Genomic DNA, 57,671 nt, shown 5'->3' with positions numbered 1-57,671 from the left:
GTGCAGGAAGGCCTTGCGGGTGCCCACGTCGCTGACGGAAGGGTCCTGCTTCCACATCAGCACGCGTGCGCCGGCCGAGGTCGCCGGTACCGGTTGCGGCACGCCGGGCGCTGACCTCAGCCGCGGGTAGCCCGGCTGCTCGGTCAGCTTGGCCACCTTGCGGTGGGTCCGGTAGGGGGCGGACGGGGTCGGCACGAATCCCACCGGCAATTCAGGGCGGGTCGCCAGCACGGCTTCCAGTCCCGGCACGATCACTTTCTGGTCCATGGCTATCTCCTCGGTATCGACACGTGCGTTGCAGGGCACTTGGCAGTTCCGCACCCCGAGGAACGATGGTCATCCCGGGCCAACTACGGAAGTTTGATCCGCGTCAAACTTCGCACGCGCATGCATTGATATATGCCCTTTCACTATTGCTGACTTACAATTCCTGTCTGCATAGCCTGGAGGAGCGCATGACGCCCAGCATCATCGAAAGTGCCGGCGCGGTACTGTTTGCCGTCGCCATCCTGCATACCTTTTCCGCCCAGGTGTTCGAGCGCCTCGCGCAACGCTTTCCCGCGCATGCCGGCATCTGGCACCTGCTGGGCGAGGTCGAGGTGGTGTTCGGCTTCTGGGCCATGGTGCTGGTGGCGTTCATCGCCATCACGGGCGGCACGGGCGACGCGGTAGCCTACGTGGACAGCCGCAACTTCACCGAGCCCATGTTCGTGTTCGTGATCATGGTGATCGCCGCCACGCGGCCGATCCTGCAAACGATGAAATCGGCCGTGGCATTGCTGGCCCGCGCCATACCGCTGCCGGATGGCGTGGTGACCTGTTTCATCGTGCTGGCCGGCGTGCCGCTGCTGGGCTCGTTCATCACGGAACCGGCCGCGATGACGCTGGCCGCGCTCATCCTCTCCGAGCGCATCTTCGCCAGCGGCATCTCGGAACGGCTGAAGTACGCCACGCTGGGCGTCCTGTTCGTCAACGTGTCGATCGGCGGCACGCTGACCCCGTATGCCGCGCCGCCGGTGCTGATGGTGGCCGCCAAGTGGGGCTGGGACTTGCCGTTCATGCTGTCGCACATCGGCTGGAAGGCGGCGCTGGCGGTGGTTGTCAACGCGGCCGGCGTCACGGCGCTGTTCGCCCGCGAACTGGCCGCGCTGCGCCCCGCCGCCACGGCCGGGAAGGATACCGCCGTGCCGCTGCCACTCGTGCTGGCGCACCTGGCATTCCTGGCCGGCGTGGTGCTGTTCGCGCACCATCCGGCCGTGTTCATGGGCCTGTTCCTGTTCTTCCTGGGCGTGGCACATTCCTACGAGCGCTTCCAGGACCGGCTGATCCTGCGCGAGGGCTTGCTGGTGGCATTCTTCCTGGCCGGCCTGGTGGTGCTGGGCGGACAGCAGCAGTGGTGGCTGCAGCCGGTGCTGATGAGCATGAGCAGCGATGCCGTGTTCTATGGCGCGACGGCGCTGACAGCGGTCACCGACAATGCCGCGCTGACTTACCTGGGTTCGCTGGTGGAAGGCTTGAGCGACGAATTCAAGTACGCGCTGGTGACGGGCGCGGTGGCGGGTGGCGGCCTGACCGTGATCGCCAATGCGCCGAACCCGGCCGGCATGTCGATCCTGAAAGGGCACTTCGCGCTGGAGACGGTATCGGCGCTGCACCTGCTGCTGGCCGCGCTGCCGCCGACGGCGGTGGCGATCGCCGCCTTCCGTTTGCTGTAGCCGCCTGCTGGAAAGGCTGCCGTTATGGCATGATGGCGCCTTTTTTTGCCGACCCCAAGCATGATCAACATCATCCAACCCCATAACCTCGCTCCCGACGCGGCGCGTGCCGCCGCCCAGCAAGTGGCCGACAAACTGGCGCGCGAACTGGACCTTTCCTGCCAATGGCAGGGCGACGTGCTGCGTTTCGGAAAAAGCGGCGTGGAAGGCACGCTGACGCTGCTGGACAAGCAGGCGCAGATGGAAATCAGGCTGGGATTCCTGTATGGCGCTTTCGCGCCGGCGATCCAGAGCAAGGTCGCCGAGAAGATGCGCAAGGTGTTCGCGCCGGAATGATGGGGCGGCGCGTGCCAGGCCGGGCCGGCACGCGCTGGAAGGTCAGGCCTTCAGGTCGGCGATCAGGTCGATGTACTGCTGCTGCGCGTCTTCCTGCGGCGTGCCTTGCAGGGCGGCCCAGGCGTCGTACTTGGCACGGTTGACGAAATCGGTCATGCCGGGGCGCTCGCCGGTGGCGTCGCCGGACGAGCCCTGCTTGTACAGCGCGTACATCTTCAGCAGCGTCATGTTGTCCGGGCGTTCCGGCAGGGTCTTCGAATCGGCGACTGCCTGGTCGAACTGTTGTTGCAGGCTCATAGGGTCCTCTTGGGGTTGCAGGGTTGCAGGATGTTCGGCGCATCATACAAAACCCGCGCGGCGGCCGGAGCGGGAAACTGTAGAGCAAGCCCTCGAAATGGCCCGCCAAATGAACACGGCGGCCAGGACCCGAGGCGACCGGGGCCTGACCGCCGTTTAATCTCGACAGCGGGATTACTTTTTCTTGGTCGGGTTCACAGCCGCCTTCAGCGTGGCGCCGGCCGAGAACTTCGGCGTCTTCGACGCGGCGATCTTGATCGCTTCGCCGGTTGCAGGATTGCGGCCTTTGCGAGCAGCGCGCTTGGCAACCGAGAAGGTGCCGAAGCCGGTGATGCCGACCGTATCGCCTTTTTTCAGGCGCTCGGTAACGATGGCAATCAGGGTATTCACTGCGTCGTTGGCGGCGGCACCGGACATTTCGGTACGCTTCGCAAATTCTGCAATCAGTTCGCCTTTTTTCATTACTACCTCCGTGGTTAATAGAGGCCGCAGATTAGCACAATATTTGCGGAAAGTAATCCTTTGAACCAACAGAAACCCTTATGGCTGCTGGGCTGCTGCGGTGCGGCATGGTCTGGCGGGCCGGTGCGCGCCGGCCCGGCGCAGCCGGACGCCTGACCAGTGCGGCGCGGTGCTAATATGAAGCATCGTCCCTTGAACACAGGCGGGCCACATCATGAGCTTTTCCGACGAAACCCTGATGGCATATGCCGACGGCGAACTGGACATGGCCACCCGCCGCGCCGTGGAGCAGGCCTGTTCCACCGACCTGGCGCTGGCCCGGCGTGTCGCCCATTACAAGACGCGGCGCAGCAACGTCTTCGCCGGCTTCGCGCCGGCCGACGACGGGCAGCGCATGCGCCCGGCGCGGCAGGCCACCGTGGTCAGTCTCGACGCGGTGCGCGCGCGGCGCGAAGCCAGCCAGCTGGCGGCCCGCAAGGCCACGCGCGAGCGGCGCTGGTCGTGGCCGGAATGGATGGCGCTGGGTGGTGTGCTGGTGGTGGGCGTGCTGGCCGGCACGTTCGGCCTCACGTACTTCCAGGCCGATGAACCGCGGGTCGACCTGGTCGCCAGCCACGAGGGCACGCTGGCGGCCGAGGGCCGCCTCGTCGCCGCACTCGAGCAGCAGCTGTCCGCACCGCCGGGCGCTGCGGGCGTGGCCACCAACGCGGCGGCGCGGGCCGCCGGCGCGGTGCGCATCGGCATGTCGTTCGTCTCCACCGATGGCAGCTACTGCCGCAGCTTCGCCAGCGGCAGCGGCACCTTCGAGATCGAAGGCCTGGCCTGCAAGACAGGGCAGGAATGGCGCCTGCCGCTGGTGATGCAGAACCCGCGTCCGTCGCCGGCAAGGAACGCCGACGCGGCCGCCGCCACCGAGCTCTCGCCACCGGTCAAGGCGGCGATCGAACAGCGCATCTCCGGCGAGCCGCTGGATGCAAAGGCGGAACAGGACGCCATGCAGCGCGCCTGGCAGCGCTAGCGCACAAAAGGCAGGCAAGAAAAAGGCGCCGCAAGGGCGCCCGGGGTGATCACCATGTGATCGCGGCGGTGATCCGCCGACGTGGTTCCGATGTAATTCCCAGGTGATTTCGATGTGCTTCCGACGTGATCCCGATGGGTTCCCGATGGGTTCCCGATGTGATCATCATGTGTTCATGATGTGATCACCAGGGGAGGCCGAAGTGATCCGCAGCGTGTTCCGGGTTTGACCCGGTTTTTCCCGCCAGTCCGGCTTCTGCTACTTCTTCTTCTCGTCCTCGTCTTCCTCGTCGTCGTCCGACAGGGCAGCCTTGCCCACGTAGACGACGCCCTTGCCGGCAGCGACGCCCACGTCGACCGCGGTCGATGCGACGCTGACCCCCGCACCCACCACGGCCGCGCCGACCGTGACGACGGCGCAGCCGGACAGGGCCGCCGTCGCGAGCAGGGCGGCCGCCAGGCGCGTCAATGCCGGCAAGCGCATCACACGCCCAGCAGTTCTACGTCGAAGATCAGCGTGGCGTTCGGCGGGATCACACCGCCCGCGCCGCGCGCGCCGTAGCCCAGGTCGGCCGGGATGATCAGCTGGCGGGTGCCGCCCACTTTCATGCCCTGCACGCCTTCGTCCCAACCGCGGATGACCATGCCGGCGCCCAGTGCGAATTCGAACGGGTCGTTGCGGTCCTTGCTGGAATCGAATTTCGCGCCCTTGCTGCCGTCGGCGTTCTGCAGCCAGCCGGTGTAGTGCACGGTGACATTCTGGCCTGCTTTCGCCTCGGCGCCGTCGCCGACCTGGATTTCGTCGTACTGCAGGCCGGATGGGGTGGTGGTGATGGACATGGGCGTTCCTTTACATGTTGGTTCGGGCTGACGATTGTAGTGCAACGCGGGATGGGGGGCTAGTAGGAGCGGCGGGCGCCGGCCTGCGGGCCTTGCGGCCAGGCCGGGCATTGGCCGTAGAATACGGCTTTGCCTTCCCAGTCGCGAGTTCCCATGTTTCGCCATACCCGCCGTGTCCCTGATGATTCCGGTATCCACCCTGCCGGCCCTGGCAACCTTGCGGACGATGCGTTCGATGCGTTCGACGGAACCGCACGGTCCCTGGCCGGCCGGCGCGGCGGGAGGGCGCACTGATGCGCGGCGTCCTGAATGCCTATGGCCGCGCGGTATTGTCGCAACTGCATGGCCGCATGCTGATCCTGTCCGCGGTGCCGTTCCTGCTCTCCCTCGTCGTATGGGGTGTGGTGCTGTACTTCACGCTGCAGCCGCTGGTGAACTGGATAGAAAGCCATTTCTTCCGGCTCGAGCTGTACACGTATTCGACCCCGTGGCTGGAAACCATCGGCATGACGTTCCTGAAGACCGTGATTCCGGTGCTGGTTTCCCTGCTGCTGCTGTTGCCGCTGATGATCCTCACGGCGCTGGTGTTCATCGGCGTGGCGGCGATGCCGGCGATCGTGAAGCACGTGGGCGACCGCCATTTCCCGCACCTGGAGAGGAAGCAGGGCGGCAGCCTGGTGAAAGGCGTCGGCAAGGCGATCGCGCTGTTCCTCGTGTTTATCGTGGTCTGGCTTTGCCTGCTGCCGCTGTATGTGGTGCCGCCGCTGGCGGTGGTGGCGTCGGCGCTGCTGTGGGGCTGGCTCACGTCGCGCGTGATGAGCTACGACGCGCTGTCCGAACATGCCAGCGCCGAGGAGATCGAGATCATCCAGCGCGAAAAGAAATGGCCGCTTCTGGCGATCGGCGTGGCCTCCGGCGCGGCCGGTTCGCTGCCGGCGATCGCGTGGATCGGCGGCGCCGTGGCGATGATGGCCCTGCTGCCCTTGCTGCTGGCCGCGGCCCTGTGGCTGTATGTGCTGGTCTTCATCTTCACCGGCTTGTGGTTTGAATATTATTGCCTGGAAGCGCTATCGCAGCTGCGTGCCCGCAGCGCCCCCACCGCCCCCACCGAAAACCTGGAGCAGATATGAGCAACAAGGTCACCACCATCGGCCTGATCGTGATCGGCGATGAAATCCTGTCGGGCAAGCGCGTCGATGCGCACCTGCCGAAAGTCGTGCAGCTGCTGGCCGCGCGCGGCCTGCAACTGGGCTGGGCCGAGTACATCGGCGATGAGCCGGAGCGCATCACGGCCACGCTGAAACGCACCTTTGCCACGGATGACATCGTGTTCTCCACCGGCGGCATCGGCGCCACGCCGGACGACCATACGCGCCAGGCCGCCGCGGCCGCGCTGGGCCGACCGCTGGTGCTGCATCCGCAGGGCGCCGAGAACATCCGCCAGCGCGTGCGGCAGGTGGCGCAGGAAGAAGGGCGCGAGGTGGACCTGGAGGCGCCGGAGAACCTGCAGCGGCTGAAGATGGCCGAATTCGCCGAGGGCGCGGAACTGATCCCGAACCCGTACAACAACGTGGCCGGCTTCGCGCTCGGTACCCATTATTTCGTGCCGGGCTTTCCCGTGATGGCCTGGCCGATGATCGAATGGGTGCTCGATACGCACCATGCGCACCTGTTCAACCAGCAGGCGCGTGCCGAGCAGGCGGTGCTCGTGTTCGACGGCGCCGAGGCGGCGCTTACGCCGCTGATGGAAGAGATCGAAGCCACCTGGCCTGGCATCAAGGTGTTCAGCCTGCCCAGCGTGGGCGATGCGCGCACGCGGCGGCACATCGAACTCGGTGTGAAGGGCGATCCGGCGCAGGTGGCGGCCGCCTTCGTGCGGCTGTGCGCGGGGCTCGATGCGCAAGGCGCCGAGTACCAGCGCATCCCGTGACCAAAGCGTGACCAAAGCGTGACCGCCGTGTGACGGCGGCATGACAGGCCAGGGCCGCCGCCGGGCAGGTACTGTTGCTTGCAGATCAGGGTCGTTGTTTTTTTGCGAAAATACCCGTACCGCCCTAAATATTCGGCCTGTTTTCGGCCAGTTAACCCGTGCGCATCCATGCGATGTGGTGCAATGGCAATAAGCCGTGCGCAGTGCGCGGCAAGGCCCCTACAGCAAACAACTCGTAGCAGAACCCGTAGCAGAACCAGTAGCAGAACGTAGTTTCACTCGCAATCATGTCTTCCCAATACGATCAAGAAAGGCAAGGCCTGGACGACGAACAGACGGCCACGCCGCCGCCGTCCGAGCCCAAAAGCCGTCGCTCCCGTAACGCATTCATCCTGCTGATGCTGGTATTGCTGTCGCTGGTCATCTGGTGGATGGTCCACGAATCGCGCACCTCGACGATGCAGGCGAAATACTTCACCGGCGTCGTCAAGCAGCTCAGTTACAAGGTCGAGCCAGGTCCCAGCAATGCGATCCGCTTCCCGCAGGACAGCCCGTATGACGAGCGGCTCGGCTATGCCAACATCCCGGACTACCTGGCACGCCTGAAGCAGCGCGACTACCAGGTGCTGGCGCAATCGCGCTTCTCGCCGAAGATGGTGCAGCTGGCCGACATGGGAGTGTTCACCACGTTCCGTGAAAAGACCCGCACCGGCCTGACGATCTACGATTGCCGCGCCCAGCCGCTGTTCTCGGCCAGCTACCCGGAACGCATCTACCCGGGCTTCGACCAGACCCCGGCGGCACTGGTGCACAGCCTGCTGTTCATCGAGAACCGCGAGCTGCTGGACAACACTTACCCGAAACGCAATCCCGCCGTGGAATGGGATCGCCTGTCGAAAGCGATCCTGGAAAAATCGGCCAGCGCCGTGGGCCTGGCCAGCAGCCGCGCCGCCGGCGGCAGCACGCTGGCCACGCAGATCGAGAAATACCGCCATTCGCCGGAAGGGCGCACCGGTTCGATGAAGGACAAGCTGCAGCAGATGGTGTCGGCCACGCTGCGCGCCTACCAGCAGGGCGAGGACACGACCGCGGTGCGCCGCCAGATCGTGACCGATTACCTGAACACGGTGCCGCTGTCGGCCAAGCCCGGTTATGGCGAGGTGAACGGCATCGGCGACGGCATGTGGGTCTGGTATGGCCGCGACTTCAACGAAGTGAACCGCCTGCTGGCCGGCCGCATGGACCAGCCGGGCAGCGCGCTCGTGTTCAAGGAAGCGCTGTCGCTGCTGATCGCGCAGCGCCGCCCCAGCTACTACCTGGGCGACGGCGACCAGGACCTGGAAACCCTGGCCAACAGCCACCTGCGCCTGCTGGCGCAAGTGGGCATCATCACGCCGTCGCTGCGCGATGCCGCGCTGAAGGAACGGCTGCGCCCGGCCAAGGGCAACGGCCTGCAGGCCGCGCCGCCGGTCAGCTACGTGACGAAGAAGGCCGCCAACACGGTGCGCGTGCACCTGGCCAACCTGCTGGGCGACAACCGCATGTACAACCTCGACCGGCTGGACCTGTCGGTGGTCAGCACGCTGGACGCGGACGCCCAGCGCGCCGTGGCCGCCATGCTGCGCGACCTGAAGGATGCCACCGTGGCCCAGGCCGCCGGCCTGACCGGCAAGGGCATGCTGGGCAACGGCGACCCGGCCAACGTCGTGTACAGCTTCACGCTGCTCGAGCGCGGCGACAAGGTCAACTACCTGCGCGTGCAGACGGATAACTACGACCAGCCGCTGGACATCAACGAAGGCGCCAAGCTGGACCTGGGTTCCACGGCGAAGCTGCGCACGCTGGTCACCTACCTCGACATCATGGACCAGCTGTTCAAGAAATACGGCGCCATGAGCGCCGATGAACTGGGCAAGGTGCAGTTCGATCCGAAAGACCGGCTGACCGCGTGGGCCATCGAGTGGCTGTCGATCACGCCGCAGGACAAGCGCGACCTGACGGCGATGCTGAACGCGGCGATGGAGCGCACCTATTCCGGCAATCCGGGCGAGGGCTTCTTCACCGGCGGCGGCCTGCATTACTTCGGCAACTTCTCGAAGGAAGACAACGGCCGCATCCTGACCGTGCGCGAAGGCCTGCGCCGCTCGACCAACCTGCTGTTCGTGCGGCTGATGCGCGACGTGGTCAAGTACTACATGTTCCAGATGCCCGGTTCGTCCGCCAGCCTGCTGGCCGACGCCGACGATCCGCGCCGTGCCGAGTACCTGGCCCGCTTCGCCGACAAGGAAGGCAAGGAATTCCTGTACCGCTTCTACGCGAAATACAAGGGCAAGCCGAAGTCGGAGCTCGACAAGATCCTGGTCGACAGCATCCGCCCCACGCCGCTGCGCCTGGCCAACATCCACCGCACGCTGTTCCCCAAGGCTTCGCTGGGCGAGTTCGCCATGTTCGTCAACGGCAACCTGCTCGAACAGAACGAAGTGCCGCAGGAGCGGCTCGAGAAGATGTTCGAGCAGTACGCGATGGACAAGTGGAGCCTGGCCGACCGCGGCTACCTGGCCAACGTGCACCCGCTGGAACTGTGGCTGGTGGCTTACCTGCGCCAGCACGAAGGCGCCACGCTGTCGCAGGTGGTGGCGGCCTCCGACAAGGAGCGCCAGGAAGTCTACCAGTGGCTGTTCAAGACGCACCGCAAGCACGCGCAGGACCGCCGCATCGCTGGTCTGCTGGAAATGGAAGCCTTCATCGGCATCCACAACCAGTGGAAGAAGATGGGTTATCCATTCGGCTCGCTGGTGCCGTCGTATGCGACCACGCTGGGCGCCTCGGCCGACCGGCCTGCCGCGCTGGCGGAGATGATGGGCATTATCGTCAACGGCGGCGTGCGCAAGCCTACCCAGCGCATCGAGTCGCTGCACTTCGCCGCCGGCACGCCGTACGACACGAAAGTGGCGCGCGCCGAGAAGGTGGCCGCGGAACGGGTGCTGGCGCCGGAAGTGGCGCGCGTGGTGGCCGATGAAATCCGCGGCGTGGTGTCGGACGGTACCGCGAAGCGCGCGAAGACCGCCTTCGTGGCGGCCGACGGCACCAACCTCCCGGTCGGCGGCAAGACCGGTACCGGCGACCAGCGCTTCGACGTGTATGCCGGCGGCGGCCGCCTGATCGAATCGCGCTACGTGAACCGCTCGGCCACGTTCGTGTTCAATATCGGCGAGCGCTTCTTCGGCAGCATGACCGCCTACGTGCGCGGCCCGGAATCGAAGAACTACGACTTCACCAGCGCGCTGCCGGTGCAGCTGCTGACGGTGCTGGCGCCCAGCCTGATGCCGCTGATCGAGCCGAACCAGGCTGCGCTGCCCGCCAATTCCTCCGTGGCGGCTGCCGCTGCCGCGCTGGGCGCGCCCGTCAAGGCCTGCGGCGGGTGAGAAGAAAACCGGTGTCAAACACCCTGAAGGGTGTCTGACACCCGTTTTTGAAGCGTTACCCGACACGTTGAAATGCATGCATTCACCCCAACAGCGAAAAGCTGGGGTCAGACCCGCCGGGTCTGACCCCGGCATCTGCCTCTGGGGTAAATGAATGCGCTAGCCCGTTTCATCCGCCATTTCCCTTGCACCTTTCACCATTTGTTGGCATCGTGCCACCTATGATGAAATTGCTACTCAACCGTCGTGCCGGCTGCGGCCTGGCAAGGCCGCAGCGTTCCGCAGGCACGGAGCATGCTCCGTGAATTCCCTGCGTCACCCACTCCGCTCCACGATGAACCGCCTGAAGAAGTTCACCAGCTTTTCGCTGCGCGACCTGGTCGCTTCGGCCGGCCCCACCATCCTCGGCATTGCCGCCGTCTGCATCGCCGCCTACCTGATCGTGGATCCGGCGCCGCCGCGCAAGGTCACGCTGGGCACCGGCCAGGACAACAGCGCGTATGACGTGTTCGGCAAGAAGTACCAGGAGCTGCTGAAAAAGGAAGGCATCGCCGTCACGCCGCAAGGCTCGCACGGGTCGCGCGACAACCTCAAGCTGCTGAAGGAAGGGAAGGTCGACATCGCCTTCATGCAAAGCGGCACGACCGACGAGGCGGCGCCGGAACGCGAAGGCCTGGTGTCGCTGGGCAGCCTGTTCACGGAACCGGTCTGGCTGTTCCTGCGTGCGAAGGAGGGCGCGCCGCCGCTTGCGCAGCTGACCCAGTTGCGCGGCCTGAAGATCAACATCGGCGCGCGCGGCAGCGGCACGCCGCGCCTGGTGCGGCAGATCCTGGCCGTGAACGGCGTCGAGCGCGAAGAACTGCAGACCACGCAGCTCGACAACACGCCGGCCACGGTGGAATTGCTGGAAGGGCGCATCGATGGCCTGGTGTTCGCCGCCGCGCCGGACGACCCGCTGATCCAGATGCTGTTGCAGACGCCCGGCATCTACCTGTTCGACTTTGCCCAGGCCGAGGCCTACACGCGCCGCCTGCCGTTCCTCACGCACGTGACCCTGCCGCGCGGCATCGTGGACCTGGGCCGCGACCTGCCGGCGCGCGATTACCACCTGATCGCGCCGACCGCGACCCTGGTCGCGCGCGAAGACCTGCATCCGGCGCTGGTCGAACTGTTCGTGCAGGCCGCGGCCAGGATCCACGGCGGCGCCGGCTGGTTCCAGCAGCAGGGGCAGTTCCCGTCCGCGAAGTACACGGAAATCCCCGTGGCGGACGAAGCAGCCAAGTTCTACAAGGATGGCGCGCCATTCCTGCAGCGCTACATGAGCTTCTGGCTGGCGAACTTCCTCGACCGGATGTGGGTGCTGCTGCTGGCGCTGTCCGCGCTGATCCTGCCGCTGTCGAAGATCGTGCCGCCGCTGTACGTGTGGCGCGTGCGTTCGCGCATCTACCGCTGGTACGGGCAGCTGCGCACCGTGGAGGGGGCGATCGAGGATGCGGTGGAAGTAGCGCCGGAAGAGCGGGGGCCGATCTATGCGGAGCAGCTGGTGCGCCTGAACGAGATCGAGGAACGCGTCAACCACCTGTCGATCCCGCTGTCGTTCGCCGACGACCTGTATGGCTTGCGCAGCCACGTGCATTTCGTGCGGCAACGGATCGAAGGCCTGATGGGCACCGCGGCACCGGCCCCGTAAGCACTTTGTTCGGCGCTGGTACGTAGAAGTACCGTGTAAATATTGCGACATTTTCAGCCGGCGGTAGCGTTACAAAATTGACACCCCGGCAGTCCGGCCCCGATGATGAGTCCGTCATTGACTTCATCACCAGATAAGGGACCAGGATGCTTCGCAATACCTTACCAGCCAGGGCGCTGCTTGCCGGCGCCATCGCCTCCCTGTTTGCCGGCAACACCGCCGCCCAGCAAGCCACTTCCACCGAAGACAACCAGGCCACCGTGGTGGTGACCGGCACGCGCGTTTCGAACCGCACCGTGCTGGACACCGCCGCGCCGGTCGACGTGATCTCGGCCGACACGATCAAGAACTCGGGCGTGCCGGAAATCACGCAAGCCCTGTCCGTTGCCTTGCCGTCGCTGAACTTCCCGCGCCCGGGCCTGGCCGATGGCACCGACACCATCCGCCCCGCGACTCTGCGCGGCCTGGCGCCGGACCAGACGCTGGTGCTGGTGAATTCGAAGCGCCGCCATGCCGCGTCGCTGGTCAACCTGAACGGCACGATCGGCCGCGGCTCGGCCGCCGTGGACATGAACACGATCCCGACCGGCATCGTGAAGAATATCGAGGTGCTGCGCGACGGCGCATCGGCGCAATACGGCTCCGATGCGATCGCGGGCGTCGTCAACATCCGCCTGCGCAACGACCGGAGCGGCGGCGAGGCCACCGTCAGTTACGGCAAGCGCATCACCGAATATGAATTCGCCGTGGCGCCGCCGCCGGCCGGCGCGAACTGGGGCACGCAGGATGAACGCGAGCGCCGCGATGGCGGTGTCGCCACCGTCAGCCTGTGGAAGGGCTTGCCGCTGGGCGAGACCGGCTTCCTGACCATCGCCGCCGAGTACAAGGACCAGGAGCACACGGAACGCAGCGGCTACGACACGCGCCAGCAATATCCGCTCGTGAACGGTGGGTTCGACCCGCGCGAGGCGACCATCAACCGCTTCAACGCCTGGTATGGCGAACCCGAGATGAAGCAGTCGACCGTGTTCGCCAATGCCGGCGGCCAGGTCAGCGAAACGCTCAAGTGGTATGGCTGGGCCAGCTACCAGAAGCGCGAGGCGGAATCGGGCGGCTTCTTCCGCCGCGCCCTGCAGGACAACAACACCATCGAGATCTACCCGAACGGTTTCCTGCCGATCATCGCGCCGGACGTGGACGATTTTTCCGCGGCGGCCGGCTTCACGTGGACGAGCGGTGGCTGGGACATGGATTCCTCGTTCAGCTACGGCAAGAACAAGATGGACTTCACCATCCAGAACACGCTGAACCGTTCGCTGGGCCCGTCCAGCAAGACCGAATTCGAGGCGGGCGGCTTCTCGTATGACCAGTTGACCTACAACCTGTCGGCCGTGCGCCAGTTCGACGTCGGCCTGGCGTCGCCGCTGAACGTGGCGCTGGGCGGCGAAGCGCGGCGCGAAGGCTACAAGCTGGAAGCGGGCGAACCGGATTCCTGGCGCAACGGCGGCGTGCTGCTCGCTTCCGGCCTGCCCACCGCATCCGGCTCGCAAGTGTTCCCGGGCTTCCGCCCGTCCGACGAATCGGACAGCCACCGCACCGCCTACAGCGTGTTCGCCGACGTCGAGGCGACCGTGCTGCCGTCGCTGCTGGCGTCGTTCGCCGTGCGCGGCGAGCATTACTCCGACTTCGGCAGCAACTGGTCTGGCAAGTTCGCCGGCCGCTACGACTTCACGCCGAACTTCGGGCTGCGCGGCTCGGTGCAGAACGGCTTCCGCGCGCCATCGATGCAGCAGCAGAACTTCACGTCCACCTCGACCAACTTCATCAACGGCGTGCCGTTCGACATCACCACGTTCAAGCCGACCGACGCCGCGGCGATCGCGCTGGGTGCCAAGCCGCTGGATGCCGAAAAGTCCACCAACTTCTCGCTGGGCGCCGTCACCAAGCTGGGCCGCGGCAGCCTGACGGTCGACGCCTTCCACATCGAGATCCGCGACCGTATCGTGCTGTCGGAAAACCTCACGCAGGCCAACGTGCGCAATTACCTGACGGCGAACGGCTTCCCCGGCGTGGGCGGCGGCCGCTTCTTCATCAACGGCGTCGACACGACCACGAAGGGTGTGGACGTGGTGCTGAACTATCCGTGGAACCTGGGCGCCGCGGGCCGCTTCGACCTGACCGTGGCCGGCAACTACACGAAGACCAGCGTGGACAAGGTGCCGCAAACGGCCGAGCTGGCCGCGCTGTCGCCGGCACCGGTGCTGTTCGACCGCGTCAACGTGCTGACCTTCGAGCAGGGCACGCCGAAGACCAAGTTCACCACCAGCGGCACGTGGAACCTGGGGCCGTGGGGCGCCACCCTGCGCGCCACGCGCTACGGCAAGATCCTGACGCCGGGCACCACGCCGGCGCTGGACCATACGATGTCCGCGAAGACGCTGGTGGACCTGGAAGGGCGGTGGAAGATCAACCCGGCGCTGTCGCTGGCCGTGGGGGCCGAAAACCTGTTCGACCAGTATCCGGACGCCTACCCGGCCGCGCTGAACACGACCGGCAACGCCCCGTTCACGAACTACTCGCCGTTCGGCCGCTCGGGCCGGTTCGTGTATGCGCGGTTGACGTACGCGCTGTAGTACTTTTGCAGGCGAGTCAGTAACGTTGATTCAACCCCAAAGCAAACGCTGGGGTCAGGGAGGAGTGTGAGCCTGCAGGCTCACACCGTGCCGCAGGCGCGGAGCATGCTCCGCGAAACCCCTGTGGCACCCCGGCGGGCCTAGCCGGGGTTTCGAGGAGCATCGCTCCTTGCCGGCCTAGCAGTGCTCGCCTGCCAGCGAGCACTCCTCCCTGACCCCGGCCTCTGCCGTTGGGGGTAACGCCTCCAGCGATGCTCAGGCCCCCACCCAGGGCAGCCCCGCCTTGCACCACCCGCCCACGCTCTTGCGATGCCCCTCGGCATCCTTGTCGCCTTCAAAGCCTTCCAGGATATCGAAGCTGTTGGCAAAGCCGTTTTCGGTGGCCAGCTTCGCGGCATGCCGGGAGCGCACGCCGGAACGGCACAGGAACAGCAGCACGTCGTCCTTGCCGGCGATGGCGCTCAGCTGCTGGACGAACGCCGGGTTCGGTACACCGCCCGGATAGGTGCTCCACTGGACGGCGCCATGCTGCGCGTCATCGATCGCCACCCGTCCCACCCAGTCGCGCTCGGCATTGGTGCGCACGTCGATGAGGCGTACGGTCGGGTTGCCCTGGATCAGCTGGTGCGCTTCCTGGGGCGTGACTGCGCCAGCATAGGGCAGGCCATTGCCGCGCTCGCGGGCGCGCTCGAGAATGTCGTTGGTGCTCATTTGGCGTTAAATCCTTGGGAACTGTCTCTATCATCGAAGGGCTTGTATCGAGGAAAATTTCGCCCTGGATACGTATGCCACATTTTGGGGCGCGGTGGTCGAAATTGGTGCAAAATGGTCTATCTGCACCAAAGTTGGGCGAACTCTCGGATGCGCAATCCTGGTGCATTTCGCCGCACGTTTCCGTACGGATGATTTTAGTTTCCGTAGGGAGCAAGATCAATGTAACTCGCCGCATATGGATAGAAGCTTAATGCTGGCACGCTTCGTGCATTACAGTACGCGAGTTACCGCCGCACAATGTGACGGCAGCCCTTTTCACTTAGGAGATGAGTAATGGCACGTACCGCCGAAGAAGTCCTGCAATTGGTCAAAGACAACGAAGTCAAGTTCGTCGACTTCCGTTTCGCCGATACCCGTGGTAAAGAGCAGCACGTGACCGTGCCTGTGTCCCACTTCGATATCGACAAGTTCGAAAGCGGCCATGCTTTCGACGGTTCTTCCATTGCAGGCTGGAAAGGCATCGAAGCATCCGACATGATCCTGATGCCGGACCCGAGCACCGCCAACATCGATCCGTTCTTCGAAGAAACCACGCTGTTCATGCAGTGCGACGTGATCGAACCGTCGGACGGCAAGGGCTACGACCGCGATCCGCGTTCGATCGCCAAGCGCGCCGAGGCGTACCTGAAATCGTCCGGCCTGGGCGACACCGCCTACTTCGGCCCGGAACCGGAATTCTTCATCTTCGACTCCGTGAAGTGGAAGATCGACATGTCCGGCGCGATGGTCAAGATCGACTCCGACGAAGCGTCGTGGTCGACCGACAAGGACATCGAAGGCGGCAACAGCGGCCACCGTCCGACCGTCAAGGGCGGCTACTTCCCGGTGCCTCCGGTCGATTCGTTCCAGGACATGCGCTCGGAAATGTGCCTGATCCTCGAATCGATGGGCATCCCGGTCGAAGTGCACCACCACGAAGTGGCCGGCGCCGGCCAGAATGAAATCGGCACCAAGTTCTCGACCCTGGTCGAGCGCGCCGACTGGACGCAGAACATGAAGTACGTGATCTGGAACGTGGCGCACAGCTACGGCAAGACCGCCACCTTCATGCCGAAGCCGGTCGTGGGCGACAACGGCTCGGGCATGCACGTGCACCAGTCGATCTGGAAAGACGGCAAGAACCTGTTCGCCGGCGACGGCTATGCCGGCCTGTCGGACTTCGCGCTGTACTACATCGGCGGCATCATCAAGCACGCCAAGGCGCTGAACGCGATCACCAACCCGGGCACCAACTCGTACAAGCGCCTGGTACCTGGCTACGAAGCACCGGTGAAGCTGGCCTACTCGGCACGCAACCGTTCCGCATCGATCCGCATCCCGCACGTGGCGAACCCGAAAGGCCGCCGCATCGAGACGCGCTTCCCGGATCCGCTGGCCAACCCGTACCTGTGCTTCGCCGCGCTGATGATGGCCGGCCTGGACGGCGTGCAGAACAAGATCCACCCGGGCGAAGCAGCGTCGAAAGACCTGTACCACCTGCCGCCGGAAGAAGACGCGCTGATCCCGACCGTCTGCGCATCGCTGGAAGAAGCGCTGGATCACCTGAACAAGGACCGCGAGTTCCTGACCCGCGGCGGCGTGTTCACCGATTCGATGATCGATGCCTACATCGAACTGAAGATGACGGAAGTGACCCGCATGCGCCAGACCACGCACCCGGTCGAGTTCGACATGTACTACTCGCTGTAATGGCGAAGCTGCCGGACGTCTTGGACCGGTAGCGATCGACGCGGGGAGGGCAGCAGCCTTCCTCGCGTTTTTTTTCGGTTGTTGTATAGTCGGGGCATGATCGCACGCTGCTCGTTGTTACTGTTTTTGCTCACGGCCACCGCTGGCGCTTCGGCCCAGATCTACCGCTGCACGGATGCCGAAGGGCGCAAGGAATACACGGATCGCCAGATCCGCGGCAAGCAATGCGTGCTGCTGGATTTGCCGAATGCGGCCATTCCGGCACCGCCGCCAAGGGAGGCGACACGGCCACGTCCACTGGCGCCCGCACCGGCGGCCAGCCCGGCGCCGCGAGCCGCCAGCCCGGGCCCGGTGGCGTTTCCTCGCGTGAACACGGCGGAACAGAAGGCCCGCGATGCCGACCGCCGCCAGATCCTGACCGACGAACTGAACGCCGAAATGCAGAAGCTGGGCGAGTTGCGCCGTGAATTCAACAACGGCGAGCCGGAACGGCGCGGTGACGAGCGCAACTACGCCAAGTACCAGGAGCGGGTGGCCAGCCTGCGCGACGCCATCGCCCGCTCGGAACAGAACGTGGCAGCACTACAGCGCGAGATCGCCAACATACGATGAAAATTGTGACCAATATCGCCCGTGCCGCCGCTGCGGCGGCGGGCGCCATCCCGCGTTCGCACACGCTCGCGGGCCTCGACCTGCTGGCGTCCGCCGTGGTGATCGTGGATGCCGGCGGCCGCATCGCCTTTGCCAACGCGGCGGCCGAGAACATGCTGGAAAGCTCGCTGAAGGCCCTGTCGCGACAGCGGCTGTGCGACCTGTTTTCCAACCCGGCCGAATTCGAACATGTGATCACGCAGGCGCGCGCCCACAAGTTTTCCGACCTGCGGCAAGAGCTGACGCTGGAGCGCCCGGCCCGCGAACCGCTGCACGTGCATGCCATCGCCAGCGCGATGGATGAGCCGGATGGCAACGTGCTGCTGGAGTTGCGCGAGACCGTGCAGCAGATGAAGCTGGACCGCGAAGAGCGGCTGCTGGACCAGAGCCAGGTCAACAAGGAACTGATCCGCAACCTGGCCCATGAAATCAAGAACCCGCTGGGCGGCATCCGCGGCGCGGCACAGCTGCTCGAGATGGAATTGCCGCCGCTGCACCTGCAGCAGCTGCGCGAGTACACGCAGGTGATCATCAAGGAAGCGGACCGGCTGCAGACGCTGGTCGACCGCCTGCTGGCGCCGCACCGCCGTCCGCACATCGTGGGCGACGTCAACATCCACGAAGTGCTCGAGCGCGTGCGCAGCCTGATCCTGGCCGAGTTCCCCACGGGCCTGCAGATCGTGCGCGACTACGATGCTTCCCTGCCCGAATTCCGCGGCGACAAGGAGCAGCTGATCCAGACGGTGCTGAACATCGTCCACAACGCGGCGCAGGCGCTGGCCGAACGCATCGAAACGGGCGATGCGCAGATCACGTTCCGCACCCGCGTGGCACGCCAGGTCACGCTGGCCAAGGTCCGTTATAACCTGGCATTAGATTTGCATATCATCGACAACGGACCGGGCATTCCGCCCCAGATCCGCGACCGCATCTTCTATCCCCTGGTATCGGGGCGCGATGGCGGCAGCGGCCTGGGTTTGACGTTGGCGCAAACCTTCGTGCACCAGCACATGGGCGTCATCGAATGCGAAAGCAGGCCCGGCTTTACGGACTTCCGCATCCTGCTGCCCCTGCCATAAGCGGGGGAGGGATAGCCGAAGTCGCTGATGAATCCAAATTGCGGGAAGCACATCACATATGAAGCCAATCTGGATTGTCGATGACGACGAATCGATCCGCTGGGTACTGGAAAAAGCACTAGCGAGGGAAAACCTCGCCACCAAGAGTTTTGCCAATGCGCGCGACGCGATCGCCGCGCTGGAGTACGAGACGCCGCAGGTGCTCGTCTCCGATATCCGCATGCCGGGCGACTCCGGGCTCGACCTGCTGTCGCTGGTGAAGTCGCGGCTGCCGGGCCTGCCCGTCATCATCATCACCGCGTTTTCCGACCTGGATTCGGCCGTGGCGGCCTTCCAGGGCGGCGCCTTCGAATACCTCGCCAAGCCGTTCGACATCGACAAGGCCGTGGAACTGATCCGCCGCGCGCTGGACGAAAGCCTGCGCGAAGCCAGCGTGGAGTCCGGCCCGGCAGACACCCCCGAGATCCTCGGCCAGGCGCCGGCGATGCAGGAAGTATTCCGCGCCATCGGCCGGCTGTCGCAATCGAACGTGACGGTGCTGATCACCGGCGAATCGGGCTCGGGCAAGGAACTCGTGGCGCGCGCGCTGCACAAGCACAGCCCGCGCGCGCAGCAGCCGTTCATCGCACTGAACACGGCGGCGATCCCGAAGGACTTGCTGGAATCGGAACTGTTCGGCCACGAGCGCGGCGCCTTCACCGGTGCCCAGGCCACCCGGCGCGGCCGCTTCGAGCAGGCCGAGAACGGCACGCTGTTCCTCGACGAGATCGGCGACATGCCGTTCGACCTGCAGACGCGGCTGCTGCGCGTGCTGTCCGACGGGCACTTCTATCGTGTCGGCGGCCACCAGCCGCTGAAGGCGAACGTGCGTGTGATCACGGCCACGCACCAGAACCTGGAACAGCGCGTGCGCGACGGCCTGTTCCGCGAAGACTTGTTCCACCGCCTGAACGTGATCCGGCTGCGGCTGCCCAGCCTGCGCGAACGCAGGGAGGACATCCCCATCCTGGTGCGCCACTTCCTGGTGCAGAGCGCCCGGCAACTCGGCGTGGAGACCAAGCGCATGAGCGATGCCGCGCTGGCCTTCCTGCAAAGCCTGGACTTGCCGGGCAATGTGCGCCAGCTGGAAAACCTGTGCAACTGGATCACCGTGATGGCGCCCGGCCAGACGGTGGAAGTGAAGGACTTGCCGCTGGAATTGTCCGAAGGGCAGAGCGCCATGCAGGCCGCGCCCGAGCTGGCGGCGGCGCTGCCGCATCACGCCGCGCATGGCGTGCCGGTGGCCGCCGTGATGGCTCCCGCCGCGCCGGGCCCGGATGGCTGGCTGTCGCTGCTGGAATTGCAGGCCGCCACCATGCTGTCCGACGGCCAGCAGGATGTGATGGACGTGCTGGGCCGGCAGTTCGAGTCGGCGCTGATCCGCACCGCCCTGAAGTACACGCACGGGCGCAAGAACGATGCCGCCGTGCGGCTGGGCATCGGCCGGAACACCATCACGCGCAAGATCGCCGAGCTGGGGATCGACGGGGCGAAGGAGGATTAAGCCGCAGTGCGGCTTAATCCAACTAATTCGCAGTGCGGCTTAATCCAGCTGATTCCCAGCCGATCAGTCGAAACGCTGGCGAACACCAGTGTCAGACACCATTTCCGGATGAATCTCCCGGAAATGGTGTCTGACACCGGTTTTCCACGGCCAACACCAAAGCTCGGCATTCAGCGAATTTCAGCTAAGCTCTCCCTGTCACTGTCGGGAGGTTTTCCTTGAAACGCGTTTCCCTCGGTATTCCATGCTGATCAACTGCGTCGCCTACCAGCACGGCCGCAAGCTGGCCGACCTGCCGCCGGCCGATATCAGCGACTACCTCGCGCGCGACGATACGTTCGTCTGGGTGGCGATGCGCGATGCGGAGCCGGGCGAGCTGGCCGAGATGCAGCATGAGTTCAACCTGCACGAACTGGCCGTGGAAGATGCGCAGCGCGGCCACCAGCGGCCCAAGATCGAGGAATACGGCGATTCGCTGTTCGTCGTCGTCAAGACGGTCGAGCAGCGGGAAGATGAACTCGTGCTCGGCGAGATCGACATCTTCGTCGGCCATGACTATGTGCTGTCGTCGCGCCAGAACAGCTCGCACGGCTTCCTCGGCGTGCGCGCGCGTGCCGAGCGCGAGCCGCACCTGCTCCGGCATGGCGCCGGCTTCGTGCTGTATGCGCTGATGGATGCGGTGGTCGACCGCTACTTCCCGGTGGTGGATGCCTTCGAGTCCGAACTCGAGGCCATCGAGGACCGCATCTTCACGGGCACTTCGCAGCGCGACAATATCGAGCGGCTGTATGACCTGAAGCGCAAGGTGATGACCATGCGCCACGCCGTGGCGCCGCTGCTCGATGCCATCGGCAAGCTGCACGGCGGCCGCGTGCCCGCCGTGTGCGCCAGCAGCCAGGAATACTTCCGCGACGTGCACGACCACCTGGCCCGCATCAACGGCATCCTCGACTCGATCCGCGACACCATCGCCACCGCGATCCAGGTGAACCTGTCGATGATCGCGCTCGATGAGGGCGAGGTTAACAAGCGCCTCGCGGCATGGGCCGCGATCTTCGGGGTGCTGACGGCATTTGCCGGCATCTGGGGCATGAACTTCGAGTTCATGCCCGAGCTGAAGTCGAAGTGGGGCTATCCGCTGGCGCTGGCGGCGATGTTCTCGGTGTGCTTCTACCTGTATCGCCGCTTCAAGAAAGCCCGCTGGCTGTAATTAATGCCGCTTAGATAAGCGCTACCCGACACATTGAAGGCGCATGCAGTCACCCCAACGGCGAAGGGCTGGGGTCAGGAGGGAGTACCGGCATGCATGCCGGTACCGCGACGCAGGCTAGGAGCAATTCTCCTCGAAACCCCTGCTCTGCCCCGCCGGGGTGAAGCAGGGGTTTCGCGAAGCATGCTTCGCGCCTGCGGAACGATGCTGGCATGCATGCCAGCATTCCTCCCTGACCCCGGAATTTGCACTTGGGGTGGTTTATCTAAGCGGCGTTACTGGCTATAGCCGCTGTGACGCTCGCTTCCAGGCTCAAGCCACGTCCGCGGCCGCCATCGACAGCGCGACCGCCTCCGCCACCTTGATGCCATCCACGCCGGCCGACAGGATGCCGCCCGCGTAGCCGGCGCCCTCGCCAGCCGGGAACAGGCCGCGCGTGTTCATGCTCTGCAGGTCGTCGTCGCGGCGCTTGATGCGGATCGGCGACGAGGTGCGGGTCTCCAGGCCCGTCAGCACGGCATCGTGCTTGAAGTAGCCACGTACCTGCCGGTCGAATGCCGGGAATGCCTCGCGCAGCGCCTCCGTGGCGTAATCCGGCAGGATCGTCGCCAGGTCCGTCAGGTGCACGCCCGGTTTGTAGGACGGGATCACGGCGCCGAACTCGGTGGAAGGGCGGCCCGCCACGAAATCGCCCATCAGCTGGCCCGGTGCGTTGTAGTCCTCGCCCCCCAGGCGGAAGGCCGCTTCTTCCAGCCTGCGCTGGAATTCGATGCCGGCCAGCGGGTGCCCCGGATAGTCTTCCGGGCTGATCGAGACCACGATCGCGCTGTTGGCATTGCGTTCGGCGCGCGAGTACTGGCTCATGCCGTTGGTGACCACGCGGCCCGGCTCGGAAGCGGCCGCCACCACCGTGCCGCCAGGGCACATGCAGAAGCTGTACACGGCCCGGCCATTCTTCGCGTGGTGCACCAGCTTGTAGTCGGCCGCGCCCAGGATCGGGTGGCCGGCGTTCGGGCCGAAGCGGCAGGTGTCGATCAGCGACTGCGGGTGCTCGACGCGGAAGCCGATCGAGAACGGCTTGGCTTCCACGTACACGCCGCGGTTATACAGCGTCTGGAACGTGTCGCGCGAACTGTGGCCGATCGCCAGCACCACGTGGTTGGTCGCGATGCGCTCGCCGGAAGCCAGTTGCAGGCCGCGCAGCTGGCGCACGCCGTTCCGTTCCTCGATCTCGAAATCGGTCACGCGCTGCTCGAAGCGGATCTCGCCGCCCAGCGCGATGATTTCCTCGCGCATCGCTTCCACCATCTTCACGAGGCGGAAGGTACCGATGTGCGGCTTGCTGACATACATGATCTCTTCCGGCGCGCCGGCCTTGACGAACTCGGTCAGCACCTTGCGGCCCAGGTGGCGTGGATCCTTGATCTGGCTGTACAGCTTGCCGTCGGAAAAGGTGCCGGCGCCGCCTTCGCCGTACTGCACGTTCGATTCCGGGTTGAGCGCGCGCTTGCGCCAGAAGCCGAACGTGTCCTTGGTGCGCTCGCGTACCGTCTTGCCCCGTTCCAGCACGATCGGGTTCAAGCCCATCTGCGCCAGGATCAGCGCGGCGAACAGGCCGCACGGTCCCATGCCGATGATGACGGGGCGCGGCTGGCGGCCATCGCGGTTCACGCCATGCGCAACATATTTGTACGCCATGTCCGGCGACGGCATCAGGTGCACGTCGCGCGCGTTGCGGGCCAGCACATCGGCCTCGTCCACGGTTTCCAGGTCCACCGAGTAGATCAGCACGATGTGTGCTTTCTTGCGCGCGTCGTAGCTGCGCTTGTGCACGGTGAAGCCCAGCAGCGCCTCGGGAGGAATGCCCAGCCGCTCGAGAATGGCGGCGCGCAAGGCATCGGCATCGTGGTTGAGTGGCAGTTTCACTTCGTTCAGTCGCAACATCTCTAATCGTGTCCTGTGGTACCGCGGCGCGGCATGAAAAACCTCCATTTTACCTGTTCCAGCCGGCCGGCCCGCCGCAAGCACGCCCGCGCAGCCCATGAAAGTTGTTGCGGCAAAACGTCACTATCCTCGGGTTCACACTTTGACGACATTTTTCCATGGTCACCATGTCATGATTGTTGATAGTTGTTTTTTCTTAACTTTCGAGAAAGCGGGACATCATGCGTGATAAGTGGGCAATGCTGGCCATCGTGCTATCCGCGGGGCCAGCGCTGGGCGCCGATCTGGCGACCGCGCAAAAACAATGGGAAGCCAAGCAGTTCAGCGAGGCGTTCCGCAACTTCAAGGTACTGGCCGAGGGCGGCGAAAGTGCCGCGCAGCTGCAGCTGGGGGAAATGTACGGCTTCGGCGAGGGCACGGCGGAGGATCCGAAGCAGGCCGAGTTCTGGCTGAACAAGGCGCTGGCCGCGGGGCAGGCGGAGGCGAAGAATTCGCTGGCCCTGGTGCAGCAGCGCCAGCGCATGAAAGCCGACATCGCTGCCTATACGCACAACTTCACGGGCCAGCAGCTGGCCTATGGCAGCTACGGATGTGTGCGGCCATCCATCCCGGAACTCTCCAGCACCAACGCCGACATCGCGCGCACCAATGAGGCCATCAACAAGTGGCGTGCGTGCTACGAAACGTTCGCCACCCGGCTGAATGGGGCCCTGCCCGTGACCAACACGATCCCGCCCGACATCATCAGTGTGATGAACAACGACGAATTCCAGCGCGCCTCGACATCGATCGAAACGGTTTATGCACGGCTTGCCGCGGAAGGGCAGGCCGTCGCGGATCAGGTGGCTGCTGAAAATAAATCGTGGGCGGATAAAACCGTGCAGTTCGCCGATAAAACCAAAACGGATAAAGAGGTATTAATGCGCGATTTCGAGCGAATCACGCGCGATAAGCAGAATATCCGCGCCAATCTGCCATCAGGGAAATGACTATATTCGCTATTCATGCTATGAGCATGCCGCTTTTTTAGCGGAATGGCAGTGCATGTGGCGTTTTCGCAACTTTGTTTCACCACGAGAATTGATAGTTTTTTTGGCATTTTTCGGGTTCGCCCAAATCTTCTTTGGCTGAGCCACAGGGATAAGCCCCTGTAAATGCGCAGATTTTGCGCCCTCGCAGGGGCACGGATGCTAGTCACACGAGCGCCGTGACAGGCTTCTCGGCACGGCAAGCGGCAAAAGTTGCAGCGTTGACAGCGCTGCTGAGCATATGGTTTGATGACCAGACGTCGACCAGTTAACAAAACTAGGCGGCAGACGACATTTACGCACAAATAGTCGGGACAAGTAGGCAGCTCAGGATCGCCTAGATAAAGGCAGCCGGGTGGCCTATTAACAGGTTATAAAATAACTAGGAAATCATATGATTCAAAAAACCATTCTGGTACGAGCTTTGTCCGCCGCGTTCAGTGCGGCGGCGTTGACGGTCGCGGTTGCGCCTGCCGCCTTTGCGCAGTCGAACGCGGCAGGTAACGTGTTCGGCCGTGTCGAGGCGCCCGCTGGTGCGACCGTGGTGCTGAACAACGTGGAGACCGGCTACCGCCGTTCCATCACGCTGGACAACAACGGCCGCTACAACGCGACCGCGATGCCGCCGGGCCGCTACAAGGTCGAGCTGGTGCGTGACGGCAAGGTCGAGAAGACGACCGAAGTCGAAGTGCTGGTTGGCCAGGGTACCGACGCTTCCTTCGTCGCCGCCGGCATCCAGGCCGTGCAGGTGACCGGCCGCCGCAGCCGTATCGACGTGTCGAACTCCAACAATGGCGCGACGTTCACCGCCAAGGAACTGGCCAAGCTGCCGATCGCCACCAACGTGGACGCGATCATCCAGCTGGCACCGAACACCACCCGTGCCGACTCGCGCTATGCCGCGGGCGCTTCGTTCGGTGGCGGCGGCGCTTCCGAAAACGCCTACTACATCAATGGTTTCCCGGTCACCAATCCGCTGACGCAGCTGGGCGGTTCCGAACTGCCGTTCGGCGCGATCGCCCAGGCGCAGGTGCTGACCGGCGGCTTCGGTGCCGAATTCGGCCGTTCCGTCGGCGGTGTGCTGAACGTCACCACCAAGAGCGGTACCAACACGTGGGAAGCCGGCGCGAAGTGGGAATACGAGCCGAATCGCCTGCGCGCCGAAGCCAAGGACGTGTACTACCCGAATACCGGCGCGCCGGAAAACAAGGCGACCGACAACACGATCTTCCGCCGCAATTCGAACAGCACGGTAACCGGCCGCACCTACAGCACCTATGTCGGCGGTCCGATCATCAAGGACACGCTGTTCATGTTCGCGGCCATCGAGCGCAAGGAAACCGACCGCGGCAACGTCAACCGCTACAACAGCACGCTGGGCATCCCGAGCAGCCCGTCGCTGGCCCGTACCGGCTGGGAAGACCGCCAGGACAGCTCGAACCGCTACCTCGCCAAGTTCGACTGGAACATCACGGACAACCACCGCCTCGAGCTGACCCTGCTCGGCGATGACAACAAGCAGGATCGCCAGCTCTACGGCTACAACTACGCGACCGGCCAGAAATCGGCCCAGCAGTCGTCGTCCGAGCACTACCGCAACAACTCGAACTACACCCCGGTCGGCGCCGACTCGCAGATCCTGCGCTACACGGGCAACATCACGGAAGACCTGACGATCACCGCCCTGTACGGCCAGAGCAAGACCAAGGTCGAGAACACGTATGACGGCGACCTTAGCTCGCAGTACCAGATCACCGCGGCGTCCCGCGCCCAGTACCCTGGCCTGAACTACACGACCAGCCAGGTGCTCTCCGGCACGATCTTCCCGAACGACGCGAAGAACGATACGTCGTCCGGCCGCATGGACCTGGAATACAAGATCGGCAACCACCAGATCCGCGCCGGCTTCGACAACAACAAGCTGAAGTCGATCGCCGCGGGCGACGTGAACGCGGGTGGCGGCGTCTGGTTCTACGACTTCAATGCCAACACCACGACGGCCGTCTCGCTGGGCGGTGTCCCGACCGTGCTGGGCAGCTACCCGGGCCTGGCGCAGCAGGGCTATTTCGTCAGCCGCCGCCTGTTCGACTCGTCGACCAACGCGTACTCCGACCAGACCGCGCAGTACATCGAAGACCGCTGGCAAGTCACGAAGGACGTGCTGGTCACGGTGGGCCTGCGTAACGAAGGCTTCAAGAACAAGAACGGCGATGGCGAGACCTTCCTGGAAGTGAAGAACTTCAAGTCGCCGCGCCTGGCCGCCACGTGGGACGTGAACGGCGACGCGTCGCTGAAAGTCTTCGGTTCGGCCGGCCGCTACGCGCTGCAGATCCCGACCCACCTGGCAGTGCGCGGCGCCAGCCGCTCGCTGAACACGCGTGAATACTTCAGCTACACCGGCACGGATGCCAACGGCAACCCGACCGGCCTGGTGGCCATGACCCCGGTGGTCTCGACCAACAACGAGTACGGCCAGGCCAAGGACGTCAACACGCTGACCTCGGTCGACATCAAGCCGACCTACCAGGATGAAATCACGCTGGGCCTGGAAAAAGTGCTGACCCCGTCGCTGAACGTCGGTGCCAAGGTCACCTACCGCAAGCTGAAGGAAACCATCGACGACTACTGCGACGACCGCGCCGTGGTGGCCTGGGCTGAGCGCAACAATGTCAGCCTCGACAACTTCCACGGCCTCGGCTGCGTGACGTTCAATCCGGGCAAGGACAACACGTTCCGCGTCGACTTCGAAGGCAACAAGCAGTACACGCTGGTCAACCTGAGCGCCGCCGAGCTGGGCTTCGAAAAGGCCAAGCGTACGTACTCCGCGCTGGACCTGTTCGCCGAACACCCGCTGCGCAACGGCTGGTATGGCCGCGTGAACTACACGTGGTCGCGCAGCCGCGGCAACACCGAGGGCCAGACCCGTTCGGACAACGCGCAGACCGACGTGGCGGCAACGTCCACCTGGGATACGCAGGAGCTGATGTACGGCGCCTACGGCCCGCTGCCGAACGACCGCAAGCACCAGGTCAAGGCATTCGGCTACTACGAAGTCACGCCTGAGTGGAGCGTCGGCGGCAACTTCCTGGCAGCCTCCGGCCGCCCGCGCAGCTGCTTCGGCAACTACCCGAACCTGCCGGACGACGCGCCCGACTACGGTTCCGTGTACTTCTGGTGCGGCGACAGCGCAGCCCCGCGCGGCAGCCGCGGCAACCTGCCGTGGGATATCCGCCTGGATGCCAACGTAGCCTACCGTCCGGCCTTCGCGCCTGGCCTGGCCGTGAAGGTCGACGTGTTCAACGTCACCAACAAGCAGGTCGCCCAGAACGTGGACGAAACGTACAACCTGACCGGCACCACGATCAATTCGATCTACGAGCGCGTGATCAGCTACACGGCACCACGTTCGGCCCGCCTGACGATCGAGTACAACAAGCGCTTCTGATGAAGCCAGGGCCGGCCTCGCCGGCCCCGCTCGACCGAACCCCGCCTTGTGCGGGGTTTTTTATTTGGCGGCGCTCTCCAGGCGACCGCCGGCGCACGGCAGCCCCGGCGGGACGCGCAAGCCGGCGGGCATACCACTTTCAAGCCCAGGTACTGCCGGCAAGGGCGAAATACATGCATTTGTTGCACGTTTGCCGCATACCAATGTTTATAAATTGACACCCCATTTCCGCCCATGGTCTCATGTCGGATTCGGAAATAAATAACAACAGCCACTGGTCTTCCGAGCGAATCGTTCCCGCGCATGGCGCGGGAGCGCGATCCATACAGCCTTGCCGATAGCGTGATCCGAACGGATCGCTGTTTCCGGCATCGCTGGCTCATAGAGGAAATCCATGATGGCAAACAAAACCGTTCTCGTACGGTCGCTGGCGCTGGCTTTCGGCGCCGTGGCCGCTCTTCCCGCATTCCCCGCACTGGCACAAACGACCGGCCCCGCTGCCGCTGAACAGCAGCCGATGCAGCGCGTCACGGTCACCGGCTCGCTGATCAGCCGCGCCGACAAGGAAACGCCCAGCCCGATCCAGGTGCTCACGGCAGCCGACATCGCCAGGTCGGGCCAGACGTCGATCGCCGAAGTGCTGAGCAACCTGTCGGCCAATGGCCAGGGCGCGCTGGGCTCGGGCTTCGCCGGCGCCTTCGCCGCCGGCGCCTCCGGCGTGTCGCTGCGCGGCCTGTCCGTCGGCCTGACGCTGGTGCTGGTCGATGGCCACCGCATGTCGCCGTATCCGCTGTCGGACGATTCGCAGCGCCAGTTCGTCGATGTGTCGTCGATTCCCTTCGACGCCGTCGAGCGCATCGAGGTGCTGAAGGAGGGCGCCTCGGCGCTGTACGGGTCCGACGCTGTCGCGGGCGTGGTCAACATCATCCTGAAAAAGGAATTCAAGGGCTTCAGTGCCAGCGCCGAGGTCGGCAATTCGCAGCACGGCGGCGGCAAGATGCACAAGGTGACGGCCACCGGCGGCATCGGCGACCTGGATACGGATGGCTACAACGCCTATGTCAGCGCGGAGTACCGCCATGCCGACCCGATCAAGGTGCACCAGCGCGAACAATACGGCTGGGCCAGCGGCGACTGGACCACGCGCGGCGGCCTGTCCGTGCTGCGCGGCGTGCCCAACGAGAGCAACAGTTTCCTGACGGCCGCCAGCAGTCCTTTCCTGTACAACCCGGCCACCGGCGTCAACAATCCGGCCAGCTACCAGTTCCTCGACCCCACCTGCAACTTCGTCAAATACCGCGCCGGCCAGTGCATGGTGCGCGACGAAGTATCGAACCTGCAGCCCGAGTCGGACCGGATGAGCGTGCTGGCCGGCTTCACGAAGAAGCTGGGCGAGGACTGGACGCTGGCGCTGAAAGCGTCGATGTTCCGGCGCGAAAGCACCAACGGCCGCGGCCTGACGAATGCCGTGGCATTCACGCCCAGCAATACCTTTGGCGGCTATACCGCGCTGGTGCCCGGGCAGCCGCCGCGCATCGTCAACGGCGTGCCCGATACCCGGATTCCGGCGGGCGGCATCAACCAGCTGGGCGCGCCGGCCCGGCTGTACGGGCTGATTCCCGGCGCGGGCTCGGCGGCGCAGCAGAACAATGAATCGACCGCGACGCGCTTCGCGGCCGACCTGAACGGCAGCTGGGGCGGCTGGGACATCGGCGCCGCCGCCGGCTACTCGAAGGTGAAGACCGAGTCGGTCTACAGCGGCTTCGTGAACCGCGTGGCGCTGTACAACGCGCTGCGCCGCGCCACCAACCCGTACAACCCGCTGGGCGGCAATTCCGCGGCGGACAATGCGGCGATCGTGCCGACTTTCGGCGACAAAGCAGAGTCCGAGCTGACCTTCGCCGAGGCGCACGCGCAGCGCGAGCTGGCCCGCCTGCCGGGCGGCGGCCCGCTGACATTCGCGGCCGGCCTCAGCTGGTACAAGAAGGAACTGAACGCGCCGCCGCCGGACCTGCTGGCGCAGGGCGTGGTCGGCAACGGCGCCGCCTATGTATTCGGCGACGAAACCAACACGGCCGCCTTCGCCGAGCTGAACGCGCTGCCGCTGCAGAACCTGGAGCTGAGCGCTTCGGCCCGCTATGACCACTACGACACGTACGGCAACTCGTTTACGCCGGGCGCGAAATTCAAGTGGAAGGCGCACCCGGCCCTGACGGTGCGCGGCACCTTCGCGCGCGGCTTCCGCGCCCCGAACGCAGCCGAATCGGGCATCTCGTCGTCCACCTTCTCGTTCAACGCGATCGACGATCCGATCCTGTGCGCGGACGGCGACCGCACCACGGCCGGCAACGTGCCATCCGCGTGCGGCTTCGTGCCCGCGTTCGTGCAGACGACGAATCCCGACCTGGAACCGGAAAAGTCGAAGTCGTTCACGCTGGGCCTGATCGTCGAGCCGGTGCGCAACCTGAGCGCCACGCTGGACTACTACAGCATCGAGGTGAAGAACCAGATCAACACGGAATCGGGCTTGCCCGACTTCGTGCCGGTGTACGCGCGCAATCCGGCGGTACCGATCGACATCGCCGACGGCAACGGCGGACTGGTCACCGGCGTGCCGCCGGTCGGCACGATCGCCTATGCCCAGTCGTCGTACGTGAACTCCGGCGGCGTGAAAACCACCGGCGTGGAACTGGACCTGAGCTACCGCTGGAACGCCGGCGACATCGGCAACTTCCGCACACAGCTGAGCCTTAACCACATGATCAGCTACAAGCTGGACCAGGTGGGCGTCGAATACGAACTGGCCGGCACGCATGGCCCGTCCGTGGTTTCCGGCAACACGGGCAATCCGAAGAACCGCGCCCAGCTAACCCTGGGCTACGAGAAGGGGCCGCTCACGCTGACCAGCACCTTCAACTGGACCGGTTCCTATAGCGGCCTGGACCCGTCGCTGGGCGTCAACGACTGCGCCGACATCGCCGGGAGCGTGGGCGGCCGCGCCTACTTCAACAACAACCCGAACGGCACGCCGCCGGAATACTGCAAGATCCGCTCGTTCATGTCGACCGACCTGAACGCCGTGTTCCGGGTGAACCGGAACCTGACGATCAAGGCCTCGATCCTGAACGCCTTCGACCGCCAGCCGCCGATCGACGTGGCAACCTACGGCAATGCCGGGCCGCAGACCGCGTACAACGCAACGCTGCACCAGGCCGGCGCGGTGGGCCGCTACTTCTCGCTCGGCGCCAGCTATACGTTCTGATCGGGAGCCATGGCGGCTTGGCCGCCATGTCCCACCGAAGGCGCCGCGGCGCCTTTTTTCATGGCCGCATCACATCCCGCCCCAGGCGGCGCTCAGCACGGCAAGCACCGCCAGCGCGGCCGTTTCCGTGCGCAGCACGCGCGGCCCGGCGGACAACGCCAGCGCACCGAACTGTCGCGCCAGTGCTTCCTCCTCGTCCGTGAAGCCGCCTTCCGGGCCGACCAGCAGCGTGACCGGCTGCGGCGCCTGGGCGCGGCTCCAGGCGGCCAGCGACCCGGTCGCGCGCGGGCTCAGCAGGATGCGCTGGCCGTCGGCGGGGCGCGCCAGCCATTCCTTCAGGTCCATCGGCCCGTCCAGGGCGGCCAGCCGGTTGCGCCCGCTCTGCTCGGCCGCGGCGACGATGACGCCCTGCCAGTGCTCGAGCTTTTTCTGCGCCCGCTCGGCCGACAGGCGCACCACGCAGCGCCGCGCGGCCAGCGGCTGCACGGCCGTGACGCCCAGTTCGACGGCTTTCTCGATGATCCAGTCCATTTTCGTGCCCTCGGGCAGCGCCTGGGCCAGCGTGACAGGGTAGGGCAGCTCGGCCTCGCGGCCATCGAATGCCTTGATCTCGGCCGTCGCGCGTTTCTTGCCGACCTCGACCAGCTCGGCCTCGTATTGCCCGCCGGTGCCATTGAACAGGGTCAGCGCATCGCCCGGCGCCAGCCGCACGACGTGGATGTGATGGGCGACTTCGGCCGGCAGGTCGAGCAACTGGCCGGTGGCGAGGGGGGCATCGATGTAGAAACGTGGCATCGTTATAAGAATAAGTCCAGAATGCACTGATTTTAAGCGCCGCCGCCGGCCTCTGGTAAAATAGCGGGCTACGCAGCCAAGGCGGTTTCAGCATGGTGGCAGTTCGGCAGTCCACCAGGTAGGGTACGTACCAGCGCTTTGATCAGCGCACTTACCAGCTCGAAACGGCTTGTAGCCCCCGGAATTCCAAACCTCCCGCACCAACTGATTATGAACGCTAAGCTTCCCCACACCCAGATGGCCAACGCGATCCGCGCGCTGGCGATGGACGCCGTCCAGAAAGCCAACTCCGGCCACCCAGGCATGCCGATGGGCATGGCCGAGATCGCCGTCGCGCTGTGGAGCGGGCACCACCGCCACAACCCGGCCAATCCGGACTGGGTCAACCGCGACCGCTTCCTGCTCTCCAACGGCCACGGCTCGATGCTGCACTACGCGCTGCTGCACCTGTCCGGCTACGACGTGTCGATGGACGACATCCGCGGCTTCCGCCAGCTGCACTCGAAGACGCCGGGCCACCCGGAAGTGGACATCACGCCGGGCGTGGAAACCACCACGGGCCCGCTGGGCCAGGGCCTGGCCAACGCGGTCGGCATGGCGCTGGCCGAGTGGCTGCTGGCGAACGAGTTCAACAAGCCGGGCCACGACGTGGTCGATCACTACACGTATGCGTTCGTCGGCGATGGCTGCCTGATGGAAGGCATCTCGCACGAAGTGTGCTCGCTGGCCGGCACGCTCGGCCTGCGCAAGCTGATCGCGCTGTATGACGACAACGGCATCTCCATCGACGGCAAGGTCGAAGGCTGGTTCACCGACGATACGCCGAAGCGCTTCGAAGCGTACGGCTGGAACGTGATCCGCGACGTGGACGGCCACGACGTGACCGCCGTCGATGCCGCCATCGAGCAGGCCAAGAAGGCCGACAAGCCGACGCTGATCTGCTGCAAGACCGTCATCGGCAAGGGTTCGCCGAACCTGCAGGGTGGCGACAAGGTGCACGGCGCCGCGCTGGGCGACAAGGAAATCGCCGCCGTCCGCGAATACATCAGCTGGGGCCACGAGCCGTTCGTCCTGCCGGAAGAAGTCACCACCGCCTGGAACTTCAAGGACAAGGGCGCTTCGTTCGAAACCGAATGGAACACGAAGTTCGACGCGTACGCCGCCGCATTCCCGGCTGAAGCCGCCGAGCTGAAGCGCCGCATGAACGGCGACCTGCCGGCCAACTTCGATGAAACGCTGAAGGCCGCGATCGCCACCTGCGTCGAGAAGAAGGAAACCATCGCCACCCGCAAGGCTTCGCAGAACGCGATCCAGGCCCTGTCGGCGGTGCTGCCGGAATTCCTGGGCGGCTCGGCCGACCTGACCAGCTCGAACCTGACCAACTGGAAAGAGTCGACCAACATCCGTTCCGGCAAGCCGGGCAACCACGTCAACTACGGCGTGCGCGAATTCGGCATGAGCGCGATCATGAACGGCGTGGCCCTGCACGGCGGCTACATCCCGTTCGGCGCTACCTTCCTGACGTTCTCCGACTACAGCCGCAACGCGCTGCGCATGGCCGCGCTGATGAAGCAGCGCTCGATCTTCGTGTTCACGCACGATTCGATCGGCCTGGGCGAAGACGGCCCGACCCACCAGTCCGTCGAGCACGTCTCGTCGCTGCGCCTGATCCCGAACCTGGACAACTGGCGCCCGGCCGACACCGTCGAATCGATGGTAGCCTGGGGCGAAGCGGTCAAGCGCAAGAACGGCCCGAGCACGCTGATCTTCTCGCGCCAGAACCTGCCGTACCATGAGCGCACCGAGCAGGCCATCGCCGACATCGCCAAGGGCGGCTATATCCTGTCCGACGAAGCCGATGCGAAAGTCGTGCTGATCGCCACCGGCTCGGAAGTGGAGCTGGCCGTCAACGCCGCCGCCGCGCTGAAGAGCGAAGGCATCCCGGCCCGCGTGGTGTCGATGCCGTCCACCGACGTGTTCGACCGCCAGGACGCGGCCTACAAGGCCAGCGTGCTGGGCAAGGGCATCCCGCGCGTGGCGGTGGAAGCCGGCGTGACCGACTTCTGGTACAAGTACGTGGGCCTGGAAGGCGCCGTCGTCGGTATCGACACCTTCGGCGAATCCGCCCCGGCCAGCGTGCTGTTCAAGCACTTCGGCTTCACGGTCGAGAACGTAGTGGCGAAAGCCAAAGCTGTAGTTAAAGCATAACCCTCGCTGCATAAAGAACCTCGCGCCCCACTCCTGTAGTGGGGTGTTGCATAATAAGAACCGTTTTTCTTTTATCAGGAGCATAGGTAATGACGATCAAGGTAGCAATCAACGGCTACGGCCGTATCGGCCGCAACGTACTGCGCGCTTTCTACGAAGGCGGCAAGAAGCAGGACATCCAGATCGTGGCCATCAACGACCTGGGCAATGCGCAATCGAACGCGCACCTGACCCGTTACGACACGGCCCATGGCAAGTTCAACGGCACCGTGGAAGTCGACGGCGATTTCATGATCGTCAACGGCGACAAGATCCGCGTGTTCGCGCAGCGCAATCCTGCTGAAATTCCATGGGGCGAGCTGGGCGTGGACGTCGTGCTGGAATGCACCGGCTTCTTCACCACCAAGGAAAAGGCTTCGGCCCACCTGAAGGGCGGCGCCAAGAAAGTCATCATCTCGGCACCGGGCGGCAAGGATGTCGACGCGACGATCGTCTTCGGCGTCAACGAAGGCGTGCTGAAAGCGTCGGACACCGTGATCTCGAACGCTTCGTGCACCACCAACTGCCTGGCCCCGCTGGTCAAGCCGCTGAACGATGCGATCGGCGTGGAAACCGGCCTGATGACCACCGTGCACTCGTACACCAACGACCAGGTGCTGACCGACGTGATGCATGAAGACCTGCGCCGCGCCCGTTCCGCCACCCAGTCGATGATCCCGACCAAGACCGGCGCCGCCGCCGCCGTTGGCCTGGTGCTGCCGGAACTGAACGGCAAGCTGGACGGCTTCGCCATCCGCGTGCCGACCATCAACGTGTCGCTGGTCGACCTGTCGTTCATCGCCAAGCGCGACACCACCGTCGATGAAGTCAACCAGATCATGAAGTCGGCCGCCGAAGGCGCGCTGGCAGGCGTGCTGACCTACCAGACCGAACCGCTGGTCTCGGTGGACTTCAACCACAACCCGGCATCGTCGAACTTCGACGCCACGCTGACGAAAGTCTCCGGCCGCCTGGTCAAGGTCTCGTCGTGGTACGACAACGAGTGGGGCTTCTCGAACCGCATGCTGGACACCACCGTCGCGCTGTTCAACGCGAAGTAATCGCTCCCGCAGCACCCGCAAAAAAGGCGCCTCGAGCGCCTTTTTTGTTGCCCGAAACCGGGGTCAGACCCCGAATTTGTGCAATGTTTCCTGAAACCGGGGTCTGACCCCGGTTTTGAGCAATGAAAAAAGCCCCGCCGGCGCGAGCCGGCGGGGCTTTGTCATGCGGCGTAAAGCTTAGAAGCTGTACGAAGCGCGCAGGTAGAACGTGCGGCCGATCGCCGAGGCGAAGCGCGGGTCGTAGCCGGCCTGGAAGGTGTCTTCCTGGTAGGACAGCGGCGGGTCGCGGTCGAACATGTTGCGCACGCCGAACGTGACGGCGTAGCCTTTCGGCTGCGTCCACGACAGGTAGCCGTCGATCGTGGTGTACGACGCCACGCGGTGGTTCTCTTCGAAGGCGTTGTCCGCGTCCAGGTAGCCGGACTTGTGGTTCGCGGTCAGGCCGGCACCCAGCTGGCGCAGGTTCCAGCGCACGTTGGCGGTGTTCTGCCAGCGGAACACCGGGCCGATGCCGCGGTAGGCGCCCAGGCGGTCGATCCATTCGCCGCCTTGCGACGTCTGGTACTTGAAGCCATGCACCCAGGTGCTGTTCAGCGCGAAGTTGTACGTGCCGAAGTCACCCGTGCGCAGGCGGTACTGGGCAGCCAGGTCCACGCCGTGGGTCTTGATGTCGCCCAGGTTCTGCGTGCGCAGGTCGACGTAGCCGCAGTTGGCCGGCGTGACGCACTGCGAACCGTCGATCGACAGGTTGCCGGCCGCGTTGCGGTGGTACAGGGCCGCGTACTTGGCGCCGTTGGCGAACACGTCATCCTCGGACAGGCCGTCGATCTGGTGTTCCAGCTTGATGGCCCACAGGTCGGCCGACAGCGTCAGGTTCTTGACGCCTTCGTAGACGATGCCCAGCGTGGCGTTCTTCGATTCTTCCGGATCCAGGTTCTGGTTACCGCCCTCCAGTTTCTGGAATTGCACGCGGCAGTTGGTGGCCGAGCCTTTACCCGGGATCGGCGTGCCGTTCGGGCAGTTCACCGGATCGTTTTGGGTGGAGGTGTTGGTGTACGTCTGCGAAGCGTTGATCTCGTACAGCGACGGCGCGCGGAAGCCGGTCGAATACGAACCGCGTACCAGCACTTCCGGTGCCGGTTGCCAGCGGAAGCTGAACTTCGGATTGGTGCTGTTGCCGAAGTCGCTGTACTTGTCGTAGCGCACGGCGGCCGTCACGTCCAGCGTCTTCAGCAGCGGCACGTTCAACTCGCCGTAGGCGGCGTACACGGTGCGCGAACCTTCGTTGTGGGCGGTCGGGTCGATACCCGTGCTGGCCACCACTTTCTCGGCGTACTCGGTGTTCGATGCCTGCACGAAGTGCTCGCGGCTTGCCACGGCGCCGATCGCCAGCGCGGCGGCACGGCCCGCGCCCAGCCAGTCGGCCAGTTCGCGGCTGGCGTTCACGTCGAAGGTCTTGGTGGTGCCCTTGGCGTTCTGGATGTTGCCGTTCAGGGCGGCGGAGTGGATCAGGTCCAGGCCGGCCGCGGTCTGCTCGCCGAACGGGTTGATCACGCCATCGAGCACACCCTTGGTGATGATGTCGCCGTTGCTGTAGCCATTCAGGTTCACCTTCACCTTGTTCTCGTTGTACGACAGGGCGGTCTGGTAGTCCCAGCCAGCCACCTTGCCGGACAGCGAAGCGACGAAGCGCTGCTGGCGGTTGATGTTTTCGTCGGCGCGCGAGCCACCCGGCAGGTTACGCCACATCACGTTGATGTAGCCGGGCTCGGCGCCTTCCGGCAGGCCGGATTCGCCGATGAATTCCGGATCGAGCAGGATGTTCGGCGTCACGCCGCCCGGGTTGCCCGGGTAGTAAGGATTGAGCGCACCATTGGTCAGCGTGCGGTTCATGATCAGGCCGCCGTACGGCACCGGCGCGATCGCGCTTTCCACCTTGCTGCGGCTGATCAGGTATTCCAGGCCCAGCTCATGGTTGTTCGGCAGCTTCAGCGTGCCCTTGAACAGGCCGGTGGCGCGCTCCGAGCGCGGCACGTAGTCGACGAAGCTCGACGTCGTCATCCTGCAGCTGGTGCCATTCGTTACCAGGTTCGGCGAGCTGGTGCAGTCCGGCGCGGCCGGGTTGCCGGCATCGCCTTCCTGGTAGTAGTTGGCCGGGCTGGTGGAACCGGACAGGCCGCCGGCATAGCGCGTGTTGAAATCACGGTCCAGGCCGCCGATGGCGCGCTGTTTCTGGAAGTCGCCCATGGCGAAGAAGTTCCAGCCATCCGTGTCCAGGTCGCCGAAGCCCAGGCCGATATTGCTGTTCAGGCCCTGGCCGCCCTGGTGGTGCGGCGAATCGCCACCCACGGTCACGACGCCGCCGGTAAAGTCTTTCTTCGTGATGAAGTTGATGACACCACCCACCGCGTCCGAACCGTACAGCGACGATGCGCCGTCGCGCAGCACTTCCACGCGCTCGATCGCCGCGAACGGGATCATGTTCAAGTCCGGCGCCGAGCTGTCGAACGCATTGTTGGCCAGGCGGCGGCCGTTCAGCAGCACCAGCGTCTTGTTCTGGCCGATACCGCGCATGTCGGCAAACGAGGCGCCGCCGGTGCCCAGGCCCACGACCTGGCTGGTGCCCTGGGTGGCCTGCATCGCGGAAACGGTGGACAACACTTGTTCCACGGTCGTGATGCCTTCCGCCCTCAACTGGTCCATCTTGACCACGGTGATGGGAACGGCGGTTTCGGCATCGATGTGCTTGATCGCAGAGCCGGTAACCTGTACGCGCTGGATCGGCTGATCCGTGGTTTGTGCCAATGCCGGCACGGCGATCATGCCCGCGAGCCCTGCCGCGCAGATCAGCCTGATCGAATGGGAGAGTGTTGTTTCTTTAATCATTGTAAGTTCCAGTGTCATGGTTCGCACGCGCGCGTCGCGGGGTTGTGCCCTGTTGGCGCGATCGCACATGAAACACTGTCACATTACTTTGAGTCAACAATAATTCAACTTCCAGCGCAATATTCATGTTTCATACAACATGCTTGTAAATTTTTGATATGAAACATCCAGAAATGTAGTAAGAGGATTGCCGCGACCGAACATTATTTTCCGTACTCTCATTTTGCGTTCGCCGGCCGCTGCACCATGGAAGTCGCCAGCCAGCCGGAAAGCAGCCGGCGGTGACGAAAAAAGCGTTCCCCGGCAGCGCCGCGGAACGCTTCAAGGCCGGGCCAAATTACAGGCTGAGGCGCAGGCCGGCGTAGTAGCGGCGGCCGATAGGGTCGTAGGTGCCGGCGACGGTTTCAGCCCCGGTGTCGCTGCCGGGCAGGCCGGAGACGATCGGCGGCGGCTTCGTGTCGAAGGCGTTGTCGATGCCGAGGTACAGCTCCCATTTCTTGCTGAACTCGTACGAGAGCTGGAAGTCCTGGTAAGTCTTCGCACCGACCCGCACGCCGTTGCGGGGAATCTCGAACTGGGCCAGGAACTGGTCGTCCAGCGCCGCCTTGCCGATATAGGTGGTGGTGCCGTTGATGCTCCACGGGCCCCATTGATAGCCCAGGTTCAGCGTGGCCCGGTTCTTCGCCGCGGAATCGACTTCGCCAGCCCAGTAGTCCCGCTTCGCGCCCGGCGTGGGCACGTCATAGCCTTCGCGCAGCCACGTCCAGGCAAAGCGGCTGGAGAGCCGCCCCGGTCCCACCCGGTCGGCCCACGAGACCGTCACGTCGACGCCTTCGGTGGCCACGCCGCCGCTGTTGCTGACCAGCGAATCGATGTACTCCAGCGAGCCGGCGCTGTTGCCGCCGACCTGCGTGGGGCGGCGGATGATCACGTTGCACAGCGAGCCGTCGCCGCCGTAGCAGTTCTCCAGCGCGAACTGGCGCGGCATGAACACCAGCGCATCGTCGATCTTGATGTCGAAGTAGTCCACCGTGAACGCGAAGTTCCGGATCGCGGGGATCGAGCGGGGCGTCCACACGAAGCCGAGCGTGGTGGACCAGCCTTTCTCGGCTTGCAGGTTCGGATTGCCGCGGTCGTAGCCGCTGATGCCCTGCAGGTCGGACTGGTTCAGAGTGAATGCGCCATTGGCCGCGATGTTCTCCATCACGCCGGGGGCGGCCCGGCACGCGGCATCGCGCGTGCCCTGCGACGACGCGGTCACGCCTTCGCAGGGGTCCACGATATCGCCGGGGAAGGTCTGTTGTGGTGGCTGGAACAGTTCGTTGATGTTCGGTGCGCGGGTCGACAGCGCGCGCGTGGCGCGGAACTTCAGGTCGCTGACGGGCGACCATTCCACGCCCGCGTTCCAGCTGCTGGCATAGCCGACCGTCGAATAGTTCCCGCGGCGGAAGGCACCGGTAAAGTCCAGTGCGCGCGCGAACGGCTTGTCCTTCAGGACCGGCACGCGGATCTCGGCGAACAGTTCCTTCACGTTGAAGTCGCCGAACGTCGGCGGCAGCTCGTTGCCGCCATTCAGGCCGGCCTGGGTCAGCGCATCGGGCACGGCGCTGGATTCCTCGCCGCGCCACTCGAAGCCGGCCGCGAAGCCCACCGCACCCGCCGGCAAGTCGAAGATATCGCCGGTGATGGAGCCGCCGGCCAGTTTCTGCGTGATCTGCGTTTCCAGGCTGCCCGGCGCGCCCACGTACTTCAGCGCTTCCGGCGAAATCGTGCCGTAGCCGAACACGTTGATCGGCACGCAGCCCTGCAGGCGGGCGTTCGCGTCGCGGCAGATCGTCTCGGTGCGGTTGCCGTTGTTGTTGTCGTCGTCCACGTCCTGGATGGCTTCCAGCGCGCTGCGGAAGTTCAGCACGTTGACCTGGCCCGTCGAGCTTTGCGCTTCCTTGGTCTGCCCGTAGGCCACGAAGGCTTCGTAGTTCCATTCGCGCACCAGGTTGAAGCTGCCCTTGACGCCGCCGGCAAGGCGGAAGGTGTCGCGGTTGGCCTGGGCGCTGCGCGTGCCCACCTCGGACATGCGGCGCGTGAAGTAGTAGTCGCGCAGGCCATCGCCATCGGTGTCGCTGATGCGGTCGTACAGGTATTGCGGCACGATCGGATTGCGGCGCAGCGTGCCGTCGACGAGGAACTCGGCCGGTACCGCGCCGCCCGTGGCGGGATAGACGTCTTCCGCGCCCAGTGCGAAAGGTTCGATCCGCGTGGCCACGCGGGTAGCCGCGTAATTCCCTTCGAAGAACAGCGAATGCTTGTCGTCGAGCGCCAGGTTGCCCGTGGTGGCCAGCAGGTAGCGTTCCGTCGGCACGGCGATCGAGCGGTATTCCGAGCGGTTGAAGCCGGTGGCGGCTTCGGTGTCCGAGCCGTTCGTGTTCCACGGGATCACATTGCCGGCGCGGTCATACGTGTAGCTGCCTTCGTCATGGAAGAAACGGCCCTGCGGCGCGAAGCTGGAGTAGAACGGGCGGTCCACCAGGAACAGGTCGGTGGGATCGTTCTGCGAATTCTGGTCCACCGCGGTGGCCGGCCGGTCCTTCGAGTAGACCGCACCCTGCTTGCTGTAGCCGAAGTGCGTCATGATGTTGCTGGTGCCTTCGCCATTGCTGACGCCCCATGTCAGCGAGAATTTCTTGCGCGTGTCGTCGTGCTTCGTGCTCTGGCCGCCCTGGGCATCGAGGATCAGGCCGTTGAAATTGCGCTTGGTGATGATGTTGACGACGCCGGCCACGGCATCGGAACCGTAGGTGGACGACGCGCCGCCCGTCAGCATGTCGACGCGCTCGATGAAATCGGTGGGAATGACGTTCAGGTCGACGGCGGACTCGCCCGGCATGCCGGCCACGAAGCGGCGGCCATTGAGCAGCACCAGCGTGCGCGCCGTGCCCAGCGAGCGCAGGTCGACGGTCGATACGCCGCCGCTCGATGTCAGGAAATTCGAGTTCGTGCGGCTGACCGTGGGCGTCCCCAGCGTGGGGTTCTTCAGCAGCAGTTCCTGCAGGTTCGTGACGCCGGAGGCGGCGATGTCGGCCGCCGTCAGCACCTGTAGCGGAGACGCCGCTTCGGCACCGGGCGCCCGGATGCGCGAACCCGTCACCTGCACCGTCTGCATCGGCCCTTGCTGCGCGGTTTGCGCGGGGGCCGCCTGGAGCGGCGCCTGCTGGTCCTGCGCCTGTGCGGTCATGCCCACCATTACGCCGCCGAGGCACATCAGGCGGACCGATTGCGAAAGTGATCGTTCTCTCATGCTCTCTGCTCCCTGGTTGGTCGAAGGTCGGCGCAGCGGGCCGATAAAACATTCTTTAGCCAGGGAAGCAAAAACTACCAATAACTTTCAATACAACAGGCACCGATGTGTGGAATGTACAACGGATCCTCTTGAAGGCCAGCAATTGTTCGGCAAGGGCATCGGAACAGGCCGTGATGCAAGCTTCAATGCTGGCCGGCCTGATCCGCGCCCGCATTTACGCGATATCACCCTCGCCGAACAGCGTCCGCCACAGCCGCGTCACGTTTTCCGCATGGAGCGCCACGCGCGCCGGATCGACATGCGACTGCTCGCCGCCCTGCAGCCGGATCTGGTGCTGCAGCTTGCGCATCGCCCGGTAGGCGTCGCCCACCTGCGCGGCCAGTTCGCCATCGATCAGGCCCAGGTCGGCAAACATGCGCAGCAGCGCGATATTGCCCCGGTTGGCCGTCAGCTCGCGGTGCTGGCCCGAATGCTGGAGCACCAGGTACTGCACGATGAATTCGATGTCGATCATGCCGCCGGCATCCTGCTTCAGGTCGAAGCTGGCCGGCCGGCTCGGGTAGGCGTCGTGCATGCGGCGGCGCATCGCCAGCACTTCCTGCCTGAGCTCTTCGCCTGTCACGCGCGGCTGCCGCAGCACATCGCAGCGGATTTCCTCGAAACGCTGGCCGATCCCGACATCGCCGGCGCAGAAGCGGGCACGGGTCAGCGCCTGGTGCTCCCACACCCAGGCCGACTGCTTCTGGTAGCGCTCGAAGGCGCCGACCGACGACACCAGCATGCCGCTGGCGCCATCGGGCCGCAGCGCCGTGTCGATGTCGAACAGGATGCCGGCCGGCGTGTGCGTGGTCATCCACGTGATGAAGCGCTGCGCCAGCTTGGCGTACAGGCCGGGGGCTTCCTGGTCGTCGTCGTCGTACAGGAAGATCACGTCCAGGTCGGAGACATAGCCCAGTTCCTTGCCGCCCAGCTTGCCGTAGGCGATCACGGCGAAGCGGGGCACGTCGCGGTGGCGTTTCGCGACCGTGCGCCACGCGGCCTGGATCACCGCGGCCACGATCACGTCGGCCAGCGCGGACAGGTGGTCGGCCAGCTTTTCCACCGTCAGGTCGCCGGCCAGGTCTTGCGCCAGCAGGTGGAACAGCTGCGCATGGTGCACTTCGCGCAGGATGTCGAGCTGGCGCTCCGTATCGCCCTCGTAGACGGCCAGCTGGCCATCCAGGTCCTGCGCCAGCGCCACCGGGTCGAACACGGCGGTGCGGATGCGTTCGTCCAGCAATTCATCGAGCAGGATCGGGTGCTGGGTCAGGAACGTGGCCGCCCAGGCGCTGGCATGCATCATGTCGATCACGCGCGCCAGCGTGTGCGGATATTCGGTCAGCAGCGACAGGTACGAGGAACGGCGCGCGATCGCTTCCAGGAAATCGAGCAGGCGGCCCAGCGTGCCCAGCTGCGTGCCCACCGGGTTGTTCTCGGCCGCGCGGGCGATGCGGGGCAGGGCGGCGTTGATCAGCGCCACGAACAGCTGGCGGCTCGCTTCCGGCATCGACTGCACGCGCGGCGCCTGCCACGTGGCGATCAGCCGGCGCGCCGCGGCGGATGGATTGTCGTAGCCCAGGCTGGCGAAGCGCGATTCGATCGCCTCGAAATTGTCCGGGTCGGCGCATTCGTTGCTGGTGGCGGGATCGATTTCCTCGTCGCTGCCCTTGTCGGCGAACATCGCGTCGAACTGCTCGGCCACGAAGCGCCGGTGGCCTTCGAGTTCGGCCAGCAGGGTGGCCGCGTCGGCCAGGCCCATCATGCGCGCCACCGTTTCGCGGTCGGCCTCGTTCGGCGGCAGCGTGTGGGTCTGCGCGTCTTCCAGGTATTGCAGGCGGTGTTCCAGGTTGCGCAGGAAGGTGTACGACGCCAGCAGGCGTTCGACGATGTCCGCCGTCAGCAAACCCTTGTCGGGCAATTGCCGCAGCGTGGCGCGGGTGGAGCGGTCGCGCAGGCTGGGGTCGCGCCCGCCGCGGATCAGCTGGAACACCTGGGCCAGGAATTCGATCTCGCGGATGCCGCCGCGGCCCAGCTTGACGTTGTGGCTGCGCTCCGGGTGCAGCCGTTCCTGCCGGTTGACCTCGGCGCGGATCTGCATGTGCATGGTGCGGATCGCGTCGATCACGCCGAAGTCCAGGTAGCGGCGGAAGCAGAAGGGCCGCACGATCGCGTCCAGCGCGGCGATGTCCTCGGCGCGGCCCGTCACGGCGCGCGCCTTCACCCACGCATAGCGTTCCCACTCGCGGCCCTGCACGATCAGGTATTGCTCGACCATGCCCAGGCTGGCCGCCAGCGGGCCCGAGCCGCCGTTCGGGCGCAGCGCCATGTCGACGCGGAAGGTGAAGCCGTCCTCGGTGATCTCGGCGATCGCCGCGATCAGCTTCTTGCCCAGCCGGACGAAATACTCGTGGTTCGACAGCACGCGCTGGCCCGGCGCCGTGGGCACCGTGTCGCCGTCTTCCGGATAGACAAAGATCAGGTCGATGTCGGACGACACGTTCAGCTCGAAGCCACCCTGCTTGCCCATCGCCAGCACGATCAGTTCCTGGGCCACGCCGGATTCGGCCCCCGTCGGCACGCCATGCGCCGCGCGCATCTCCGCATCGAGTTCGGCCAGGTGCGTGCGGATCGCGAAATCGGCCAGCCGCGTCACCGCCGTCACCACTTCGTTCAGGTCGGCCAGCCCCTCCAGGTCGCGCCGGATCAGGCCGGCGATCAGCAGGTTGCGCAGGCGGCGCATGCCGCGCACCGCCGGCAGCGCGCCCCCTTCCCGTTCCACGGCCAGCAGGGCGGCCAGGTCCGCGCTGTCCAGCGGCTGCTGCACCAATGAATCGATCTTCGCCTGGCGGTCGGGCGCGGCGGCCAGCCAGCGCTGGTAGAAACGGCTGCTGGAGACTTCAGAGACTTGAGATGGCATGAAAGGACTTCGTAACGTTGTGTAATGGTCAGCTTCGTGCGGGCTAGTTTAACCGGGCCTTGGGGTAGAATGGGCACCCCTTGCGCCCTCAGGGGTATCTGGCGAGCGATTGACGACCGATTGGCAAGCGATTAGCAAGCGATTCGCCACTGGTTGACAGCGGATCGCGGCATGAAAGCGTGAAAAACCAGGCATTTCATGCGTCGCGCCATTGCCGGAGCCGCCTGGGGCACGGGAACCGACATTTATTTTTGCCGTTGGCGTTGTTTCCGCGGCTGATCCAGGGATTGTGTGTTGACGGAACAAACGGCAGAGAAAGAGCTGACAGGCGAGGGGCCGCTGGTGGCGCGCTGGCACCGTCTCCAGGCCGCTTACCGCCTGTGCAACCTGGCCACCCACCATGTGCTGGGCTTCACGATCAAGCTGGTGCTGGTCGTGTATTTCGCGCTGGCGCTGCTGTTCCTCGCGATGCGCTGGGCCGTGCTGCCCAATATCGACCACTACAAGGACGATATCGAACGGCTGGCCAGCCGCGCCGCCGGCAACCCCGTCACGATCGAACGCATCTATGCTTCCTGGTCCGGCCTGCGCCCGACGCTGTTTCTGGGCGACGTGGTATTGCGCGACGGCACCGGCCGGCAGGCACTGCGGCTGCCCAGCGTCGCCGCCACGCTTTCCTGGTGGAGCCTGGCGTCGCTCGGCGTGCGCTTCGAATCGCTGGAACTGATCCGGCCCAACCTGGACGTGCGGCGCGATGCCGACGGCAAGCTCTACGTGGCCGGCGTGCTGCTCGATCCCAGCCGCAAGGACGATGGCCGGGGCGCCGACTGGCTGCTGTCGCAGCGCGAGATCGTGATCCGCGAAGGCCGGCTGGCCTGGACGGACGCGCTGCGCGGTACCGAACCGCTGGCATTGCAGGACGTGCACGTGGTGCTGCACAACAGCTGGGGCCGGCATCGCTTCGCCATCAGGGCCACGCCGCCGCGCGCGCTGGGCGGCACGCTCGACGTGCGCGCCGACTTCCGGCAGCGGGCCTTCACGCAGCACGCGGCCGACGTCAAGCGGTGGCGCGGCACGCTGTATGCCGCCGTGAAAGGTGCCGACCTGGCCGCGTGGCAGCCGCACCTGCCGTCGCCGCATGACGTGGCATCCGGCCGCGGCAGCCTGCGCGCCTGGTTCGACATCGACCGCGCCCGCCTGACGGGCGTGACCGCCGACGTGGCGCTGGAGGACGTGGTCGCCACGCTGGGCCGCGACCTGCCGCGGCTGGACGTGGCCGCCCTGGCCGGACGGATCGAATTCAGCGAGGACAAGGCGCCGCGCGGCGCCGACCGCAACGCGCCGTTCGGCGCCTATGGCCACCGCGCCAGCGTCACCGGCCTCACGCTGCGCACCCGCGACGGTGCCGCGCTGGCGCCCACCACGGTGGCCGAGCGCACCACGCCGGCCACGAAAAAGCGCCCGGCGCGCACCGAGGTCACGGCGCCGGCGCTGGACCTGCAGGCGCTGGCTTCGCTGGCCACGCGGCTGCCGCTGCCGGCCGCGCAGCGCGGCTTGCTGGCCGACCTGGCGCCGCGCGGGCGGGTGGAGAACCTGCGCGCCGAATGGCAGGGGCCGTTGTCGGCGCCGGCCGCATGGCGTGTCAAGGCGGACTTGCGCGAGCTCGGCATCGCGCCGCTGGCCGCACGCGCGGCCGTCGCGGCAAGCAGCAAGGCCCCGGCGCTGCCGGCCATCCCGGCCCTGCCTGGATTCGACAAGCTGTCCGGCACGATCGATGCCCGCGCCGATGGCGGCAGCGTCGTGCTCGATGCGCCGGGGCTGGTGCTCGACATGCCGGCCTGGTTCGAGACCGCCCGGATGCCGTTCAAGAAGCTGTTGCTGGACGCGTCGTGGGCGCGCGATGCGGACGGCCTGCGTGTCGACCTGGGCCAGCTGGAATTCGACCAGGACGGCCTGACGGGCGCGCTGTCCGGCAACCACCGCGTGCCGGCCGGGAAGGATGGCAAGCTGGCCGGCCCCGGCATCGCCGACATCCGGGGCAAGCTCGATGGCTTCACGATCAACCGCATCGGCCGCTACCTGCCGATCGCCACGCCGCCGCACCTGAAGACCTGGCTCACCGGCGCGCTGGAAGGGGGCAGCGCGCACGACGTGTCCGTGCGGCTGGGCGGCGACCTCGCGCATTTTCCGTTCGCGGCCGACACGCCGGATTTCGGCAAGGGCGAATTCCGCATCGCCGGGCGCATCCGCGATGGCAAGCTGAACTACGAGCCCTCGCACTTCGCGCCGGACGGCAAGTCGCCGCTGTGGCCGCAGGCCGAGCAGATCCAGGGCAGCTTCGTGTTCGAGCGGGCGCGCATGGAGATCCGTGGCGATACCGCGAAGACGGGCAATGTCAACCTGGCCAACGTGAAGGCCGTCATCGCCGACCTGATCCACCACGACAGCGTGCTGGAAATCGACGGCAACGCGGCCGGCGCCATGAGCGACTACCTGCGCTACGTGGCCAACAGCCCGGTGCTGGCATGGATCGGCCACTTCACCGACCAGACCACGGCCACCGGCAATGCGAAGCTGGCCCTCAAGCTGAACCTGCCCCTGAACCGGCTGCGCGAGAGCAAGGTCAACGGCACGCTGCAATTGCAGGGCAACGACGTGACCCTGTGGCACGACATGCCGCCCGTGCTGCTGGCCACCGGCAAGATCGAGTTCAACGAACACGGTGTCAACCTGAACGGCCTGAACGGCACGCTGCTGGGCGGCCAGCTGGCGGTCGGCGGCGGTACCCAGCGCGACGGCACGATCGCCGTGCGCATCGGCGGCAACGTCACGGCCGAGGGCCTGCGCCGCACCTGGCCATCGCCGGCGATGCAGCGGCTGGCCCGGCACATCGACGGCAGTACCCGCTATAACGGCCTGATCACGGCGCACAACCACCAGTACCAGGTCGTGGTCGAATCGCTGCTGACCGGCGTCGCGCTGGATTTCCCGGCGCCGCTGGCGAAGAATGCGGCGGATGCGCTGCCGGTGCACTTCGTGCTGAACGGCGCCGCCACGGATGAATCCGGGCTGGCGCGCGACGAGATTCGCATTTCGCTCGGCAACACGGTGGCGGCCTACTACCAGCGCCAGCGGCAAAACCGCGGGCAAGAACGCGGCACCTGGCAGCTGGTACGCGGCGGCATCGGCGTGCACACGCCCGCGCCGGAGCCGGACAGCGGCATGGCGCTGAATGTCAGCATGAAATCGCTGAACGTGGATGAATGGCTGGCGCTGGGCACCGATATCGCCGGCGCGGGCGGCACCGGCGAGAGTAGCGGTAACAGCAGCGGTAACAGCGGCGGTGCCGGTACCGGTGGCGAAGGCATCAACCTCACGCAGTACATCGTGCCGGAAACGATGGCGGCGCGCGCCGATGAACTGATCCTGGCCAGCCGCAAGCTCGACGGCGTGGTGCTGGGCGCCACGCACCGTGGCGGCACCTGGCAGGCCAACATCGATTCGAAGCAGGCCAACGGCTACATCACGTGGGCCGAATCGCCCACCGGCCGCGGTCTGGGCAAGGTGACGGCCCGCCTGTCCAGCCTCATCATTCCTGAATCGGCGGCGGGCGACGTGAAGGACATGCTGGAACGCTCGGCCACGTCGCCGGCGATCCCGGCGCTCGACATCGTGGCCGAGCGTTTCGAGCTGTTCAACCGGCCGCTGGGAAGCCTGGAACTGCAAGCCTATAATGCGCTGATCACCTCGTCGCGCGAATGGCGCGTGTCGAAGCTGGCGCTGGTCAATGCCGACGGCGCGCTGCACGGCACCGGCCGCTGGGTCAGCCGCGGCGCCCGCCAGGAGAACAGGAACGACAGCAGGAACGACAGCAGGAACGACGAGCGGCACAACACGGCGCTCAATTTCAACCTGGAGATCCATGACGCGGGCAAGCTGCTGGAACGCTTCGGCTTCGCCGACACGGTGAAGGGCGGCAAGGGCAAGCTGTCCGGCGATATCGCGTGGAAGGGGCTGCCGTACTCGCTGGACATTCCCACTCTGTCCGGCAAGCTGGACCTGAACGTGGAAAAGGGCCAGTTCCTGAAGCAGGACCCGGGGGCGGCGAAACTGCTGGGCGTGCTGAGCCTGCAGGCCCTGCCGCGGCTCCTGAAATTCGATTTCAACGACGTGTTTTCGCAGGGGCTGCAATTCGACGGGCTCACGGCCGGCGCCCAGATCGACCGCGGCATCGTGAAGACGGACAACCTGAAGATGCACGGCGTGCAGGCCACCGTGCTGATGGCGGGCACGGCCGACATCGCCAACGAATCGACCAACCTGCACGTGGTGGTGATCCCGGAGCTGAACTTCGGCACCGCGCCGCTGGTCTATGCGCTGGCCGTCAATCCCGTGATCGGGCTGGGCAGTTACCTGGCCCAGCTGTTCCTGTCGCAGCCGATGATGAAGGCGCTGACCTACCAGATGCAGGTGACGGGGCCGTGGAAGGCGCCCGTCATCACCAAGCTCGACAGCAACAAGCTTGAACCTGACAAGCTCGACCCCGACAAGCTCGATCCCAGCAAGCTCGCCACGCCGGACCTGCCGGCCACCACCCGAACCCAGTGAGGACATGATGACTTCCGTTGCCAACTTCGTTGCCGCCGTCCAGATGGTTTCCACGCCCGACGTGGAAGAAAACATCGCCACCGCCCGCCGCCTGGTCGCGCAGGCCGCCGGGAACGAAGCCGGGCTCGTCGTGCTGCCCGAGTACTGGCCGATCATGGGCATGACCGATACCGACAAGGTGGCCGTGGCCGAACAGCTCGGCAGCGGGATCATCCAGCAGACCATGGCCGACCTGGCGCGCACGCACGGCGTCTGGCTGTTCGGCGGCACGCTGCCGCTCGTCAGCGGCGAGGCCGGCAAGGTGCTCAACACCACGCTCGTGTTCGATCCCGCCGGCGAGCAGGTGTCGCGCTACGACAAGATCCACCTGTTCGGCTTTGCCAACGACAGCGAATCGTACGACGAGGCGCGCACCATCGTGCCGGGCAAGCATGTCGGCACGGTCGAGACGGGCGCCGGCAAGGTGGGCATGGCGATCTGCTACGACCTGCGTTTCCCGGAACTGTTCCGCGCGATGGGGCCGGTGGACCTGATCGTGGTGCCCGCCGCGTTCACCTACACCACCGGCGCGGCCCATTGGGACACGCTGCTGCGCGCCCGCGCCATCGAGAACCAGTGCTACGTGCTGGCGGCGGCGCAGGGCGGCACTCACGTCAACGGCCGCCGCACCTGGGGCCGCAGCCAGCTGATCGACCCCTGGGGCGAGGTGCGCGCGATCATCGAGGAAGGCGAGGGTGTCGTCGGCGGGCTGGTCGACCGCGAGCTGATCGACAGCGTGCGGCAGAAGCTGCCGGCGCTGCGGCACAGGACGATGTAAGGCGCATGCAGGTAAAGCGCACACCATGCGGGGGCGGGGTGGCGGCGGCCGTGCCACGAATCCACTACAATGACAGCCAGTCATAGCTCGGGAAATTCAACATGAAACCATTCGAACCGAACCTTTCTTCGCTGGCCGTCGCGCGCGACGTCCTGCTGACCCCGTTCGGCCTGGACGAAGCCAAGCTGATCAAGACGCTCGGCACCATGTTCACGCACAAGGTCGACTACGCCGACCTGTACTTCCAGTTCACCAAGAACGAAGGCTGGAGCCTGGAAGAAGGCATCGTCAAGACCGGCAGCTTCTCGATCGACCAGGGCGTCGGCGTGCGCGCCGTGTCCGGCGAGAAGACGGCGTTTTCGTACTCCGACGAGATTTCCGAAGCGGCGCTGCTCGACGCGGCGGCCGCCACGCGCACCATCGCGCGCGTCGGCGCCGGCAAGATCAAGGTGGCCGGCAGCCTGGCCCAGCAGGGCGGCCGTTCGCTGTACCTGCCGAACGACCCGCTGGCGTCGCTCGACGCCGCCGCCAAGGTGAAGCTGCTCGAGCGGGTGGAAAAAATCGCCCGCGCCAAGGATCCCCGCGTGGTGCAGGTGATGGCCGGCCTGGCCGGTGAATACGACGTGGTGCTGGTGGTGCGCAGCGACGGCGTGCTGGCCGCGGACATCCGCCCGCTGGTGCGCGTGTCGGTCACCGTCATCGTCGAGCAGAATGGCCGGCGCGAGATGGGCTCGTCCGGTGGCGGCGGCCGCTACGACTACGGCTACTTCACCGACGAGCTGCTCACGCAATATGCGGAAGATGCCGTGAAAGGCGCGCTGGTGAACCTGGATTCGCGCCCGGCACCGGCCGGCCCGATGACCGTGGTGCTGGGCCCGGGCTGGCCCGGCATCCTGCTGCACGAAGCGATCGGCCACGGCCTGGAAGGCGACTTCAACCGCAAGGGTTCGTCCACCTTCTCCGGCCGCATCGGCGAGCGCGTCGCGGCCAAGGGCGTCACGGTGGTCGACGACGGCACGCTGCAGGACCGCCGCGGTTCGCTGAACATCGACGACGAGGGCAATCCCACCCAGTGCACCACGCTGATCGAGGACGGCATCCTGCGCGGCTATATCCAGGACACGCTGAACGCGCGGCTGATGAAGATGCCGGTGACGGGCAATGCCCGCCGCGAATCGTTCGCGCACCTGCCGATGCCGCGCATGACGAACACCTACATGCTGGCCGGCGACAAGGACCCCGCGGAAATCCTCGCTTCGGTGAAGAACGGCCTGTACGCGGTGAACTTCGGCGGCGGCCAGGTCGACATCACGAACGGCAAGTTCGTGTTCTCGGCCAGCGAAGCCTACATGATCGAAGACGGCAAGATCACCTACCCGGTGAAGGGCGCCACGCTGATCGGCAACGGCCCCGACGTGCTGAACCGCGTATCGATGATCGGTAACGACATGAAGCTCGACCCCGGCGTGGGCGTGTGCGGCAAGGAAGGGCAGAGCGTGCCGGTGGGCGTCGGCCAGCCGACCCTGCGGCTCGACGGCGTCACCGTCGGCGGTACCGCGTAAGCGCGTTTCGCTCCACACAAAAAAGGCGCCTCCCGGCGCCTTTTTTGTTGTTGGATGCGGAAGAGTCCCTATTTTTGGGTTCCTGGTTCTTGACTTCGCCCGCGACCCGGCATGCATGCAGGTACCCCCGAAGCAACCCCTGGGGTCAGACCCGGCGGGTCCGACCCCGGCTTCTGCCGTTGGGGTATGAAGCGCCAGGGTCCGGTCAGAACGTGTACGAACCCCGCAGATACAGCGCCCGCCCGATCGGGTCCGTATAGCGCGGGTCGTAGCCCTTCTGGAACACCGTGCCCTGGTTCGAGAATGGCGGGTCCTTGTCGAACAGGTTCTTCACGCCGGCCGTCAGCGTGATGTCCTTGAAGCCCGTGTACGTGCCCGACAGGTTCACCAGGCTGTACGACGACACCCGGTTGACGAACTCCGGATCGACCAGGTTCTGGTCGTCGTAGCGCGTCTTGAAGTTGTGGGCGACGGTGGCGCTCCACGGGCCGGAGCGCCAGGTCACGGCCATGTTGTGCCGCCAGCGGAACACCACGTAGTTGTCCGCATAACGGCCCACGTTCTCGATGAATTCGCCGTCGCGCTCGTTCTGGTACTGGTAGCTGTGCACCCAGGTGCCGTCCAGCGTGAACGACAGGCCGCCCCAGCTCTGGTTCGGCGTGCGCGCCGTCAGGCTCACGTCGATACCGTCGGTTTCCACTTTCCCCAGGTTTTCGTTCAAGTCCAGGATCGCGTTCGGCGAGCCGTCCGGGAAGCGCAGGAAGCGGTCGCGGTACCGGTCGAAGTTGCCGAAGATGGTCTGTTCCGGCAGCGCACCGATCTTGTCGCGCAGGTGGATGTCCCAGTAGTCGACCGCCAGCGTGAGGGCGGGCACCGGCTCGAACACGGCGCCGACCGAGAAGGTGCGCGACTTTTCCGGTTTCAGGTCGGGATTGCCGCCTTGCAGCTTGAACTGCTGCAGGTCGCAGTCGCGCAGCGGATTGGCGCCCGGCTGCGGCACGCCGCCCGGGCACAGGATCGGATCGTCATAGCTGTTGCTGGTATCGTTGCGCGACAGCGGGGCGTTCTTCTCGAACAGCGTGGGTGCCCGGAACCCGGTACTGGCCGAGCCGCGCAGCACCAGCGCCTGGTGCGGCTGGAAGCGCAGCGAGGCCTTGGGATTCCATGTGCTGCCGGCATCGCTGTAGTGGTCGTAGCGGGCGGCCAGCGACGCTTCCAGGTTCTTCATGAACGGCGCGACGACTTCGCCGAACACAGCCTGGATGGTGCGGCTGCCATCCTTCGACAGCGAGCCCGACAGACCCGAGCTGGCGGCCTGGCCGGCGATGTCGCGGTTCACGTTGAAGTCGGCTTTCTCGTGGCGCAGTTCGGTGCCCAGCGCCACGGCGAACTTGCCGCCGGCCATGTCGAACAGTTCGCGGCTGGCCTTGAAGTCGAAGGCCGTCTGCTGGTTCTTGGCATCCTGCACACGGCCGCGCAGCGCCGTGGTGGCCAGATAGGCGCGGCCCGCTTCATCCTGCAGGCCGAACGGGTTCAGGATACCGTTCAGCACACCCGCGGCGAAGCCGGCGTCCTGCACATACCCGCCCGTGAACAATTCCTCGGACCGGCTGACCGAAAAGCTCAGGCCACCCTGGTAATCCCAGCCGGCGACGAGGCCTTCCAGCGAGCCGACCAGGCGCGTGCCGCGGCCTTTCGACTGGATCTGGCGCTGCCCCGCCTCGGTCGGCCGCCAGCTCACATTGAGCGGTTCGCCGGACAGCCCCGGCTGCGCCGGCACGCCACCCGCGTTGCCCGGATACCAGCGGCTGCTGGCCGGCAGGATCAGGCCGGTCTGCGGCGGCGGCGCCGTGCGCGACATGACGTTGTTGACCGAATACAGCAGCTCGACGGACGCGGTATGGTCGGCGCCCACCTTCATGCTGGCCTTGCCGTACGCGGTGACGTGCTCCTGTTCCGGGATGTTGTCGATCAGGCGCGTGTAGTCCTGGCGGCAGGTGCCGTCGCTGGCGCGCGGGATGGACAGCGGCGCGTCGCAACCGGTGGCGAAATAGGGGTTGCCGGCCACTTCGCTGACGGGATCGAAGTAGTTGCCCGGGAAGGGCGTGCCCGAGGTTTCGTTCAGCCCGCGCGAGGGAATCACGCCGGTGGCCGAGAACGGCCGCTGCTGCGACGTCATCACGTCCTGCTTGTGGTAGTCGAACACGCCCAGCACGGTCCAGCGGTCGCGGTCCAGGTCGCCGCCGCCGGCGGTCAGGTTGGCGCGCCGTTCGCGCCCGCCCGTCTCCTCGGGGAAGGTGGCTTCCAGCGCGATGGTGGCGCGGTCGACGCCGCGCTTGGTGATGAAGTTGATCACGCCGCCGATCGCATCGGTACCGTAGATCGCCGAGGCGCCATCGCGCAGCACTTCCACGCGTTCCAGCGCCGCCACCGGGATCAGGTTCAGGTCCACGCTGGCGCCGTCGTACGGGTGGGTGGCGAGGCGGCGGCCATTGAGCAGCACCAGCGTTTTGTCGCCGCCCAGCCCGCGCAGGTCGGCCGTGGCCTGGCCGCCCGTCGGCAAGCCGCTGGCATTGCCGCCCACCGCGTTGGCCGCGCCGAAGCTGCTCTGGTTCGACGGGATCCGGTCCAGTACTTCCTGTGCCGTCGTCAGGCCCTGCTTGACGAATTCCTCGGCCCGGAACACGGTCAGCGGCGTGGCCGTTTCGGACTGGATGCGCTTGATCGACGAGCCGGTGATTTCCACGCGCGCCATCTGGCCTTCCTCGGCCTGCTGGGCATAAGCCGGCGCGGCAGCGGTGGCAAGGGAAGCAAGGGCGAGGGGCAGGGTGGCGAGGCGGAGGTTGAAGCGGGGATGGCGCGGACGGGTGGTCTTCATGGATGGGGGTTCTTCCTCAAGTAGTTTTCATGGAACTGCTCAGAAGTAGCCGATGTTTTCACTTGTGTGCATCAGCTCGCAATAACACTTTGACACGATATTGATCGTCAACAAATCGCAGGTGAAAAAAATGGGCCCGAAGGCCCATTTTTGTTGTAGCAATGTAGCTTAGAACGTGTAGCGCATGCCCACCTGGAAGTAACGGCCCAGTGCGCCGCTGTAGTCCAGCGGGTTGTAGCCGGCGGCACCGTAGGTCAGCGGATCCAGCGGCGGCTCCTTGTCGAGCACGTTCTGGATCGTGGCGAACAGTTCGGCCTTGCTGGTAAAGCGGTACTTGGCCGTCAGGTCCAGCGTCGTGAACGAGCTGATCTTGCAACCATTCGGCGAATCGTCGCCGTTGGCGAAGTGGAAGGCGCAGCCGTCCGGATCGTCCTTGAACAGCGTGTTGTCGAACTTGCCGCGGTGGTTGATCACGCCGGACAGGCGCAGCGGGCCACGGTCCCAGGACAGGCCCAGGTTGATGCGGTTATCCGGCGTGCCCATGCAGTTGGTCGCATCGCAGTTGCCGTGCGTGCCGGCGTAGTCGACCGTGTTGCCTTCCAGGTCGGTACGCTCGAACTTGAACATGTGCGTCCACTTGATGTCGGCCGTCAGCGAACCGGCGTCGCCCATCTGGAACGTGGTGCGCGCATCGAGGTCGATACCGTTGACCTTGGTCGAGTTCGAGTTGATGTAGTTGGTCAGCACGGCCACGATGGCGCCTGGGTCGCCGGCGAACTGCGAGCTGCCCGGATCGCGAACCAGGTTACCCGCGGCAATCGCAGCCGAGGTGGTTTCCTGGTTGATCTCGTTCTTGCGCTCGATCTGCCAGGCGTCCAGCGAGATGCTGGTGCGCGGCAGCGGATCCCACACGGCGCCAACCGAGAAGCTCTTCGATTTTTCCGGCGACAGGTCCGGGTTCGGCGACGTGATCACGGCAACGGACGACGAGGCGCAGGCTGCCGCGACGCCCAGTGCGCAGCGGACCGGATCGTCCGACGTGGAGAACGCCGCCAGGCCGCCGCGACCATTTTCCGCCGCGCTCGGCGCACGGAAGCCGCGGGCGAACGTGCCGCGCAGGGCAAAGCTGCGCACCGGCGTCCACTTGAAGCCCGCTTTCGGCGTGTACGAATTGCCCACGTCGTTGAAGTGGTCGTAGCGCAGCGCGGCGGACAGTTCCAGCGTGGAGTGCACCGGTGCCACGAATTCGGCGTACAGTGCCGCCGAATTGCGCTGGCCTTCGTAGGCCGAATAGCCCAGGCCGATGATGTTGCCGCGCTCGGTGCCGGAGGTCGGCTGCAGCTCGGTCTCGTCGTGGCGGAATTCCGCGCCGACGGCCACGCCCATCGCGCCGCCCGGCAGCTGGCCGAATTCACGCGACGCTTTCACGTCGGCCACGGCGATGCTGGTGGTGGCATCGTTGGAGATCGTCGGCGATATCGCGTCGTAGATGGCTTGCGAGTTCAGCCCGGCGTTTTCGCCGATGCGCCAGAAACTGCCGGCTGGCAGGCCGCGGTAGGCGGCGCTGCCGGCATTGGCGGCGGCGATGTTTGCTGCGCTCGGGTCCAGCAGGGCGAAGGTCGCGTCGCGTTGCAGGTAGCCGTTCTGGTCACGATTCGTCTTGCTTTGCGAGAACAGCAGGGCGCTGTCGATATCCCAGCCTGCTACCGAGCCCTTCAGGCCGGCGACGGCGCGCACGAAGTTCGTTTCGATGGCGCTGGTGCGTGGGCCCACGTCCCAGGCGATGTAGCGCAGGCGCGCCCGGCTGCCGAAGTACGGGTTGTCCGGGTGATCCGCGCCCAGCGACACGTCCGCATTGTTGACCGGGCCGCCGGGGTATCCGACGCTGCCGCTGATGCCCGATGGCGTGGACCACGATTCCGAATCGCTGTGGTAGCCGTTCAGTTCCACGTAGGCCTGCCAGTCGTTGTTCAGCTGGAAGGTCGCGCGGCCGAACAGGTTCAGCGTTTCCTGGCGCGGCTGGATCTGGTTGTACATCTGCGTAGCATCGGTCAGGCAGCCGCCGCCCGGATCGCCCTGCGGGTGGTTGGTGAAGTTCGAGCAGGCCGCGCCCGGGAAGGTGCGGGTAAAGCCCACGCCGGCCGGGTTGCCGCGGCTGTAGTAATCGTTGGTGAGCGGGTTGCGCACGTTGCCAACGACCGAGCTGCCGGCGCTGTTGCGGGCAACGATGGCACCGGTGCCGCCCAGCGCTTCCTGTGCCGAGAAACCGAACTCGCGCAAGTCGGCGCGGCCCACGGCGCCGCGGCCGGCACGGTCGCGGTTCCACACTTCGCGCTTCTTGCCGTATTCGGCCGAGAACAGGAAGTTGTAGCGGTCCGTTTCCAGGTCGCCCACGCCGTGCGTGACAGCCAGGCGGGTGTCGCCGCCGTCGCTTTCGTTCGACAGGCCCTGCGACAGGCGCACGGTGGTGCCCACGTAGTCCTTGCGCAGGATGACGTTGACCACACCGGCGATGGCGTCGGAACCGTAGATGGCGGAGGCGCCGTCCTTCAGGATCTCGACGCGTTCCACGGCTTCCGCGGGAATGATGTTCAGGTCGGCGAAGACTTTCTGGCCGTCGTCCGCCAGGCCGTACGGCGCGATGCGGCGGCCGTTCAGCAGCACCAGCGTGGACGCGGCGCCCAGGCCACGCAGCGAGATGCCGGACGCGCCGGAGGCGAAGCCGTTGCCGAAGGTGGTCGGCACGGAGCCCTGGTTGTCGACCGCCAGCGTCTGCAGCAGTTCGGCAACGGTGGTCTTGCCCGATTTTTCGATATCGGCGCGGTTCACGGTCTGGACCGGGGATGCCGTTTCGGCCTGCGCGCGGCGAATGTTCGAGCCGGTGATTTCAACGCGCTGGATCGGTTGCGCGGTGGTCGTGGCAGGGGCGTTCTGCGCCTGTGCCGTCAGCATCGTCATCAACAGCGGTGCCGCGATGGGGAAGGCCCGCCGTACTACACCCGGAATTGGGCGTATTTTCATTCGTTTCATCTTCAACTCTCCGGAAATGTATCCATTTGTATTCGTGAGAATGAACGTTATATAGGAGTTAAGGGTCATATGGAACTCGGATGTCTCCTGTGCGCAACAGATGCAACGGTAAACGGGCTTTGACATAAGCTGTGGTATATCCCCATATCAAAATCATATTCTCTGGTGAAATATATAGGGAGATTCGCCCACGTCTTTCGCTAACGCCCATCTTTAGCGGAAGATAGACTGTTATTAATCGAAGTTGGTTTGTTTTGCAGTAAGATGCCGCGTGATGGATGTGGCGTAGCGCGGCGATTCCTGGCAAATCGGCCCATGATCAGGGCAGTTCCGGAACATCCAGATCACCCATCGGCGGCCCGGTCCCTATCTCCTCCAAATGCCCGGGCTTAAGAAGACTTAAATCTGCCTTAAATAAGAACGGCTCACCGACTATCAAATCGATACCATCGAGAAACCAATATTTGGTCGATCGGGGAATGTTATTTGCCGGGCCTCCTGCATTATCGAGCGGAGCGGCATTTATTCTGATAGCGCAATCTCGCAGGTCACCGGACTGCCGG

At 65.3% G+C, this 57,671-nt stretch carries 34 protein-coding genes (1 of these 34 cut by a window edge); 21 read left to right on the top strand and 13 right to left on the bottom strand.

Annotated features, from left to right (window positions below; all coding sequences use genetic code 11):
* Positions 1-267: the start of a gluzincin family metallopeptidase gene (locus EYF70_RS23035; protein WP_229420521.1), read on the bottom strand. It extends 1,212 nt beyond the left edge of the window; 267 of the gene's 1,479 nt are visible here — the first part of the coding sequence; it begins with the start codon at positions 265-267; its stop codon lies off the left edge, out of view.
* A 188-nt stretch (positions 268-455) separates the two neighbouring features.
* Here EYF70_RS23035 and EYF70_RS23030 point away from each other — a divergent pair, with 188 nt between their 5' ends.
* Complete coding sequence (locus EYF70_RS23030) at positions 456-1,715, top strand: putative Na+/H+ antiporter (RefSeq protein ID WP_131147478.1); 1,260 nt, start codon at positions 456-458, stop codon at positions 1,713-1,715.
* Between the two features lie 60 nt (positions 1,716-1,775).
* Positions 1,776-2,051, top strand: coding sequence for a polyhydroxyalkanoic acid system family protein (locus EYF70_RS23025; protein WP_131147477.1), 276 nt, complete (start codon positions 1,776-1,778; stop codon positions 2,049-2,051).
* A gap of 42 nt (positions 2,052-2,093) precedes the next feature.
* Here the strand turns inward: EYF70_RS23025 and EYF70_RS23020 are convergent, their stop codons facing one another.
* Both EYF70_RS23020 and EYF70_RS23015 read right to left on the bottom strand, forming a co-directional pair.
* Positions 2,094-2,348, bottom strand: coding sequence for an acyl-CoA-binding protein (locus EYF70_RS23020; RefSeq protein ID WP_131147476.1), 255 nt, complete (start codon positions 2,346-2,348; stop codon positions 2,094-2,096).
* A 174-nt stretch (positions 2,349-2,522) separates the two neighbouring features.
* The gene (locus EYF70_RS23015) at positions 2,523-2,810 is read right to left on the bottom strand and encodes an HU family DNA-binding protein (RefSeq protein WP_050409188.1); all 288 of its coding nucleotides are present in this window, start codon (positions 2,808-2,810) and stop codon (positions 2,523-2,525) included.
* 214 nt (positions 2,811-3,024) lie between these two features.
* Here EYF70_RS23015 and EYF70_RS23010 point away from each other — a divergent pair, with 214 nt between their 5' ends.
* Entirely contained in the window at positions 3,025-3,828 is an 804-nt protein-coding gene (locus EYF70_RS23010) for an anti-sigma factor (RefSeq protein WP_131147475.1), read from the top strand.
* A 258-nt stretch (positions 3,829-4,086) separates the two neighbouring features.
* Here EYF70_RS23010 and EYF70_RS23005 read toward each other — a convergent pair whose 3' ends face one another.
* Together EYF70_RS23005 and EYF70_RS23000 are read right to left on the bottom strand one after the other, a co-directional pair.
* Positions 4,087-4,311 carry a hypothetical protein gene (locus tag EYF70_RS23005; protein ID WP_131147474.1) on the bottom strand — a complete coding sequence of 75 codons (225 nt, stop codon included), beginning with the start codon at positions 4,309-4,311 and terminating at the stop codon, positions 4,087-4,089.
* Positions 4,311-4,667: an FKBP-type peptidyl-prolyl cis-trans isomerase gene (locus EYF70_RS23000; protein ID WP_131147473.1), complete on the bottom strand. Its 357-nt coding sequence runs from the start codon at positions 4,665-4,667 to the stop codon at positions 4,311-4,313. The genes EYF70_RS23005 and EYF70_RS23000 overlap by 1 nt, the downstream gene beginning before the upstream one ends.
* A 293-nt stretch (positions 4,668-4,960) precedes the next feature.
* On the opposite strand from EYF70_RS23000, the gene EYF70_RS22995 reads away from it, so the two are divergent.
* The 5 genes from EYF70_RS22995 to EYF70_RS22975 all read left to right on the top strand — a co-directional run bounded on the left by EYF70_RS22995 (position 4,961) and on the right by EYF70_RS22975 (position 14,345).
* Positions 4,961-5,797, top strand: coding sequence for an EI24 domain-containing protein (locus EYF70_RS22995; RefSeq protein ID WP_131147472.1), 837 nt, complete (start codon positions 4,961-4,963; stop codon positions 5,795-5,797).
* Positions 5,794-6,597 (top strand): competence/damage-inducible protein A, encoded by an 804-nt coding sequence (locus EYF70_RS22990; protein WP_131147471.1) that lies wholly within the window; start codon positions 5,794-5,796, stop codon positions 6,595-6,597. The genes EYF70_RS22995 and EYF70_RS22990 overlap by 4 nt, the downstream gene beginning before the upstream one ends.
* Before the next feature lie 287 nt (positions 6,598-6,884).
* On the top strand, positions 6,885-10,022 hold the full coding sequence (locus tag EYF70_RS22985; protein WP_131147470.1) for a transglycosylase domain-containing protein: 3,138 nt from the start codon (positions 6,885-6,887) through the stop codon (positions 10,020-10,022).
* 334 nt (positions 10,023-10,356) lie between these two features.
* Positions 10,357-11,712, top strand: a complete 1,356-nt coding sequence (locus tag EYF70_RS22980; protein WP_131149292.1) for a TAXI family TRAP transporter solute-binding subunit — start codon at positions 10,357-10,359, stop codon at positions 11,710-11,712.
* A 146-nt stretch (positions 11,713-11,858) separates the two neighbouring features.
* Positions 11,859-14,345 (top strand): TonB-dependent receptor plug domain-containing protein, encoded by a 2,487-nt coding sequence (locus EYF70_RS22975; RefSeq protein WP_131147469.1) that lies wholly within the window; start codon positions 11,859-11,861, stop codon positions 14,343-14,345.
* A 255-nt stretch (positions 14,346-14,600) separates the two neighbouring features.
* Here EYF70_RS22975 and EYF70_RS22970 read toward each other — a convergent pair whose 3' ends face one another.
* Entirely contained in the window at positions 14,601-15,056 is a 456-nt protein-coding gene (locus EYF70_RS22970; protein WP_131147468.1) for a rhodanese-like domain-containing protein, read from the bottom strand.
* Positions 15,057-15,392: 336 nt separating this feature from the next.
* Here EYF70_RS22970 and glnA point away from each other — a divergent pair, with 336 nt between their 5' ends.
* From glnA to EYF70_RS22945, 5 genes are all read left to right on the top strand, one after another.
* Complete coding sequence (gene glnA, locus EYF70_RS22965) at positions 15,393-16,808, top strand: type I glutamate--ammonia ligase (RefSeq protein ID WP_131147467.1); 1,416 nt, start codon at positions 15,393-15,395, stop codon at positions 16,806-16,808.
* A gap of 114 nt (positions 16,809-16,922) precedes the next feature.
* Entirely contained in the window at positions 16,923-17,420 is a 498-nt protein-coding gene (locus EYF70_RS22960; protein WP_229420520.1) for a DUF4124 domain-containing protein, read from the top strand.
* The gene (gene glnL / locus EYF70_RS22955) at positions 17,417-18,538 is read left to right on the top strand and encodes a nitrogen regulation protein NR(II) (RefSeq protein ID WP_131147465.1); all 1,122 of its coding nucleotides are present in this window, start codon (positions 17,417-17,419) and stop codon (positions 18,536-18,538) included. The genes EYF70_RS22960 and glnL overlap by 4 nt, the downstream gene beginning before the upstream one ends.
* Before the next feature lie 58 nt (positions 18,539-18,596).
* Positions 18,597-20,081, top strand: a complete 1,485-nt coding sequence (gene ntrC / locus EYF70_RS22950; RefSeq protein ID WP_131147464.1) for a nitrogen regulation protein NR(I) — start codon at positions 18,597-18,599, stop codon at positions 20,079-20,081.
* 244 nt (positions 20,082-20,325) lie between these two features.
* Positions 20,326-21,291 carry a magnesium and cobalt transport protein CorA gene (locus EYF70_RS22945; RefSeq protein WP_131147463.1) on the top strand — a complete coding sequence of 322 codons (966 nt, stop codon included), beginning with the start codon at positions 20,326-20,328 and terminating at the stop codon, positions 21,289-21,291.
* Between the two features lie 312 nt (positions 21,292-21,603).
* Here the strand turns inward: EYF70_RS22945 and EYF70_RS22940 are convergent, their stop codons facing one another.
* A complete protein-coding gene (locus EYF70_RS22940; protein WP_131147462.1) occupies positions 21,604-23,235 on the bottom strand; it encodes an NAD(P)/FAD-dependent oxidoreductase in 1,632 nt (543 codons plus the stop codon).
* 239 nt (positions 23,236-23,474) lie between these two features.
* Here EYF70_RS22940 and EYF70_RS22935 point away from each other — a divergent pair, with 239 nt between their 5' ends.
* From EYF70_RS22935 to EYF70_RS22925, 3 genes are all read left to right on the top strand, one after another.
* The gene (locus EYF70_RS22935) at positions 23,475-24,224 is read left to right on the top strand and encodes a tetratricopeptide repeat protein (RefSeq protein WP_131147461.1); all 750 of its coding nucleotides are present in this window, start codon (positions 23,475-23,477) and stop codon (positions 24,222-24,224) included.
* 433 nt (positions 24,225-24,657) lie between these two features.
* A complete protein-coding gene (locus EYF70_RS22930; protein ID WP_131147460.1) occupies positions 24,658-27,708 on the top strand; it encodes a TonB-dependent receptor in 3,051 nt (1,016 codons plus the stop codon).
* Between the two features lie 394 nt (positions 27,709-28,102).
* Positions 28,103-30,970: a TonB-dependent receptor gene (locus EYF70_RS22925; RefSeq protein ID WP_131147459.1), complete on the top strand. Its 2,868-nt coding sequence runs from the start codon at positions 28,103-28,105 to the stop codon at positions 30,968-30,970.
* Between the two features lie 69 nt (positions 30,971-31,039).
* On the opposite strand, the gene EYF70_RS22920 is transcribed toward EYF70_RS22925, so the two are convergent.
* Positions 31,040-31,765, bottom strand: coding sequence for a 16S rRNA (uracil(1498)-N(3))-methyltransferase (locus tag EYF70_RS22920; RefSeq protein WP_131147458.1), 726 nt, complete (start codon positions 31,763-31,765; stop codon positions 31,040-31,042).
* A gap of 210 nt (positions 31,766-31,975) precedes the next feature.
* Between EYF70_RS22920 and tkt the strand changes: the two genes are divergently transcribed.
* Together tkt and gap are read left to right on the top strand one after the other, a co-directional pair.
* Positions 31,976-33,973, top strand: coding sequence for a transketolase (tkt, locus tag EYF70_RS22915; RefSeq protein WP_131147457.1), 1,998 nt, complete (start codon positions 31,976-31,978; stop codon positions 33,971-33,973).
* Between the two features lie 89 nt (positions 33,974-34,062).
* Positions 34,063-35,073 carry a type I glyceraldehyde-3-phosphate dehydrogenase gene (gap, locus tag EYF70_RS22910; protein WP_130185952.1) on the top strand — a complete coding sequence of 337 codons (1,011 nt, stop codon included), beginning with the start codon at positions 34,063-34,065 and terminating at the stop codon, positions 35,071-35,073.
* Between the two features lie 177 nt (positions 35,074-35,250).
* Here the strand turns inward: gap and EYF70_RS22905 are convergent, their stop codons facing one another.
* The 3 genes from EYF70_RS22905 to glnE form a co-directional block, all read right to left on the bottom strand.
* Complete coding sequence (locus tag EYF70_RS22905) at positions 35,251-37,959, bottom strand: TonB-dependent receptor (protein WP_165497778.1); 2,709 nt, start codon at positions 37,957-37,959, stop codon at positions 35,251-35,253.
* 337 nt (positions 37,960-38,296) lie between these two features.
* Positions 38,297-41,254 carry a TonB-dependent receptor domain-containing protein gene (locus EYF70_RS22900; protein ID WP_131147455.1) on the bottom strand — a complete coding sequence of 986 codons (2,958 nt, stop codon included), beginning with the start codon at positions 41,252-41,254 and terminating at the stop codon, positions 38,297-38,299.
* Positions 41,255-41,471: 217 nt separating this feature from the next.
* Positions 41,472-44,213: a bifunctional [glutamate--ammonia ligase]-adenylyl-L-tyrosine phosphorylase/[glutamate--ammonia-ligase] adenylyltransferase gene (glnE, locus tag EYF70_RS22895; RefSeq protein ID WP_131147454.1), complete on the bottom strand. Its 2,742-nt coding sequence runs from the start codon at positions 44,211-44,213 to the stop codon at positions 41,472-41,474.
* Between the two features lie 294 nt (positions 44,214-44,507).
* Here glnE and EYF70_RS22890 point away from each other — a divergent pair, with 294 nt between their 5' ends.
* The 3 genes from EYF70_RS22890 (at position 44,508) to tldD (ending at position 51,200) form a co-directional block, all read left to right on the top strand.
* On the top strand, positions 44,508-48,821 hold the full coding sequence (locus EYF70_RS22890) for a YhdP family protein (protein WP_229420519.1): 4,314 nt from the start codon (positions 44,508-44,510) through the stop codon (positions 48,819-48,821).
* Between the two features lie 7 nt (positions 48,822-48,828).
* Complete coding sequence (locus tag EYF70_RS22885) at positions 48,829-49,638, top strand: carbon-nitrogen hydrolase family protein (RefSeq protein WP_371861744.1); 810 nt, start codon at positions 48,829-48,831, stop codon at positions 49,636-49,638.
* A gap of 101 nt (positions 49,639-49,739) precedes the next feature.
* Positions 49,740-51,200 carry a metalloprotease TldD gene (gene tldD, locus EYF70_RS22880; protein ID WP_131147453.1) on the top strand — a complete coding sequence of 487 codons (1,461 nt, stop codon included), beginning with the start codon at positions 49,740-49,742 and terminating at the stop codon, positions 51,198-51,200.
* 205 nt (positions 51,201-51,405) lie between these two features.
* On the opposite strand, the gene EYF70_RS22875 is transcribed toward tldD, so the two are convergent.
* Positions 51,406-54,078: a TonB-dependent receptor plug domain-containing protein gene (locus EYF70_RS22875; protein WP_131147452.1), complete on the bottom strand. Its 2,673-nt coding sequence runs from the start codon at positions 54,076-54,078 to the stop codon at positions 51,406-51,408.
* Positions 54,079-54,246: 168 nt separating this feature from the next.
* A complete protein-coding gene (locus EYF70_RS22870) occupies positions 54,247-57,099 on the bottom strand; it encodes a TonB-dependent receptor (protein WP_131147451.1) in 2,853 nt (950 codons plus the stop codon).
* Between the last annotated feature and the right edge of the window lie 572 nt (positions 57,100-57,671).

The sequence above is a fragment of the Pseudoduganella albidiflava genome (assembly GCF_004322755.1).
GTDB classification, from domain to species: domain Bacteria; phylum Pseudomonadota; class Gammaproteobacteria; order Burkholderiales; family Burkholderiaceae_D; genus Rugamonas; species Rugamonas albidiflava.
The sequence above is the reverse complement of the archived record's forward strand: the minus strand, read 5'-3'. Positions and strand labels throughout refer to the sequence as shown.

Excerpts from the sequence above, each read along its gene's own strand:
- EYF70_RS23030 (WP_131147478.1), top strand. The coding sequence starts at position 456 with ATGACGCCCAGCATCATCGAAAGTGCCGGCGCGGTACTGTTTGCCGTC.
- EYF70_RS23025 (WP_131147477.1), top strand. The coding sequence starts at position 1,776 with ATGATCAACATCATCCAACCCCATAACCTCGCTCCCGACGCGGCGCGT.
- EYF70_RS23020 (WP_131147476.1), bottom strand. The coding sequence starts at position 2,348 with ATGAGCCTGCAACAACAGTTCGACCAGGCAGTCGCCGATTCGAAGACC.
- EYF70_RS23015 (WP_050409188.1), bottom strand. The coding sequence starts at position 2,810 with ATGAAAAAAGGCGAACTGATTGCAGAATTTGCGAAGCGTACCGAAATG.
- EYF70_RS23010 (WP_131147475.1), top strand. The coding sequence starts at position 3,025 with ATGAGCTTTTCCGACGAAACCCTGATGGCATATGCCGACGGCGAACTG.
- EYF70_RS23005 (WP_131147474.1), bottom strand. The coding sequence starts at position 4,311 with ATGCGCTTGCCGGCATTGACGCGCCTGGCGGCCGCCCTGCTCGCGACG.
- EYF70_RS23000 (WP_131147473.1), bottom strand. The coding sequence starts at position 4,667 with ATGTCCATCACCACCACCCCATCCGGCCTGCAGTACGACGAAATCCAG.
- EYF70_RS22995 (WP_131147472.1), top strand. The coding sequence starts at position 4,961 with ATGCGCGGCGTCCTGAATGCCTATGGCCGCGCGGTATTGTCGCAACTG.
- EYF70_RS22990 (WP_131147471.1), top strand. The coding sequence starts at position 5,794 with ATGAGCAACAAGGTCACCACCATCGGCCTGATCGTGATCGGCGATGAA.
- EYF70_RS22985 (WP_131147470.1), top strand. The coding sequence starts at position 6,885 with ATGTCTTCCCAATACGATCAAGAAAGGCAAGGCCTGGACGACGAACAG.
- EYF70_RS22980 (WP_131149292.1), top strand. The coding sequence starts at position 10,357 with ATGAACCGCCTGAAGAAGTTCACCAGCTTTTCGCTGCGCGACCTGGTC.
- EYF70_RS22975 (WP_131147469.1), top strand. The coding sequence starts at position 11,859 with ATGCTTCGCAATACCTTACCAGCCAGGGCGCTGCTTGCCGGCGCCATC.
- EYF70_RS22970 (WP_131147468.1), bottom strand. The coding sequence starts at position 15,056 with ATGAGCACCAACGACATTCTCGAGCGCGCCCGCGAGCGCGGCAATGGC.
- glnA (WP_131147467.1), top strand. The coding sequence starts at position 15,393 with ATGGCACGTACCGCCGAAGAAGTCCTGCAATTGGTCAAAGACAACGAA.
- glnL (WP_131147465.1), top strand. The coding sequence starts at position 17,417 with ATGAAAATTGTGACCAATATCGCCCGTGCCGCCGCTGCGGCGGCGGGC.
- ntrC (WP_131147464.1), top strand. The coding sequence starts at position 18,597 with ATGAAGCCAATCTGGATTGTCGATGACGACGAATCGATCCGCTGGGTA.
- EYF70_RS22945 (WP_131147463.1), top strand. The coding sequence starts at position 20,326 with ATGCTGATCAACTGCGTCGCCTACCAGCACGGCCGCAAGCTGGCCGAC.
- EYF70_RS22940 (WP_131147462.1), bottom strand. The coding sequence starts at position 23,235 with ATGTTGCGACTGAACGAAGTGAAACTGCCACTCAACCACGATGCCGAT.
- EYF70_RS22935 (WP_131147461.1), top strand. The coding sequence starts at position 23,475 with ATGCTGGCCATCGTGCTATCCGCGGGGCCAGCGCTGGGCGCCGATCTG.
- EYF70_RS22930 (WP_131147460.1), top strand. The coding sequence starts at position 24,658 with ATGATTCAAAAAACCATTCTGGTACGAGCTTTGTCCGCCGCGTTCAGT.
- EYF70_RS22925 (WP_131147459.1), top strand. The coding sequence starts at position 28,103 with ATGATGGCAAACAAAACCGTTCTCGTACGGTCGCTGGCGCTGGCTTTC.
- EYF70_RS22920 (WP_131147458.1), bottom strand. The coding sequence starts at position 31,765 with ATGCCACGTTTCTACATCGATGCCCCCCTCGCCACCGGCCAGTTGCTC.
- tkt (WP_131147457.1), top strand. The coding sequence starts at position 31,976 with ATGAACGCTAAGCTTCCCCACACCCAGATGGCCAACGCGATCCGCGCG.
- gap (WP_130185952.1), top strand. The coding sequence starts at position 34,063 with ATGACGATCAAGGTAGCAATCAACGGCTACGGCCGTATCGGCCGCAAC.
- EYF70_RS22905 (WP_165497778.1), bottom strand. The coding sequence starts at position 37,959 with ATGATTAAAGAAACAACACTCTCCCATTCGATCAGGCTGATCTGCGCG.
- EYF70_RS22900 (WP_131147455.1), bottom strand. The coding sequence starts at position 41,254 with ATGAGAGAACGATCACTTTCGCAATCGGTCCGCCTGATGTGCCTCGGC.
- glnE (WP_131147454.1), bottom strand. The coding sequence starts at position 44,213 with ATGCCATCTCAAGTCTCTGAAGTCTCCAGCAGCCGTTTCTACCAGCGC.
- EYF70_RS22885 (WP_371861744.1), top strand. The coding sequence starts at position 48,829 with ATGACTTCCGTTGCCAACTTCGTTGCCGCCGTCCAGATGGTTTCCACG.
- tldD (WP_131147453.1), top strand. The coding sequence starts at position 49,740 with ATGAAACCATTCGAACCGAACCTTTCTTCGCTGGCCGTCGCGCGCGAC.
- EYF70_RS22875 (WP_131147452.1), bottom strand. The coding sequence starts at position 54,078 with ATGAAGACCACCCGTCCGCGCCATCCCCGCTTCAACCTCCGCCTCGCC.
- EYF70_RS22870 (WP_131147451.1), bottom strand. The coding sequence starts at position 57,099 with ATGAAAATACGCCCAATTCCGGGTGTAGTACGGCGGGCCTTCCCCATC.